Source organism: Bacillus sp. BR3(2024) (genome assembly GCF_039134555.1).
GTDB classification, from domain to species: domain Bacteria; phylum Bacillota; class Bacilli; order Bacillales; family Bacillaceae_G; genus Bacillus_A; species Bacillus_A cereus.
On the sequence record NZ_CP152433.1, the window covers coordinates 3,100,244 to 3,157,914 of the forward strand.

Consider the following 57,671-nt stretch of genomic DNA (forward strand, 5'->3'; position numbering starts at 1 on the left):
GTACTTCCCCAACTTTTTCGGCTTCTTGCAATGCCTTTTTAGACCATGAGCCAGTTAGTACGTATCCAGCTTTTTTATACGTATTCATTAAGTTCAACGGTATCATAGAGAATTGTAATGACGCACCGCCTTGTAAAAATAAAACTTCATACTCATCAGGGATGCTCATTAATTCACGAAGTAAGTTACTCGCTTCCTCTATAATACTTTGAAAATAAGAAGATCGATGACTCATTTCCATAATAGACATGCCTGTCCCGTTATAATTTAATAGCTCCTTTTGCACTTTCTCTAAAACTGGCAAAGGGAGTATTGATGGTCCTGCTGAAAAATTATAGACTCTCTCCATTACCCTCATAACCTCCCTATTTCTCATCGGATTATTTTTTAAACTTTCTGAATTATAACCTAAAATATAATATGTGGTCAATTTGTTTTCTATTATTAGGGCGCAAGACGCGATGGAATCGCTTGCAAGTGCAGACTTTTTTATGGACATATAAAAAAGTGTTAAGTACATAATCGTACTTAACACTCTAATAATGAAAGAATAATAGCTAATCGTTCGTAAAGAACCGATCAAAAATTTGATAAATAGCAGAGAGACCAATGAGCCAATAAATAGTGTCCACAAGCGCCGGCATAGAACCAAACCATTTCTCAACTACATTGTAATCTAACGCTACAAATAACCAATTCAAACCGCCAAGAATCACCAAAATTACTGTAAGGTAAGACAAAAATTTCATTATGATTGCCCCCTAGGTGATAAGATGGTGAAAGGCCTTTCACTAGAAATATATGTAGTAAACTTTAAAACTTACCTATTTTATAAAATTTATTTTCTGTACCACCCGTTAATAACTGCCTCTGCTTCTTTACTATGTATTTGATACGCATGTGTACTATCATTAGAGCCAATAAACCAAATTGAAAAACCTTTAAAATATGGTTTCGGTTCTAATACATCGCGGTAAGCACGCCATCCATTTAATTGCACATCCTTCGAAAACACATTTGAAACATCTGGATTCCATGGATTTTGTAATCCAAGTTCACGTGCTGGAACGTTAAATCCACCGAAGTAAACTGGCTTTCCTGTTGCATTATGTAATTGTTCCAATTGCTGAACAACATTTTGCCCACGATTATATACTGTTGTCGCAAATAAACTTTGCTTCACTTCTTCATATGTTGGATTTCTTTTTCCTGAAACTTCAAACCAACTGTCTATGCTAACAATATCCACCTTTTTTAAATACGGGCGATTGATTTTCTCTTTAAACTTCGCTTCATAAGAAGGGTCCCAGCTTGCTGTTAACCACCAGTTCATTTGATACAAAACATTTCCTTTATACTGATTACGAACAAAATCAATTGTATCGCTCCAGTATCCTTCTGCATACTCCATATTCACGAAATTAGAAGCAATCTTTAGTCCATACACATTGTATTTACTTGTAATGGAATTAAAAATATCTTGCAGAATAACCGTCTTCCAATTCCAGAAGAAATCATTAATGTTACTTGGGTTCCATTCTGTCTCTCCAACATTCCCCTGCTGAATATACGGGAACGGTTCCACTATAACTTGAATATTACGCTTTAATAATTCTTGAATTAAAATAATAGCTTGTTGCTTTTGCGCTTGATTAATTACCATGTTCGTAGAAGTCACATTTGGGATATCTACTTGAATCGGTACATTTACTGTATTTAAATTTAAACGCTCTACATCAGCTAACACTTTCGCTACATTTCCAACTTCCCATACTGTTACGTTTCCTGATTTGATTTTTCCAGATTGAACAGTATTTACATCTGCCTGTACATTTCCTTGAAAACAAAAAGAAAACAACATAAGAAACACTCCTAAAAAACTTATTAAACTCTTATTTTTCTTCACAACTTTCCCCCTATAATTTTTGGCTTTCTTGATTATTTTATACAACGTTTCATATATATTCCACAAAAAATCCAATAAATTTTTATTGATAAAAATGCTATTCATCCTTTATTCACATCTTACTCATACTAAGCTCCTAAAAATAGTAAGATAAATAAAAAAGGAACGGATTTCCGCTCCTTTTTTATCTTTTTACAATTATCAATCCATTTCCCTTTTAGGCTCTACCAACATGATATGGGATTCCTTTTCAGTGAAAGGTTTATGCTCAACGCCTCTCGGGACAATAAACATCTCGCCTTTAGAAATTTTCACCTGTCCATCACGAAAATCGATGAACATCTCCCCTTCAAGCACAATAAATAGCTTATCTGTATTAGGATGCTCATGCCATATAAAATCTCCATTAGCTTTAAAAAGCTGAATTTGATCGTCATTCATTTCACCAATCACTTGTGGATACCAATAATCGTTAATTTTAGATAACTCGTCATTTAGTTTAATAGGTTGGTAATGGATAATAATCCCTCCTCACTTTCAAATTCCACTATATTACAGTAATATAAGTAAAAAAGTCGTTATTACGCTTAAAAAGAAAATGCTCCGGCCAGAACTTTTCATTCAGATAGTACAAAGGAGTGATTTCAATGAAAGTACTTTCAATCCAATGTTTCCTTTAACTCTCCATAAGTATAGAACAGTGATTTTCAAATAAGAATGGACCCCTGTTGACATTAGTATGGATTATTGATGAACTTCTCGCGATATTTAGTAGGCGAAATGCCAACTCGCTTCTTGAAAACTCTACTAAAATAAAAAGGGTCTGCGATTCCAACAGCCTGCGCAATTTGTTGTACAGGCACATCACTTGTACATAACATTTTTTGAGCCATCTTTATACGATAGTTCAATAAATATTCTGCTGCCCCCATACCTGCATGCTTTCTAAACACGTAAGAAAGACGATTTCGATTAACATTATTTTGTTCTGTAAGTGTATGAATTGTAATATCTTTATAATAGTATTTACGAACGTAACTAGATATTCGTTCGAATAAAGTATGCGACTCATAATTGCTTTCTCTATTGAAAACACTTAATAAAGCTTCATTCAACGCTTCGCGAAACAGCATTTCGGTCTGAAACATCGAAATGCCTCCACGCTGATTATATACATCCCAAAGACGCATAAGTAATTCGACAAGACGAGGAGATTGTCCTGTTAATAATTCAAAATGCTGATGAGTAAATCCAGAGTCTTCTCGTTCTGAATTGCTTATCCGATATAAAACAAGAATATATTCCCAGTTTATTTCACCAAGCATTTTATGGGCTAATGTCATTTTTGCACCCCCATGTATAACTTTTCCTGGGGAAAGAGTATACGGCGTACCATTAAATTGAAATTGCGTCTTCCCTGTAATTGGAAATACAAATCCTGGGAAAGAATCTGTAGACTCAGCAAAAGGCACACCTGGATTTTTAGCATAACGATATACTCCTTCTACTCGGAAAGGAGTATTGGCAAGATACTCTGCTAACTCATTCACGTCTAACTTCACAATACACGCCTCATTTCAATAATAGTTTTCTTGTAATTCGCGAGATTAATTGGTGTACATTCTGGGAAACGCTAAACTAAAAATAGTACATACAACTTAACAAAATCTGATTATTAACCTATAAATATATTGTTTTTCATTTATTGACCAAAGTATCCTCCCTATATTATTGATAATGATTTTCATTGTAGTTTGATAAAAAAACATTTGTCAAGTTGGCTGGCCTAGAAAAATGATGAAACAAGGGGGATAGAGGAACAGTTCTGTTGCAAATAATACCTAGTCTTTGTTAACTAATTCCCCTCAAAACTGGAATGATCATGTTAATAGTTGTAATGACTTTATTAGTTACAGCACTTACAGCATGTGGAAATAATCGTAATCCTGAAGAAGTTGCTACAGCGTATTTCGAAGATGGAAACAGCCTACTATCAAATTAAATGATAGTAGGCTGGCTGTTAAAATTATTTAAGAACTGGGTTATGTTCTAAATGATAAGCTTTCATTATCAAAAAGAGTATTACTAGTTCCCTCCACAAACAAAAACACCCTATCACTTCGGTTCTAAATTTAGCACCTTCCCCTCTATCCCCTCCGTATTCAATGTAGTCGTATGATACGTGCCATTTACCCAATCATCTATTTGATCATGATACCAATCGCTTCTAAAATGGCCCGACTGTCCTGGCCCTACGATATGATAACCGTTTGACATATCTTTCGTATCAATAATGAATCTCCAAGACGCCCCGTGATTTACAATGCCGTTTTCGCCGTAACTCGCTGCTTGCACGGTAACTTGGCTCCCACCAATCGGAACTGGTTTCTCACGATTAAAAGCGAGTAATGCTAACATACTCGATGATTTCGAAATTGGATGTGTAAAAGCGAGTTGATGGTAATCGCCCCACTTCCACTCTCCAATATCGGGTCCATATTCCTTCTGCAATTTCTTCATTACATTCTCGTACGATGTATGCACAACTTTTGTGAAACCTCCGTACTTCGTAAACCAAACGCTATTTTCTCCCGCTACTTCTTTTCGAATCAATTCATCAACAACTTGTGACTTCCCTTCAAATAACTCCATTACATCTTTCGGTATTTCTTTTGAAAATAACGTATTTGAAATCTCTTTCATTAACAAATGGAATATTAATGGTGCCGCTTCATCTTTACTATCGTAAAAATTCCACTTTGTTAATTGGTCTACGCCTTCTTTCTCTACCTCATTTAAAGATGCTTTATTTAACTCTTTTAAAAATATAGGAGTAAACTCTTTCCCATATAAATTCTTTTGATCCATCTGTAACTCTTCTAAATCTTTCACCGTATACTTTTCCTTCTCTTGCAAAAATTCTTGAATACGCATTTGCCTATATGGCTGCGCCCACGTATTGCTAATATGATACGGATAATCATCATCAACAATTTTATTATTCGCAGTTGAAATAAACCCTTGTTTTGGATTAATTACTTTTGGAAGTTGATCAAACGGGATATACCCTTCCCATTCATATTCATCTGTCCATCCTGGAACAGGTAAGCTACCATCACCTTTTTTACGCACTGGTATATTTCCATTCGCTTTATAAGCAATTGTGCCGTCGTTTGATGCAAACACAAAGTTTTGGGTTGGTGTATGAAAATCTTGAAGAGCGGTTTCAAACTCATTCCAGTCTTTTGCTTTGTTCATATTTAATACAGCTTTTAACTCAGCTGACGGTTCTAAAGCTGTCCACTTTAAAGAGAATACTGTTTTCGTTTTCTCCTTCCCCTTATCCGCAAACTCTGAAATTACTGGTCCATGCCTCGTAATCGTAACGTTATAAGGAATTGTCTTCCCGCCTTTTACTTTAATAGACTCGTCTACAACGGTAGCTTTCTCCCATTTATCGTTATACAGAAATTCATTTTCATTATTAGGATTTCTCTTCTCAATATATAAATCTTGCACATCAGGCCCTGTATTCGTAACACCCCACGCTATTTTGTCATTGTGTCCTAATATAACACCTGGTACTCCAGCGAAAATAACGCCACTCACATTTAAACCTTTCATTTCAAGTCTCGTTTGATACCAAATAGAAGGCGTCGCAAGAGATAAATGAGGATCATCTGCTAAAATTGGCTTACCTGACGCACTCTTCTCACCGCTCACAACCCAGTTATTACTACCGTTAAACTCCGGCGGAATTATCGTTTTTGAAAAACTTTGTGCTACGTCCACATTTGTATTTTTCAGTTCAGCTAGCAATCTAGGAGCATCTTTCGGATATGCAGGAAATAGCTCATTCGCTTGCTCTTTCGGAAGATTTTTCAGCGCCCAATATCGAAATGCCTGTCCGTGCCAATGTCCTCCTAAGTCAAACGCCATATACTTCCCAATCGTTAAAGTATCAACAATTGACCACTCAGCAGGTTCATAACCTAATATAGTAAACTCAACTGGTAATTTCTTTTCCTTTTTCGCCTCACGTATAAAAGCGTTCACCCCATCAGCAAATGACTGCAGAGCATATTTCGCTTCTCCATTATATTGACTAACTGAAGCTTCGGCCGCTCGCCGTAAACCGAGTGTTCGAAACAATTTATCTCGGTCAACAGCTGCTTCCCCAACAACTTCACTTAATATACCAGAAGCTTGTCTTCTACTTAAATCCATTTGAAACAACCGATCTTGCGCTTGTACATATCCTTGTGAAAAATATAAATCATGTGCATTTTCCGATTTAATATGCGGGACACCTTTACTATCACGCTTCACCGTAACAGCGTGTTGTAAATCCTCTAGCTTTATCGTTCCATCTATCTTTGGCATAGATTTCAGCGTATATATGTTCAAAAAAATCGCAGCGGAAATAACTAACAAAAAAACGATACTACTAGCCCAAATAAAAATTCTTTTTCCCCTTTTTCGTTTCTTCTTTATAACGACTTCCATATAACCACCCCTTTCTCACACTATTCGCTTCTTTTTGAGAAAGAACCTTTTAAAGACATTGAAAAACCCCCTTCATTTTCCTACCAATGAAGGGGGTTTTTCTTATCGTTCGCTACGCCAACTTTCATTATGCCCAAGATTTGAATCTGTCGCTACTTGGACATCATATAACATTTCACTAAAGAAGCGTTTATCTACTTCTTTTGGTACAATGCGTCTTTCATCATCAATCTCATCGTATTCATATGAACCACGCTTCACTGTACCTGCTTTATAAAATTGAATGTCAAATACACATACATCTTCTTCATCTTCATAACCAATCGGAGCTCCGCTAAATGACAATTGCACGCCTAATCCGGTACGAGTATCTTCTTTGTAAAATGTATAATATACACCGCCATCTTGAACAGACCCACGGATCCATCCAAGCTTCGTCATCTTACCGAATAACGAACGACCATTTAGTAAAATACCGTCAAAATAATCAATTTAGACTTAGACAAATAACTGGCATACAATTTCATAATAAGAGATCCTATACTATCGAAATACATCTATTACAAATTCCCTTTAACGTTTTCAACAATCTCATTTATCGTATTCCGATCAAACTTATCACTAATTTCAAATGACTCACGATCTCCTACGAATTGCACGCCTACGATATCATTGCGATCCTTACCGTATTGCACTTCAATAATAGATCCTCGCTCTATTTGTTTCCAAATGAGACCTGCTTCATCTTTATTATCTAAAATAATGCAGTCTTCAATATTTTCATCAATCCCAATTAATTTATTATCATCCATATATCCAATCTCGTATTGTTGCCGTTCTTTCGCTTTGCCACTTACTAATATACCTTTGCTACCATATGAGTAATCCATATAGTCCTTTTTCTCCGTTTGTACCGCTTTCGGCTTTTGTGCTTCAGTTTTTTCAGCAGCCCCACAACCTGTAATAAGACTGATTGGGATAACCACTATTAATACTAATCTAGTAAATTTTTTTATCATTTGTAACCAACCTCATATATTTAATGCAAAACTCCATTTATTACTCTATTAAAGAATAACATGATACTAATTAAACAGAACGAAAGATAACATATTATTTACATACCCACTCTTTAATGAAGGACCAGGCCATTTAAACCTAGTCCTCCATAACTTTAACTTTGCTTCACATACCTAATTGTATGAAATGACGTCTCATTAAATAATTGCAAGTTTTCCCCATCATAATCTTGAACTTTATATGCTATTTTCTTTTTTTGAATTGTATCTTCTACACCGTCTACTAAACGTTTATTGAGATGTAAATAGATTGTAAAAGCTTCCTTATCATATTCCCAAGTGCCTTCAATATAATTCTTTTTATTTGGATACTCACCTTTACCATACGTTTCAAATGTCTTATCACCTTTTAGAATAAGTGACATAATGAAACCGTCTGTTCCTTTGAATCCCCAATTACCGATTAATTCCGTACCATCTTTCACATTCTTCATAACGTTATCCGTATTAATTCCAGCTTTCTTATCTAACTCTTTCAAATCTTTCACAGATACTGTACCGTCACCGATTTTAATATCCCCTTCAAGATCTTTGAATGCCTTAAGCCAGTAAATATCTCCTTCTTTCACTAACTTTTCGGATTTCTCCATTAACTCTTTATCAGTCTTATCGCCTTTTTCTCTTTTTTCTTTTCGGGTGAATACTTCATTTATTAAAGAAAAAGACTCTCTAAAATAACCAATTGCTTTTTCAAAATCCTTTTGTTGATTTACATACTCTGCAGGGGGATCTATCGACTCAAATTTATCTAACACTTTATTTAATTCTTTCACACTATCTACTATATCTGATTTCTTTTTCTTACCGTCAAAAACCTCTCTTGTAATATTGTTATGCTCCGCAAACAACTTATCAAACTCTACTCCTAATTTATACACTTTATTAGGATAGTCTTCCTTTGAAACTTTTTCTTTCTTACTATTAGACTTCGATTCTTTTACTTTAGACTCTTCCGTTTTCTCCTGTTTAGAAGTGTTCGTTTTCTCAGAAACTCCACAACCAAATAACAACATGACCGGAACTGCTACCCCTAGTAGTTTCTTTGCATTCATGACTGATTTCTCCTTCTACTTGAATAGATTACTCTTGCTATACCCATCCTCTTTTTTTATCTTGTAATTAAAGTTACAATCGCAATAACTCCTAGAATCGGTCCCCAATATTCCATTTTTATAAAAAATAATGAGTGCTTTTTGTTAAACATAACTTTTTCACCAGTTTCGGCATCTATATAAACTTTCCCATCTGGCTTATTAATATATTTACCTAAATACCAAGACATAACCCCTGATATAATAAACATTACCGCCATTGGCCAACTATGGTCTTGAAAATATGTAGCGTCCCCCGTTATAGATCCAAAGATAGCCTTACCCAAAAGAGTATTAATAATTACAATAATTGCGACCAAAAAACCCCAACCAGACCAAATAATCATCTATTTCTCCTCCTAAAGCGTACAACTTTGTACTTTATGTTAATTTGAACTGCAAACGAAAATGTTTAAAAAACCGAATATTCAGACGTTGATAATTATATTTAGCTTACATTCGATTCTAACTTTAATGTCCTAAATGCAAATGAACCAGATATAATTTGTAAAATTGTCGGAATAAGTAAAAAGAATAATGACATAAACAACATAACTATAGGAATCACAATCATACAAACTCCATAAACTTTATTATTAACCTTGTTTACTAAACACGATAAAATGAACAATCCCATTTGAACCGTTAAAATAATAGAGTAATAAGCTAAAAGTTCGTAATCAACACCTTCCATAATATTAAACGCTACAACTATTAATATTATGGAAATAATAATTCCCAAAATGCCACCAATTAAACCTAATACAAATTCAGGTGTTCTTTTCAATTCAATCCCCCTTTTTTGAAAAACTAACAACTTGTATATTTTTCCCATTCACCATCATACCAAATATTCATTGGAAAAACTATACAAATGTATTTTTTATTCTACTGCAATTTTCTTGTATCTATAGATAACTTGTAGCAGTTACAAAATTAAAACCTTCACAATTACTTACTGAATTGTCATATTGAAAATTATAAATTAAAACGATAGAATTATAGGATTTATTTAATTTAACTACTTCCTTAATTCGAGATAATATTTTATCATCATATGAACATCCCGTTAATAACATAGAAACATTATCACTTGCTTCTTCTAACACTTCCTTTTCAATAAAATCCTCATCTACATCAATCATATCTATATTAAAATCAACAAAAAAACTCGCTGGTATAGCATTTCCTTCTTCATCATATGTAACATTGATATATGCATCCAACTGATCTTGCGTTTTCATATTACCTAACCATATTGAAACTATTCCATGTACTTCCATTGTAGTTCTCCTTTATTTTTTATCTTGCAGAACCAATTTTATAACTTACCGACTACTTTAAAACACATAATTTTTATGAAAAACATTTCTTCTTTCCATTTAGTTAAATGGGGTTATTCGGAAATTCACTATCATACTTATTAATTAGCGCTTTATCATTTTCATTAATTGGTACTTCACCTAAGTATTTACGTTTCCAAATAATCATTTGATCACTAAAACTATATTCTGTTTCGAGCCAATTGGTATAATCGAAATGCATGTTAAATTCCCCACTATGTTCCAGAGACATTGTAAAAGAGTACCAAAGCTCTTGCTGATTATCTTTAAAAACATCTCTTAATTCCTTACTCAATTTATATAAAGAATCTTCTTTCCTTTCAAACTCCTCTTCATTAACTTCGTATTTAAAAGGAATTTCTACACTATACTTATAATTTTGTTTATTTCTGAAGTTGTTATAGAAAAAGTAAGTTCCCCCTCCAGCTTCTGATATTTGTGCATAAAAATAAAATTTCTCCCATTCTTCTGGAATCATGGCATGAACCGTTTCCGCTATCTCTCTATATAATCGATTCAATTTTATTTCCAATTGAATACCCCCTATTTGATTTTCATCATTCACTTTTTCTATATTATACCACCCTTTTAATTAGCTCTTTATTTCATCTAAAATTCAAACCAAGTTTCGATGCCTTTAGAAAGTAGACATACCTCTTAAATACAATTAGTATTAAAATAAGAAATATGAAAGACTTAAAAAGGCTCTTACATGAAGGAAGGAAGTGCACAGCTATGGATTTTAAAACAGTTATGCAAGAACTTGAGGCTCTAGGTAAGGAACGAACGAAAAAAATATACATATCTAACGGTGCGCATGAGCCAGTATTCGGAGTAGCTACAGGTGCTATGAAACCAATCGCTAAAAAAATAAAAGTAAACCAAGAATTAGCTGAAGAGCTTTATGCCACAGGTAACTACGATGCTATGTACTTTGCAGGTATTATTGCCGATCCAAAAGCTATGAGTGAGTCTGATTTTGATCGCTGGATAGACGGGGCATATTTTTATATGCTATCCGATTATGTGGTGGCAGTAACTTTATCAGAGTCAAATATCGCACAAGATGTTGCTGATAAATGGATTGCAAGTGGGGACGAGCTTAAAATGTCTGCAGGCTGGAGTTGCTACTGTTGGCTATTAGGAAATCGCAAAGACAATGAGTTTTCCGAAAGTAAAATTTCCGATATGCTTGAAATGGTGAAAGATACAATTCATCATTCTCCAGAACGAACAAAATCCGCTATGAATAATTTCCTAAACACCGTGGCAATTTCATATGTACCACTACACGAAAAAGCAGTCGAGATTGCAAAAGAAGTTGGTATAGTTGAAGTCAAACGTGATAATAAAAAAAGCAGTTTGCTAAATGCTACAGAGAGTATTCAGAAAGAACTTGATAGAGGAAGACTAGGTTTTAAGCGTAAGTATGTAAGGTGTTAAAAGTATGAAGGTGTCAATCTAGGAGAGATTGACACCTTTTTAGTGGACATTACTAGACTAACGGAGCTGCAAGTTAAAGGGAACCAATCATTCATCTCCCACTATACATCTCAAACTTCTTCTTTCAATTTATATACCCTATCTCTTTTCTCATCATCTTTGATAAAAATAAGTTTTCCTTCTGTAACAAAACCTTCTAATAGTAAACATACTTGTCCATATGCTTTAGGTTTATTCGTAGTGAATCTTTCATCGGGTATTTTACCAGATCGTATTAATCGTTCACATAGCTCAAGCGCACTTATTTCTTCAGAATCAATTAATTCTAAAATATCTTTTTCTAATGGTGATAAAGGGGCTGGTACCTTACATACCTCAGCTCCCTCCACCTTTTCTTTTTCTTCTTCAAATAAATCTTCAAATGAAATTTGATTCATTACATCTTTTCCTTTCTAACGATTGATTTGTATAACATGAACTGAATCCTATAGCGTATTTATTATTATGTATTACTTACCTTTTTTCATAAATCTCAAACTCATGTACATCGTTTCATATAGTATGTTTTGATTATACCAAATATACGTTCTGTCTTCTATTGTAGAATTTTTATAACAGAAATGAAAGTAATAGTGAACATTTTTCTTCTCTTTAGTTGTATAGAAAACTATGTAAAAAGTTTACATAATAAAATTATAGTTATTTGTTAAATTTCTACGCTAATACGCAAAAAAAACACTCGTTTCCTTTAATCGACAATCGAGTGCTTTAAGTTCATCTATTTTTAAGTACATAAATTTATAAATTTTGTAGTAACAGTATGACACCATTTATATGTCGTGACAACGACTATGTTAACACTTACGAGTTTGTATGAGTTCGTTAGTTTAATATACATTCCATATGTTTATATTCATCGCCAAATAAAATGCTATTTTACTTTATTTTCCATTCTATCATTGCACACAGTACTCCATGATGGTACAACCATGATGGAGTACATACTTTCAAAAACCTTTTATTTTTTCTATCTACTTCACATATACTTTATTTTTTATTCATATATACTTATGCGTATTTAAATTTAGCACCACGAACTTTATTATATCCGTCCATAAAATATAATTTAGTATAGTAAGGTTTATAAAATCACTATAACTAAGCTCATTTATTTACTGTAATGAGTTTTTAATGTTTATTTATATTTTAGGAATATCAATTATATTTCCTGGTGACTCATTAATAAGAATATCTGAAATACTTGGGTTCCTTTTTTTTAACTTGAATATTTGAATTTTTGTTAATTCAGGGCTAAATGATATATTTTGTGTTTTAAACTCCAAATTCATAATTTTATTTTGAAGTTTTAATATAAAAACCTTCCATTCTTGTAATGGAGAATTCGAAACTTCCTCCGGACTTTCTAATAGTCGATATCCGTCTGCATAATGAAACATTAGTAATCCCGTTCCTAAGTCACAATCTTTATTTTCAAGAATTGCATTTGGTATATCAAATCCACTATTCCAATTATAATTTGCTGCAAAACAATGAAGGATTATTGGATTATCTATATTCTTTATTCGGCTAATTGTATCCTCGTTATTTGTATTATAAAGTAATTCTTCAAGCAAACTAATATCTTTATTTTCCATTACACCTTACCACCTTACTGATATTTACTTATTTTGTATTTCCAATTGTTTTAGCTTTCTTTCCCAAAGTTCCACTGTTGCACCTTGGCTTGGGTACAATGGTAAACCATTCCCCTGTAATTTCCTTAAATTTTTTTGCAAATCATATACCTGTTTTTGTAAACTATCAATACTTTGGTTAATATCCATTTTATTTAATGCTCTTGCAACTACTTCATTGTAAACAGAATGATATCCTCTATGTCTAGCCATTGTACTTATATTATCATCTGGTACTCTTAGAAAAATACCGTTTGATGAGTCATCAAAGTTCATACCTATCTTTTTAATTACAAGATTATCTGCCATTTCAGAAGGAATAATATGCTGTGCTTGATATCCACTCCATTTAGTTGAACGTTTAAGCCCCATTTCTGTCATCATATTTTTTCCTAATTTAGTAGAATTCCCTCCTGTTACAATACCCGGAGTACCAGGAATAATCCTACTACCTTCACCCGCATCCTTAACCCCACCACTCTCCAAATTCGAGATCCTACTCTGAATACTCGCCTTTGAGGCATCATGGGCTTCTTGGAATTTCCCGCTATAGTTCGTTCCAGATCTAACGACACTTCCATCTCGCAGTATTTCTACACCTTTAAAGATTTGGGATACGGAGTCCGCACCTTTTGCTAATGTATTTTCAATTATATAATACTAATAATTTATGTTAGCCTGAATTCATAAAAAATATTTTCTAAAAATTTATAGCATGTCTATCTAATAAAAAAGCACTCGTTGCCTTTCGGAGACAATCAAGTGCTTTAAATTCATCTGTTTTAAGTAGCATTAAATTTGTAAATTTTGTAGTAACAGTAGTATGACACCTTTTATATGGTAACAAGTAATACATTAATACTTACGAGTTCATTATTATTGTGTCCTTTCCATGTCTTTTCAATAAAATATCATCTCGCCTAATTCTCACGCTTTTCTTTCTAATACAGTTGTAAAAATAAAAAATTCAATAGCCACTACGTTCTCCTAACGTTGCCATTGAATTCCTTTACTAAGCATGTACCTTTGTCAGCGTCCAAGTAACCAATAAAATAGGCACATTTCTCAATTTATTTTTCTATTATCAACCCTCCCAAATCCAAAACATTTTTATTATTTCGAATTCAGGAGGTGACAAGTTTAAATGCATTTGTAGTAACACATGGTGTTATTAAAATTGTACGTGGTCAAAAATAGCACATTCTAGATGGTTATGCAATCTTGATATTAACTTATAAGAAAATCTTGATCGGATTCAAGGGTGAAGGCATACAATCCTTAGGTCTATCTATAATATTTGATACACCTTTCTTGAAAAGGAATTCTATCATCAAGCAACACCTCTTCTTGCAGGATTTTTGTTATATTCTCTATTTTCCCAATGAATAATGCATAAAAGTCGCCCGAATTTGGATATAAAAACAGACCAAATCCCTTTGGTGACAGTATTTTGTTGGCCATCTTGATCTTATCGGGTAAAAATTCATAATTAAATGCTTCTAATCTCTCAAGTTCTTCTTGTGTTGCTAATTCAATTTGGTGGGCAAATTCGTAATCAAGAATAAAATTGACAATTTCTTGGTATTGCTCACCTTTATAGTCAACGTATAAAAACTGTTTCGTTGTCAATCCATATTTTAATAGGTCTTCATGTAAGTCATAACTTCCTTGTTCCTTCAAAAATGTTTCCAAATCCTTGCTATCAGGAAATATAATCTGCGCTATCCCTTGATCAGGCATCTTAGCTTCCTCCCTTTTATTGAAATAATTCTCCATGCTTGTTAGGAATATATTCCGGATAGTTTTCACGATAAAATTGATCGATCATCTGAAGTACGGGATCCCATTCAGGATATGACTCATGTTCCCCAAATACCATTCTAGCTTCTGGAGTATTCATCAGAAAATTATCGATTTGAGTAGGTACTGGCAACCCTAGTTGTTTCCTTACATGGATTAAAAATAATATTTCAAAAGGATAAAATCCGTATCTGAAATCACCAAATTCACCTAGCTGTCCGATTTCAGAAGCTAACGCAGAATGATACTGAGACATTATCGAAATTAGATATTCTATTTCTTCTAAGTCACGAGTCGACCAACGTCCTAACACTTCATCATATATATTTAGGTCTTCAGGGATTAAATCGCATCGCAGTTCAGCTTCTTTAAACTTATTTTTCACGACTAGATGCAATTTTTCATTTGTCCCCATGATGGTTTTATTTCTATACTGCAAGTATAGCTCTAGCAAAAACCAAATATGTCTATTCTCTTCATTAGCATCTATTAAATGTCCACCGAAGTGATGAACCATAAAATCATATAATATATTTTCTTCTTTCTCCCATCCATACATTGCAAAATGAACTAATGTGAGGACGACTTCTTTAAACGTATACCCCAAAATCATCTTTGGATATCTGATTTTATAAAGATCTTGTCCCATGCACTGGTAAAATAAGACTTTCTGCATGTTCTTTAATCCTTCTACATTGTTTCCACCGCTTATCAATACATCGTTTTTCCATAGTGACAAGTGATATGAGAAAATTTTGCTTAAATTTATTAGTAGGATATGATCTTTCTCTGTTTCATTTTGCTCAACAATTTTCTCAACCTTACTTCTACTGACATTATATTTATCTTTAACATCTTCAAATTTGATTCCATCCACAAAATTTTTGCTATATCTTTTAAAAGCCATTTCTAACTTTTTGGGGTTCATCATTGCATCCTCCCTATGAATTAATCTATTTTCTTATTCCAGTCCTTTACCTTTAACTCATCAACACCGAATCCAGTATCAGTAATCTTTATATCTGTTTCAACTCTAATAAAATCGAATTGTAGATCCGGACTCTCCTCCATCAGATTCTCTAAGTTATCTCTAAAATTAGCATACCTAGGATCATCGCTGTTAACCATGTCTTGAAAATAAGTATCTCCACCCTTTTTCTGTTTATCCGAGTAACTAAAACTAGCGGAATCTGATGCCTTTGATTCAATAATAGTTAACTTTGGCGGCGGCCCTTTCGATAGGAATGCTGCATCTATACCATTTCTCCCCACTTGGAACAGATCGGAAACATCTTTACCTAAATCACTGTCTCTAGCTACTATTTTTGTCACTTCTTCCCCAAAATCACCTTTATCATGAGAAAAATATTTAGAATTATCGATTTTTCTTTCATACTCCTTTGCAACCTTCAAGTCATAATGATCACTAATAACATCTTTCGTATCCAACTTGTTGGCCAATTTATTTTTTTCTCGCGTTAATCTTTTGACTTCTTTGTCATTTCCCTCTATTTTCAATCTATTTATTTCTTTATCTAACTCTTTAATTTCTTTTGAGATATTGTCTGAAATGTTACTGCCATAACCAACTTTACCCGTACCCTTAACCCCACCACTCTCCAAATTCGAGATCCTACTCTGAATACTCGCCTTTGAGGCATCATGGGCTTCTTGGAATTTCCCGCTATAGTTCGTTCCAGATCTAACGACACTTCCATCTCGCAGTATTTCTACACCTTTAACGAATGGAGTTACGGAGTCCACACCTTTTGCTACTAGACCTTTAATGAAATAGTCCGCATCATTAATCTTATCTACGGTTTTCCAGCCTTGTATTTTTAAATTTTTTAATAGATTATTTTCCTTAAGCGATTGTACCACATTTTTACCCAAATTTGGATTAAAACCAGGCATTCCTTCTTTGAATTTTAATAATTTCGCTAAATCAGCTAATTCACTCGTGCCTTTGAATGCTTTTACTCCTTTTCCTACTGCTCCAACAACTGGGATTGCATCTAATCCGCCAAAAATGATGTTTCCTACCCGCTCTTCTTGGCTCAATTTTCGGTGTGTTCCCCAGTCTTCTCCGTCGATACCGCTTTTTATTTGTACACCTCCGTATACTACTGCGGCAGCGGCCCCGAGTGGTGGACAAAGGATTGTTGTGATGATGATTCCTACGCCTATTCCTATGTCTCGCACCATTTCTAGTTTTTTCTGTTCATCTTCTATCGATTTGTATTCAAATCCTCGTGTGGATGGGACTACTTTCTTGTATTCTTCATAATTTAATTTTGCATCTGGATTTTGTTTTTTTAGTTCTTTGTATTCCCCTCTCAGTACGTTATCAAATGCAGGTGAATCTCTAAAAATATCTTCTACTGTTATTTTATCTTTCTTCTTCTGTATTGTTTGTGGTACACTTCCGTAGCCTGCATGCGCACCTGGTAATACTGTCGTTGTTGTAGAGCCAATTCGGTTATTTGTTTCAAAACTGAGAATAGATGTATCTCTCATTTTTTGAGCGAATTTATCCATTTCTACTAAAAAAGGTTTATCTATATGTTCAGAGACTAATCGCCCTGCTTCTCCGCAATATTTTTGTAATGTCGAATAGCTATCAAGTAATTCCCCGATTTTTTGCGATTGATCTTTAGGATTAAAATGTATACTACCATCCGAGTCTAAATCTCGTATTCTTCCATCAATTCTTTTTAATGATTCATTTGCTTCCCGTAATTTCATGAGTGCATCTTTTGTAATTCGATTCATACCATCCCCCATGTTTTGCCATGGTTCAGGTCTATATTTCACATCCATCTCGTTTTCATCCCCCCAGCCGTATGGTGATTTCTACAACTTACTTAATATTTCACGTAATTGTTCATCCTTTTCAAACATTTCTACACATGCGTCCCTTACAACTGTCGCCGACCTATAATAGTGTTCAGCCAATTCAAGTGTTTTGTGTAATATATCAGGATATTTTTCAATTACTCTCATCGCTTCACCTTTTTGATAAAAATCACAGCTTAATAAACTCTCAATATTCGTTCCAATGACGTCTACATGGATTTTATATATATTTTCTAATTTCATTACTATATCAAGTAGTTCTTGAAAATTAACTAATACTTCTTCTCCACCAGAACCACTATCTCCCATTGATACTTGCATTATTGAATACCTCCTAACGAGAATTGTCTCGGGTCAATTAACTTTTTATATGGCATTTTTAACACGTCATACAATTTCTTATTAACCGCATAGAGGCTCACCCAGTCATATCGATTACGATCTACATCTATTTGAACGAAATCTTCTCCTTCAGTGAAATATAAGAAACATTCCCATTTTCCTCCTCTATTACTTCGAGGCCTCGTATACGTTTCTATCGCTATAACGTCTTTATTTGATAAATCTTTTTCCTCAAATGTTTGTTGTTCTGCCTCTGTCATTCTCTTTGAGAAAAATGTATCTTCTATTTCCCTCGGTTCTCTCAATAAGAAGGGTATGCGTGTTAATAAGGAAAAATATACGTCTGGCTTTGGTATGTAGTCGATTTCGTATTTTTTATTTGGCTCTATTTCTGTTAATACAGCCACTCGGTCTTTATCCTCTTTCAAAAAACCAATTAACAAATTATTAATTCTCGTGTATTCGTGACAATTCTCATATTCCTTTAATAGTTCAATCATTTGAAAGGCTGCAGGGGTAATTCCATTTTCACTTGTAAGTAAGCCTTTTTCTTTTAAGCTCGTTGTTGCTTTCGTGACACATTCTTCATCAAGTAAAATAATTACGTCACGATTTGGCAATCCAAATATATCCGTAACTCCAGCTGCACCTGCGAGAACATATAATTCAGCAGGTGCAAAACTCATTTCTTTCCCCATTCTTTTATCCCTCGTTTCTCCATCACAATTGTTTTATCGCCCTTACTTTCGGTATATCGCCGTACGTTTGAATACTTTTATCTAACTCTTTCAAAGCTTTCGTATGCCCTTCAAATGCCTCTACCATTTCTGAATTATATTGAATGATCAAATCAAGATAACTTAAAAAAGCATCTCGCGTTTTTCCATTCCATTTCGCACCTGTGACATATGCTTTTAAGTCTTTCGCTTGGTTTAAAGAATCCTTCATACCATTTTCAATGTTTTGTGCGTAAGAAATGGCACTTGCAGTGTTACTTCCTATAATTTCAACCTCTTTACCACTCATGTTGGTTCCCTCCATTCTTTGTATGCTTAATGGATAAAGTTTTCAAATTCCTTTTTCTTTTCTTCAAAAGCCTTGGTCGCTGCGGCGTATGCTGACGCTTTCTCCGATTCTGCTTTCGCTTTATATTCCAAATACTTTGCATAAGCTGTACTTTTTGCAGATCCAATATCGCTTAATGCACTTTTAAAATAGGATAATACTGTATTTAAGTCTTCATCCTTTTCATGACGTTTTTGTTCAAATTCAACTGCCGGAATTTTATTAGCTTCTAAGCCATTACTTTTACTCTCATAATCTCTCTTCGCTGATTCAGCCTCTTGAATGAATTGCTTTAACTCTCTTTCTTTATCTTTTAAATAATCATGTAAATCATCATACCGATCTCGTTTCCTCGCACTTTCTGTAAAACCAGACGCATTTAAAAAAGCATTGTACAATTCATCTAACATCTTTCTCCCCCTTTAGCACAATAACTATGTAGTTAAATTCGTATATTTAAACATGAATATTCATTACATTAAGAATTAACAAATAATTATTTTTACATATTGCTATTTTATCAAAGGGATTTTAACATTTCCATATTTTATGAATGGCTTTCGCATTTTTCTTCAATAAAGTGAAACTTTAATCAATATGACTATGTATTTATGTGCAGAAATAATAAAAAAACACTGCCAGGCGCAGTGTTTTTTATTACTACCTTTTATCCAATTCATTCATATTAAATCCTCGCTTGAGAGTAAGACCCATTCTTTCTTATTTCATCAACAACTATTTCTGGATAATCCCAATGAAGCGTACGAGTAGACTCCCGGATTCGTTTTACTATTCCTTGGGCTGTTTTATTTTTATATTCATTCCAATATTTTGGCTCATTCGCTCTTAAAAGAACGATAGAAAAAGGATCTGATATGAATATCAGATCCTTAACTTTAATTTCTTAATACATACATCTTTTTACACGAGAACTGGTTCATACGTGCTCAAATTATCATACTCAGTTTTTACAATACTAGGCGGAAGGTTAACACATCCTCAGATTCACCTTTTCCTGTAGCAGTGCATAATGTTTAATAAAATTAAAGCATATTTTTACTTACCAGACTTAATTTTTTCGTTATATTCTTCTAAAGTTAACCCTTTTTCTTTTAGATAAATAGCAACTTCTTTTCCTACATAACGATAGTGCCATGGCTCATACTTAATGCCAGTAATATTCTCTTTATCTTTTGGATAGCGGAGAGTAAACCCATATTCTGCAGCATTCTTATCTAACCATTTGAATGCATCGGTAGTTTCAAATTTTGCATTTAAATCTTCTACAGTATTTTGCCATTCAACTGAAATAATGTCTAACGCTAATCCAGTATGATGTTCACTTGCACCAGGATACTGAAGATATTCCAATGCCTTAGCACTAGCCTCTTTATCCGACAAGCCTTGAGATTTATAGCTTTTAACTGAAGCATCATAATACGTTTGTTGTAATTTTATAGCTCGATAACCTGATCTTAAATAAAGATTGATTCCCTCTTTTTTTGCAGCTGCTACCATATCCTGATAGGAAGTTGCAATTCTACTATCTATTTTCATATTTGGCTTCGCATTTTGGGTGATACTTGTTAATTCAATTCCTAGTTCCTTTGATAACATATGCTCTCTATTTACAAGGATAATTCTCCAATCATTAACATCAGAGATAGGTAAAACATCTTTTTTCTTCGCATGTATTTCATTTTTATTTTTATCGTTATTATTAGTAGTTTCCTGAGATGTTTGCTTTCCACTACAAGCAGCCAGACTCCATCCCATTGCCAATACCAATGCTAAAATTATAAATTTTTTAATTGTATCTCATTCCCTTTTTGTTTATTAGTCTTTATACCAATTTCCCAACACGTCTCTAGGAATCTCCTTGAAATCCTTCAAAGAAACCGGTCCGACAAATTTTTTAATTCCATGTTTTTTAGAATTTTCATCCGAATAATCTTTTAAAAATTGAATTTTAAATTGTTTCTTACCATCGGCATAGTCGGTTACTGTCGGTACGATTGCCGCTTGTCGTATACCAAAAGTTTTATCTTCATACTTAACAAATTGTACATAAGATAATCCTCCAACCAATGTTTCTAGTTTTTCTTGCGCAGAAATAAGATTTCCAAGAGAATAATAGATTAGCGTTTCATGTCCATCTTTATTTTGTTTCCACTCAATTGGTTGAATTACATGTGGATGATTTCCAATTACTACATCTACACCTAAATCTGTTAAATATTGAGCAACTTCTTTTTGTTGCTTTGAAGGTGTTGAGGTATATTCTACTCCCCAATGCACCATAACAATTACCATATCAGAGCTACTCTTCGCCTTTTCCACATCATTTTGTATCGCTTTTTTATCAATTAAATTTAAAGCCCAAGACTTATCAGCTGGAATTTTAATTCCATTCGTACCATATGTATAATTGAGTAACGCAAAACGAATACCATTTTTTGTAATCGTTTTTATTTCATTACGCTCGTTTTTACTCTCATTAATACCTACCGGGATAACATCCGGATATTTCTTCCAGTATTCTCTTGTATTCGCAACACCTTTAATCCCCATATCCATAGCGTGATTTGTCGCTTGCGTCACTATATTGAATCCAGTGTCCACTAAAGATTGGCCTACTTCTTCAGGTGTATTGAAAGTCGGATATCCCTGTACTTTTAAATTATTTCCGGCAATCGGAGTCTCCTGGTTCACTATAGCAAGATCACTTGATTTAACAGCTTTTTTGATATTTTCATAAATATAATTATAATCATATGAACCGTCTTTTTGTTTGCCATCTTTAATTACTGCGTCATGATATAAATTATCACCCGTTGCTATTAAATTCACAACCGATTGTACTTTTTTATCTTCCGTAAAATTAGGAGACTGTTGGATAGGACTTTTATCTACCCAATTTGGTGCTTTTAATGATGTATCTATATTGGATTCAGCCGGTGGTAATGAAGCTTTAGATGTCTTAACATCAGTATTACCACAAGCGGTTAAAAGCACTAAAAAAATAAGACATACTAAAAAAAACTTTTTACTTCTCTGTAAAGTATCTAACATGTGATCCTCTTTTCTGTTTTATTCCTTATAACTAGTTCTAACAAATCATTCTTTACAACAACGTATTTTGGTTTTACCCTTAATTATGGAAGGACACTCTGTTACACCTGCTTCGGAATATACTAATAATTATTTTCCGCTTTCTAGCAATCTATCGATTCCATCAGAAGTGATAGATTACTAGAAAAAGATGATCCATCAGGATGTCGACTAGTTTGATATACCTGTTCCAATTGCAGTAACTCGTTTAATATTTAAACAAGATAGGAGAATCGTTCATATAGCCTCTTCTCTCGCTTTATGTTTAAGGTGCCTCCCAAAAAAGGGATCGTTGCTGTACCCCTTTACATAGTGCGAAATTTTTGCAACTAATTTCTTTCATTCAAGCGACAAACATTATACCGATAACAATAAGTAAGACCCAAGAACTTATTTTACCAATATACGAAAAAAGTAGCAATCTTTTGCCCCATATAAAGAAGGCAATTAGGAGAAATGAACGAGAGATTCATTCTATTCAATTCCTTCATTGATTAATAAAAAAACAAGCCACCCAACTATTGGATGGCTCTATACTATAAAGAGAATTTGTTATTGGATTACTTCAATTTCCCTTCAAAAACAATCTTCCTACCGCACGGCTCAACTACTGTTTTGCCGTCTTTCTTTACTTCATGAAAGATTGGCTCTTCCATACGACGAGACGGAGCGTAGCCTTCTTGTTCCATACGTGCTAAGCAGTCTGTAATTGTTTCATTTTCAAGTACTTCAAATTTCTTTTTATTAGGTTGTTTTGTCATGCCCTAACCTACTTTCTATTTTTCTTGATGCGAATTGATTTTTCATGTAGACCATATATAACATTGCGAGAATTCCCATTATAATCATAACCGCAATAAAAAAGCTTGTATACTGTATTTTTTCTATAAATACGCCGCCTAATACAGGTCCCATAATACTTCCTAAACTAAAAGCGATTCCGGATAATATATTACCTGCTGGTAGTAAGTGTCTCGGTAATAAATCAGTCATAAATCCAAGCCCTAAAGAGAAGCACGATCCAATAACCATACCCGCTAAAAGCATGCAGGCAAAGACGATCCAGTAATATTGATCAAATACGGCGGCAAGTAGAAAAATGCCCGTACTTATGCTAAACGTCCACGTTAAAATACGGTCCCTTCCGTATTTATCACTCAATATACCGAGCGGAATTTGTGTAATAATACCCCCAACTGCAAATGCTGGTAATAAGAAGGATACATCTGAAACAGACCACCCTTTACGAAGTGCGTACACTGGTAAGTTACTGTTTAGCATTGCTTCAAGTACGCCATATGCAAGTGGTCCTAGCAGTGCAATCCATCCTAATCCAACAACTTGTTTATAACGAGAAAATGATGATTCACTCTTCACTTCTCTTTCATCTTGCGCTGGGAATGCATTTTTTGTTGGAAGTAGTAAAAGCCAACCTATTAAACAAAGTATAGTAGATATAATAAATGGCGTTGCAAGACCGTACTGCACAGTGCTTGCTAAATACGGACCAACGGCAAAACCAATTCCGAAGAATACACCGTATATCGATACTTGTCTCCCTATTTTACTTGGGTCTGATGTTGTCGTGATCCATGTTTGTGTTCCGACATGAAGCATATGATCTCCAACTCCAACTAGAAATCTAAGGATAAACCATACCCAAAATGAAAATGTTTGTGTAAAAAAGAATAATGAAATAATAACGAGAAACCCACCTATAACAATAATCGGCTTCATTCCAAACCTTTGCATCGGTTTTTCAAGAAACGGCGAAATAACTAATATCCCAATGTACAATGCCGTCGCATGAATACCATTAATACTTGAACTAACCCCTTCTTGTTCAAAAATCATTGCAATGGCCGGTAAGAGCATTCCTTGTGACAAACCCGAGATTGCTACAATCCCAACCATAATCCAAAAAGTAAAACGCATTGACATCCTCTGTCCCTCTCCTTCTCATGCTTCCACTTTTCATTATAAACTGTTTCTTCAAATGCGTGTACGAATATTCGCAATAAAAAACAAGCTAAAAGAATGAACCTTTTAGCTTGTTATCTTATCCTTCCCAAACTTGCGCTTTCACATTGTAATGAAAGTGTTTAAAATATGGATTTTCATAAAATGAAGGTCCATATAAGTAATGTTGCATATGAGCTGTTAGTGGCTGCTGCATTTGTAAAGGAACTGCAGCTGGTGAAACTTGCATATACATCGGATCTATCATTATTTTTGTATAGATATGATGATTATATGGCGAATAAGCGATTAAGGATGGTTTATGCATTGATAATCTCCCCTTATACATACAAATGTTATAGTATATGCAACACTTCTCATTTCGGGGATTATTTCTGTTCTAACCAATCCTCTACATGTTTTATAAATACATCTAAACAATCAATAAACGGCGAGTGTCCGCAATCTTCTAATACCTTCAACTCTGCATTTGGCAAATGTTTCGCTAATTCCTCACCGACTACTTGCGGTACGACATAATCTCTATCACCTTGTATGACGAGTGTTGGCGCTTTAATACGATGAATTTGTTTACTTCCCTCTACAACCCCATTATGTTCATCTGAAATATTAAATGTAATGAGCGCATAATTCACATCTACGAAATTACGTTGCGTTAACATATCATCTAAATACTTTTCATAACGATCCGGTTCAGGTTGATTATGTGTATATATTAATAGATTCCATACTGTACGGTAATATAGTTTGTTCATATTTTTTATCGCATCTAATACTGGAGCGATTTGTACTGGATCTTGCGCAATTTCTTCTTTCGTCTTTACTAAACTTGATACAATCGGCTGCCCATTCGTATCTTTTTTAAAGATTGGGTATCCTTTCATTCCTACTGATTCTACTAAAATTAACTTTTCTACAAAAGTTGGGTGATTCGCTGTAAATTGCATCGCAACGCCACCACCCATTGACCAGCCCATTAATGAAAATTTCTCTAGCTTTAACTCGTCAATAAATAATTTTACATCGTCTGCAAAGTCTTGTAATGAATCTATCGACTGATTATACGTTGAATGTCCAAACCCTCTTAAATCAAGAGCGTAAATATGGTATTGATCTTGCAACTTTTCAATAACTAAATCCCAATGTTGTGACGATGTCATGTTCCCGTGAATGAGTACAAGAATATCTGTATTTCGCCTTCCAACTTCCTGATATGCAATCGTTTCTCCGTTCGATAGTGAAACAAACTCCATTGTTGCAGGCTTAATCATCACAAGTTCCCCCATTCTATTTAATAGAAAGAAAATTCTTTACTTAATTAAAGAATAGCACGTAGAATATACGTTCGCAACATAAAACCTATAAGAATTTTTTACATAAATCAACATGTCTATTACTAGACAATTATTATAAAAAAGTATATAGTTAGCTAGGTAACTAATTTGAAAGGATTAAAATACATGGACGAAAAACAACATTTTTTTCACATCGTCAGCCAGACTTCTCGAAAGTTTACGAAGAAATTTAATGAACGTGTATCTCCAACAGGGTTATTTAGTGCGCAATGGGCTGTTATTTTCCGCATTAATCAAACTGGTTCTTGTACGCAAACAGAATTGTGCCAGTATTTAAATGTTGAATCACCAACGATGACTCGTACGTTAACACGTATGGAAACGATGGGATGGATTATTCGTACAGAAGGTAAAGATCGCCGCGAGAAGCTCATTTCTTTATCCGAAACAGCGATAAAGATGATTCCAGTATGGCAAGAAGAAGTTGATACTTTCGAAGAAAAAACGCTAGAAGGTATTAATGAAGATGATTTACATCAAGCATTTCAAGTGTTACAACAAATTATTAAAAATTTAGATTAAATTGGAGGGATGACGATGCAAAGTGAGAAACTTTGGACGAAGGATTTCCTCGGAACTTGTTTTAGTAGTCTATTTCTTTTCTTAACATTTTACATGCTTATGACTACTCTGCCTGTCTATGTCATAGACGGCCTAAAAGGAAAACCTGAGGAAATTGGTTTAGTTGCAACTGTGTTTCTTATTTCTTCTGTTTTATGTAGACCATTCACAGGAAAATGGCTCGATGATTTAGGAAGAAAGAAAATATTATTTATTTCACTTTCATTATTTTTAGCCGCTACTGTTATGTATTTCGGTGCGCAAAGTTTATTCTTATTACTTGCCCTTCGCTTCTTGCACGGTATTGGGTTCGGGATGGCAACGACAGCTACTGGTACGATTGTAACTGATGTTGCGCCAGCTCATCGACGAGGCGAAGCGCTTGCATATTTCGGCGTATTTATGAGTCTGCCGATGGTAATTGGTCCTTTTTTAGGTTTAACAATTATTTCTCATTTTTCGTTTACTGTATTATTTATCGTTTGTTCCGTATTTTCATTACTTGCATTTTTATTAGGACTACTTGTAGATATTCCGCACGAAGCACCTGTTAGCAAACAAAAACGTGAAAAAATGAAATGGAAAGACTTAATCGAACCATCTTCTATTCCGATTGCACTTACAGGATTTGTTTTAGCCTTTTCTTATAGTGGTATTTTATCCTTTATTCCTATTTATGCGAAAGAACTCGGTTTAAGTGAAATTGCAAGTTACTTCTTTATTTTATACGCACTTGTTGTTGTCATTTCTCGTCCATTTACAGGAAAGATTTTTGATCGCTTCGGTGAAAATGTACTCGTTTACCCTGCTATCATTATTTTCACAATCGGAATGTTCATATTAAGCCAAGCACAAACTTCATTTTGGTTCCTTGGCGCAGGTATGCTAATCGGTTTAGGTTACGGGACATTAATTCCGAGTTTCCAAACGATTGCGATTTCTGCCGCTCCAAACCATAGACGTGGTTCTGCGACAGCTACGTATTTCTCATTCTTTGATAGTGGTATTGGTTTTGGTTCTTTCATTTTAGGTATTGTCGCAGCGAAATCCAGTTATCATAATATGTATTTTATCGCAGCTATTATCGTTGCGTTCACTTTACTTTTATATTATGGATTACACGGACGAAAACAAAAATTCAAGAAACAACCTACAGACGGAAAAATTTCCGCTTAACGTTAATAAGGAAAGTAAACTTCCCCGTTTACTTTCCTTATTTTGTATTTCTTTCAAGACGAGCGTATACTTATAGTAGAAATAAAAAGGAGGGCCATATATGAAACTAAAAAAATCTCCCCTACTCTTACTTATACTAACATTCATATTTGTAATTACAGGGCTTGGGTTTACTTACTTCAAACAAAATAAAACGACCCCATCAAAACATAATGTGACAAAAGAAAACTGGTTAAATGACCCTTACTTACGTTGGTCGTACACACACATGAAAGAATTCACTTTAGTTAATGACGTAAAAAACAATCCTGACCAAATTGCTCACTTCCCTTCCGCATTGCAAAACTTAGACGATTTTGCTGTGGAGCGTAGATTCGGAAATACAACTCCTCTAAAAAAACTTTTAGATGATAACAAAACAGATGCTTTTGTCGTTGTACATAATGGACAACTTGTTTACGAACGATATTTCAATGGGTATAAACAGAATGAACCTCATGGTATGGCATCATTAGCAAAAGTCTTTACCGGGGCAATTATACAATCTCTCGCTGAAGAGAATCGTATCGATTTAGAGAAAACAGCTGACACTTACATAAAAGAATTAAAAAACACACCGTTCGGTAATGCCACACTTCAGCAATTAATGGACATGCAAGTTTCAGCTGAATATCCTACTCATGGATATGAGCAACCTGGGCTAGAAAATCAAGATGCACAATTATATTTAGCTAGCAATATTTTACCCCGCGGCAAAAATTACGACGGTCCGATGAAAATTTATGATATGTTACGGGAAGCCGAAGAAACTGCACCGCCTGGTTCTTCCTTTTCTTACAATAACGGATCAACAGAAACGCTCGCTTGGATTATTAGAACTATTACTGGTAAATCACTAGCTGAAAATGTAAGCGAACGAATTTGGTCTCAAATTGGTATGGAAGAAAACGCGTATTACGTTACAGATGAAACAAAAGTAGAACAAGCTAGTGCTGGATTAAATGCAACTGCTAGAGATATGGCGAGATTCGGGCAATTACTATTAAACAATGGGGAATATAACGGAAAACACATTCTCCCTTCTTCTATTACAGAAAGTGTAAAAAATGTCCAAGAAGGTGAACTTGCAATTGGCCCTGGAGCTTCCATTTCTTATCATAATCAATGGTGGATTCCGCACAATGAACAAGGTGCTTTTGAAGTGTTAGGTAGTTACGGACAAACACTTTACATCGATCCGAAAGCAAATATGGTAATCGTTCATTTCTCTTCTAACGCAACGCCAAGTAATGAAATACATTCGACTTACTCAAATATGTATATTGATATTGCACATCATTTAGAAAAGCTTCCACAGTAGTGGAAGCTTTTTCATTACAGTACATTATTTACACTACTATACCAATTATCTTTTCGTTATTAGAAAAGATTGAAAAAACAATTACCTAAAATACACCTATCGAAAATTTTATACGCAGGTTACAATTTTAATTGAGCGTTTAACTAATACACCCACATCTTTTGGAGAATGTATTAAAACACTTCCCTTACAAAGATTGTCTGTTCATATTGGTCGAAAATTTCTTCTATAGATGAAAATAAAGTTTCTTCCGGGATGATGAACTTTATTTTTTGACCAGTTTGCAACAGTTGCTTTGAAGCCAGCTAGTAACCTTTCTCTATACTATCCCTATAAGTCCTACCCCATTTCCAACCGTTTTTCTTCTAGTATATTAAAAGCAGAATTTGATACGAGGCTCTATATCAATCTATCAATAAATTACCACTCTGTAAATATCTGAATTTTCTTTATATTGAAGGTTATCTCCTAAACAACCTCGAATAATTGTAATACATATACATAAGGAGGTTGATCTATTTTGTTTCGTTCCTTTACAAATGGTTGCGTCGCCTTAGTGCAACGCTTCTTGCCAGAACCGTTTATTTTATCATGTTTACTAACTGTTTTCGTTATCTTCTTTGGTATGTTTGCGACTCACCAAACACCTGTAGAAATGATTAATCACTGGGGTAATGGAATTTGGGGACTCCTCGCCTTTTCTATGCAAATGGCACTTGTACTCGTGACTGGATCTGCTTTAGCAAATGCTCCTCTTATTAAAAAAGGATTAACGAAAGCTGCCAGACTACCAAAAACAACTGGACAAGGCATTATTGCCATTTCAATTGTAAGTTTACTCGGTGCATACATAAACTGGGGCTTTGGAATTGTTGTATCTGTTTTATACGCAAAAGAAGTGGCAAGGCAGCTGGACGGATTAGATTATAGACTAGCAATCGCCTCTTCTTACTCTGGATTTCTCATTTGGCATGCCGGTCTTTCTGCCTCTATTCCTCTTACGTTAGCAACAGGCGGTGAAACGTTAATTAAAACGACTGCTGGAAGTATTAAAGAGGCGATTCCAATAACAGAAACGTTATTCTCACCATACGCTCTCGTTCCAGTTATTATTTTTCTCATTACGATGCCTCTCATTAATAAAGCGATGCATCCAGATGAAAAACATACGATTACAGTAGATCCTAGCGTGTTCCATGAAGAAGCTGCTGCTCAAGAAGTAGAAAAAAATACGTTCGCTGAAAAGATGGAAAATAGCATTATTATTACACTTTGCGTTGGATTGTTAGGTCTCATTTATATTTTCAATTACTTTTATACGAAAGGTGTTAACCTTACTCTCGATATCGTGATTTTTATGTTATTAATTGCAGGTCTTATTTTCCACCGTACTCCGATTCAGTATATTCGTGCTTTTTCAGACTCTACGAAAAGTGCTTCTGGCATTTTACTTCAATTTCCGTTTTACGCAGGAATTATGGGCATGATGATTGGAGCAAATAGTGAAGGACTTTCACTTGGAGGAGCTATTTCTAATTTCTTTATTAGCATTTCAAATGAAACGACTTTTCCGCTCTTTACATTTTTAAGTGCTGGCATTGTTAACATTTTCGTTCCATCTGGCGGCGGTCAATGGGCTGTGCAAGCACCAATTATGATTCCAGCTGGCGCTGAACTTGGTGTACCTGCTGCAAAAACAGCAATGGCAATTGCATGGGGCGATGCTTGGACGAATTTAATTCAACCTTTCTGGGCATTACCAGCATTAGCGATAGCTGGTTTAGGAGCTCGTGACATTATGGGATTTTGTGTTGTGAACTTACTATATGCGGGTTTTATCATTAGTCTATGCTTCTTATTTATTTAAACGAAAAGCTAGTTTTATACTAGCTTTTTTACATAATAAATCACTTATTTCCCATGAAATTTATAATCTTCTCCCACTCTAACTCCGTAAGATGTAATGACTCAAATGCAAAAAAATCTTCGCACACTTTTTCAATTAGATGTGGATTTTCCCTCAAAAAATTCCACTGTAATACTTTAGGAAGAAAATGCATTTCATATTCTTTACTTCCCCGTACTACCTGATCAACTTCTCTTTCACAAATTCCTCTTATTAAATAATCATTTCTTAACTCTATTTGAATTTGCTGAAATGTTTCGCTGCATTTTTTCAATTGAAGTAAACACGTAACATACTTCCGAAAAAGTTCGCCATCATACTGAACACAGTTTATAATACGATCGACTTCATTCATAATGCACGAGCCTTTTCTTCTATTTGTAATAACCATTTCTCACGCTTTGATACTTTACTCGTTTTCACAGATTGAAACACTGACCGTTTTATATCGCGAATGCCACAAAAACGTAAAATACCTCTCTTCATCATAATCCAATCTGCTGATCGATATAACAATGCGACGTACCATAGAGGCGAGTCTAACGTATTAATAACCCATGCTTTTTTCCCTTGCAATAATCCTTTCGGCAGAGCCCCTTCATATTTATAAGCAAATCCAGCTACGAAAATACGATCGATAAATCCTTTTAAAATTGCTGGCATCCCCCACCACCATATTGGATAGATGAATAGAAGTGTATCTGCTTCTTCTACTAACGTTCTATACCGAGCTGTTTCCTCTTCATTTACTAAATCGCGTCTTTTCTTCTCTTCATTAAATACGAGGACTGGATCAAATTGTTCTTTGTATAAATCAAGTACGGTCACTGAATGATTTGTTTCCTGTAGTCCTTTTTGCACATGATTGAAAATCGCCGCGTTAAAACTTGAAGGGTTAGGATGAGCATATATAATTAGTACGTTCACTACAAAACAACTCCCTCTATACGTTAAAGTTTCCCCTTCTTTAATAACTTCTCTACAATTTGTACGTTTTTCGAACTTTGCAACAATCGATTTAATAATATAAGTAACTCTTCTTTTTCTAAATCTTTCAGTTTCTCTTTAACTGCACTCTCACCAGCACCTTGAATATCATAAACAACTGCCACCATATGTTTACAATAATTTTCATAGGGACACTCACAGTTACTTTCTGAAAAATCTTCGAGATCGATAACTACTTCATAATTTCCTGCATTTCCAGTAACGAAAGCAAACACTTTTTTATCTTGTATTTCAACATCTTCTACATGCCCATCTTCATAATATTCATATCCCTTATCTACAATGTACTTTGGGATCCATTTCGTTATATCTTTTAATAAGTAAGCGTACATAATTGTACCCCTTCCTTTAATTCCCTTTTGACTTCAAAAATCCTGCATGTTATTCTAATTACTGTTAAGTAGCAAGTCTACGTGACAAAACGACTGACACCTATTCGGCGAAGGTGTCTCTTTTCATTTGCAGCCGATATGAATTGCCTCTTTCAGGCACATTCAATTTTTGACACTACACACTCAACACCATTCCCTGTATCAGGCTGCTTTAGCAGTCTTTTACTCTACATACTCCGTTATTTTAAGAAAAAAAGAGAGCTTAGCTCCCTTTTCTCGCCTTATACAATACCCCTTTTTCAGCATAGAGATATTCATCAGCTAATGTAATTTTCCCATCCAGTTTTAGTTCGTCTAATAATCTTGATAAATAAAATTGATGCAACATCTTTTTCGTGAATTTTCCTTCATGATGCGAAACGATATGTTCTTGAATATCTAACAATGATATCGGCTTATCTTGCTCTATCATATATTCATAAACTGTACTACGCAGTTTTACGTATTTTTCGAGTGTCACAGTAATGCGCAACCCCTTTCTTCTTAATATAAATTTTCGTAATCGGTTTTTTTGCAATAAAAAAACCTCTCCGATAAGAAGAAGTTACGTATATATCTTCGTCTTATCTCCCAGAACAAATATGTTCTGCTGGAATTAGCACCTGCATCGCGGTTGCTGGGTTTCATCGGGCCAGTCCCTCCACCTCTCTGGATAAGAAAATATTCACTTAATTCTTACTATACGTAATTCCACTTTAATTGTCAAACAAATATAATAAATATAACAAATTATATTTTCTTCCTTACTGTTCATACTACCCATATACGAACATGCAAGGAGGATTATGAAATGCATCAAAATGCTCGCGGATATGTACAAGATTCTTTTCAATCATTACAAGAAGCTAAAAATTGTTTAGAAGAAGCGCTCGAAACAGTTGAAAAAGATTTTAATCGCGCTCGTATTGAACAATCACTTTATGCTGTTGAACAAGCTATTCAACGTTGCGAGTACACCGTTCACATTTTAGAAAAAGATTAAAAACTTCCCATCAATTGATGGGAAGTTTTTTCAAATGGCATACTTCATAATTATTGCCGTTATGATTAAAAAATATACAGAATTAGCAATTTCTAAAATTCCTACTTTTATAATAGAAATTTTTTTGCCATACAACACAATTGCTCGAATGACACTTGGTATAAAAATAAGAGAACACCACGGATTAATCACAAATATGATTATCGTTAATACGATATGATATCCCCAAGATATAAGACGATACTTCGGGTTATTTTTTTCACGAATCATCGTTTTCACATAGAACGTACTACCTAAAAAGTATAAAAATGAAATAAGCGCAATGAATAATGCTGTATGATCGATTTGCTTCATTGAAAAGGAATAACTAATTAACCCACCGATACAAAACACAATAATCGCACAAATATCATTTAATAGTGCTCTTTCATTTTTTTGACGAGCGTAATACATATTCACTATAAATAATGGAATCATTACTATTACGAATAAAAGAATTCGCCACTCATATAATAAAGAAATCATCCCAAATAGGAACGCAATAAGAAAATAAATAATGGCGACTTGTAAAAACTCTTTTTTTCGTCTTTGCTTTATGTACGTAAGAAATGGGTACGTAGCTAAATAGATAAAGAACCACGCTAAAAACAATGGAATATGATAAATAGTAGGTTTCCCAAGTATGACACTTAATAAAAAAGGAATAACAAGCATGGCCCATGCACCATGTTGCTTCGGAATAACTAACTTCATTAACTATACACCTCCCTTTTGAAAAAAGTTCTCACCTACAATTATACAAATAATTTTATATAATAGCGGATGCATATTGAATCGATTTTTTGACAAAAAAATGCTCCTTACATTATGTAAGAAGCATGAAAGAGGCAAACGAATATGTAAGTCGCGACCCTACCTTATATGAGTATGCTTTTCTATGTCACGTTATGCTCATCTAATATACCGTATTTCTTTTTAAATCTTGTAAGAATCGTAATCCATGAAGTACTAAATAGTAATAAGAAAATAACATTCGAAATCGCATGGCTCAAATCAAAGTAAAAACTTGCGATATAATACGAAATGACAGTTTCCCATGTTGCTTCTCGTATAAAACCGAGAAGGCCCCAGAAATTCATAATCCAGCCAAATAAAAAGCCAACAATTACTCCGTAAAGAAGTCTTCCCCATAGCTTTTTCATAAAAAATGTATTACGAAGTAAACCTGCTATAAAACCAATCATGCCCCACGAAAACATTTGCCACGGTGTCCATGGACCTTGTCCTAAAAAAATATTAGATACGATTGCTGCTGTAGCACCAATCATAAAACCAGTTTCACTTCCAAATACAATTGCAGAAACGATAATGACAAAAGAAGTTGGTTGTACACTTGGTAAAATAGAAAATGGCACCCGGCTTACTGCTGCAATTGCCGCTAATACAGCAACGAGAACAATTTCACGTGAAACAAACGCCTTTCTTTCAAAACGGATATAGAAAGGTAACATAATAACCGCTAATAGAAACAAACTACTTAACATGTAATAACCGTCCATAACAAGTGTCGTAAAGAGTAATGTGCCGATTATTACTGCAAAGATACATATTATGAATGCAACATATTGTTTGGACAAGCTTCGTACACATCCTCCCATGTTAATGCATATGGCAATTCTTTTCGAATGAATCGATTAATAGATGTTGTATAAAAGAAGTTGCCGCTAAAAAATTCTTTCGGTGCATCATTCATAATGACTGTTCCATCAAATAACATCATACATTGATCCACGTATTTCGCTGCAAACTCAATATCATGCGTTGCCATTACAATTGTTGTACCTTCTTTTTGCAGCTTCCTAAATAGTTCTCCTACTCTTTCTTTCTTCCATGGATCCAATCCCTTTGTCGGTTCATCAAGTAATAATAACGTTGGCTTTGATAATAACGTTGTACATAACGCAAGTAATTGTTGCTCTCCTCCGCTACAATCATGCGGATGGCGTTCTTTAAGCGAGTACAACCAAAACTGTTTTAGCGTATCTTCTGCTATTTCTTTTCCTTGTTCTCCATATAATTCACGCGCACGTTCATAAACCTCGTCCCATACTGTATCAAATGTAAAATGGTAATACGGATGCTGCGATACATACCCAATACTTTTAAACCGTTCTTTCGAATCGATTTTATGTATCACTTTTCCGTTCCACTTTACTTTTCCTCTTCTCGCTTTTTGTAATCCTGCTAAAATCGTTAACAGTGTAGACTTACCTGTACCGTTTTTCCCAACGAGCGCTACCCATTTTCCTTTTTCAATCGAAACTGATAAATCACGTAAAATAAGCGGACTATTTTTTTCATATTGGAACGAAATATGCTCTGCGCTTAAAATTACCTCTTGCTTTTCACTTTGTGCTATTAGGTCATTTACATATGATATCGCTGCAAAATCATTCATTTTCATTTGCGCCTCTCGCACTGTAAACGGAATATCTCTCACATTCCACTCTAAAAATAGCCTTGGAATTTGCGGAATAAATGGACGGAATGTTTCTACTCCCCACATATCCGTAATAACAATTTTAGGACTACCATCATACATAATACGGCCATTATCCATACAAACAACGCGTGTTGCAAGCGGGATAACTTCATCTAAACGATGTTCACTTAAAATAATCGTAATTCCAAGTTCTTCATTAATCCGTTTTAATAATCCTAAAAACTCTTTTGCAGCGATTGGATCTAACTGCGCTGTCGGTTCATCTAATAATAGCAATTTCGGCTGCATAACTAATACCGCAGCTAAATTGACAAGCTGCTTCTGCCCACCAGATAACGTGTGAACAGATTGATGCAATAAATCTTGAAATCCTAAAAAGCTAATAAGCTCTGCTATTCTTTTTTGAATAATATGTGATGGTAATCCGATATTTTCTAAAGAAAATGCTAATTCTTGAATCACTGTATCCATAACAATCTGGTTTTCTGGGTTTTGAAATACCATCCCAATTTCTTGGGCAGATAACAAATCAGCTACTTCCTCTATTAAAACACCCTCATAAAATATCTCTCCAGAACGCGTACCAATTGGAAGTAACTCCTTTTTAAAATGTTTTAATAACGTCGTCTTCCCAGATCCTGATCCTCCAGCAAGTGCAATAAACTCACCTTTTTGAACAGACAGAGAAATATGCTGTAACGCTTTTTTATTTTCATCAGCATATACAAATGATAAATTGTTTATTTCTGCATGCGCCACCATATCCATTCCCTTCCTTCCATCATAATTGGTAAACTAATAAACAGTGTAAATAATACAAACATCATTCCATCGTATTGCTGGAATAAAATAGATTCGACTTTCGGATAAATAATCAATTTCCCTCCGCCATAATTACTACATACAATAGCAGCTATAAATAAAATGATTAAATAACTGAGCGTATACCAATCACGCCTTTCCATTCTATAGCGAATATACGTCGTACGCTTCGTTACACCAAATCCACGAGCTTGCATAGAATCTGCCGTTTGCAGTGCATCTTCTAATGAACAAATTAATAATACTTGCAGTAATTGCATACCATTTTTGACGCGTTCTATTATCGAACCTGAATCTACCTGCACACCTTTCGTTTTTTGGACGAGTGTGATTTTCTTTAATCGCCTTATAAACAAAGGAACAAATCTCACTGTAATCATCGTTAACAATGCAACTTTCGGTGAAATTCTTGAAAACAAATATAAAAATTTATGACTGGAAATAATATCATTGTATGACGCAAACGTAAACATAACTGCAACTAGTAATAACCCCATTACTATTCCAAACATAATCGCCTCAAGCTTAATACGGCTATCACCTAACCAAAATAACGTAGTTCGACCTCTATGCGTTAATAACGAATTAAATAAAATTACCATAAAAAAGAAAACAATTGTGCTCGGTAGCATCTTTCTTATCTTTTCGCTATTTCCTTGCATCACATTTAACATAATAATTAATACTATTGCTCCAATTAAAAAAAGAGGATGAAGACACATCATACATAGTATCATCACCCCGATATAATAGAAAAAATTCACAAAAGGATGTAAAGAAGAAAAACTTATTTTCATAGCCCTTTACCGAATGCCTTTCTTATTGTAATACGTATACCCACTCAATTGTATCTCCTGGTTTTACCGTAGCTACACCAGCACTATGGTTTGGAAAAGCACCGTTCACACGATATTTCCATCCACTAGTATCCGCAATATCTTTTTCATATAAATCATTAATACCTTTTACATAAATACTATCTCTAGATCCGCTTGCATCAACATCTAATCCTGTACGTTGTAATACTTTATACACAGTATCGCCATCTTGTACATCCATCTTTTTCGCACCCATTATATATCCGTTATTTCCTTTTACCGAGATTGTTACTTGTTTTGCTTTAGGTACTGGTGGTACTGGTGGTGGCACTGGGTTTGGTGGTGGTACCGGTGTTGGTGGAGCTGGTACACTATTGTTCTCTTCTGGCTTTTTCTTTTGCTCCTGCTTCGGTGTTTCTTTCGGCTGATTCACAACCTTTGCTTCTTCTTTTACTTCTGGTGCTTTCGGTTGTTGTTTCTCTTCTTGTGCTTGTTGCTGCTCTGGTTGCTTATTTACAGCCGGCTGTTCTTTCGGTTGTTCCTGTTGTTTCTCTTCTTTCTTTACCTCTGGTTGTGCCTGCGGCTTTTCCTCTTTCGCCTTCTCTTCTACTTTTTGTTCTTGTTTCTCTTTCTGCTCTTCTTGCTGCTTTTGCTCTGATTCAGCTTGCTTTTCTTCTGTTTTTTCTTCCGGCTTCGCTTCATCTTTTTGTACTTCTTGTTTCGCTACCTCTTCTTGCTTCGGTTCTACCTTCTTCTCAGGCTTTACAGCTGCCTCTTCACATCCGGCAAGTAGCCCGAGCGAAAGCAGTAAAGAAATGAACCATTTCACCTTACTCATCCTATCTCTCACCTTTCATACGAAAATTAGGAGCAAATAATTGCTCCTAATTTTTTGTTAAGCTGCTTTACGTCTCCATAATACATATGCAGAAGCAATACATAATACACCCATACCTACTTCTGTTGCTGCGCTATGAGAAGATGCTCCTGTTTTTGGTAGACTGTTATCGTTTCCGATTTTTTTATTCTTAACCGGTTCGTTATCTACAACTACTTTTAGATTTTCATCTTTTGTATCTTGTTGTACTTGTTTTTGTTCTTTCGGTTCTTCAATAACTTCTTTTTCTACTACATTATTTTCTGGTTCAACGACCTTTTCTGGCTCTTCAATCGGTTTTGGCTTAATTACATCACCAGCGTCTACATTAGACCAATCATAAATAGATTTTCCCATTTCCTTAAATTGAAGTAATGCTAAAAGAGCCTGTTCTGTAGCCATTCCGTTACCATTTTGATCACTTGGTAACCATTTAAATTCACCATTTGAAAGTTGATATGATAATAGGTTTTGCATTGCCTTATGAAGACGATTTTGATCTACATCTTTAACAAGCGATAATCCAATAATTGCTTGCGCAGTACTATTTGAATTTTCTTGTCCATCAGCTGAAAAACCACCATTTTGCAGCTGTTCATTATATAAATATGCAACAGCTTTTTGTATAGCTGGTTTCACATCTGATCGCTCTTGATAAGGAGCTAATGCTGATAAAACCATACCTGTTACATCAACGCTACTAGCACTATCTTTACTACCTGAACTATTATAAGTCCATCCACCGTCTGTATGCTGATTATTTAACAGTGCTTCCACTAGAGCAACTCTGTTCCATTTTGATTCAACTGGAATCTCATACTTCTTCGTATCAAATGCAAGTAAAGCAAATGCATAACCTGTAACAGAATTCACTTTATCTGACTCATACAATTTTTGAACTAAATTATGTCCACCTACATTTTTAGGGTCTGCACTCATTGCATTCATCATAATAATTGTTCTAGCTAAATCTGTCGCTGAAAAACGATTAATGCGCTTTTCTACTTTTTCAGTTACTGACTTAACATAATTTAATTTTGCCTCAATTGGCACATTCTTTCCAGAACGAGAAAGCGCTACAGCTACCCAGTCACTTTCAATTCCATCTTGTAACATCTTATCTGATGTTTTAGAAATGGCTTCGTTTAATTGTGCACTTGGATCTTGAATGTTCTCTTGCTTTGGTTGTTCTGGTTTTTCATCATTTGTTTTTGTACCATCTGGTTTTTCTTGTTTTGAACCATCCGTCTTTGGTTCTTCTGGTTTTTCTTGTTTTGGATCATTCGTCTTTGGTTCTTCTGGTTTTTCTTGTTTTGGATCATCCGTCTTCGGTTCTTCTGGTTGTTCTTGTTTTGGATCATCCGTCTTTGGTTCTTCTGGTTTGCCACCGTTAGGTTCTTCTGTTTTACATGTCCCGAACTTATCTAACGTTTCTTTCAATGTTTCCTGGCTTATATTGCTCCAGTCTGAAACAAAGCGAAAGACAACAACATCTCCAGATTTTAATTTATAACTATCTGCTCCGACTTCTGCAGACTTATCATTTACATCATATAGCCAAGCACTTGTAGCCCCGGCCATTAAACCATCGATTCCTTTTACATATGTTCCAAACGACATCGTTTCAGATTCTACTTTGTCCCCCATGACCTTTTGCAGCAAACTTAAAGCTGTTTCCCCATCTTTAATTTGCTCTTCTTTCGGACATAACATAATGCCCTTTTGTGATTCCCCAATAATTGCAAGTTTTGCTGTATTTCCTTCAGCAAACGTAATATGTACTGTATTCGCAAAAGAAACAAATACAAGTGTCACTGCCATTAACGACGTAAGCAGCCACTTTTTCAACATTGCCATCCCAAAATTTCCTCCCTTACTACCATTTACACAAAAAAAGGCCCTTCAAGGGCGTGCGATTGACACTCTCTTTTTGTAAGTGTCGAACAAAAATGTACAACACCTCCTACCCGCATTATTCGCGGCTATATTTATATAGGAAAAATAATTTTGTTTATGAACGTATCATTGTGATAACATTCACTTTTCTTGGCACAACTTACTTCCATTTAAGTTATCGTAAAACGATAAACCTATACATTCTGTAAATTTTAAATTTCTGTATTATTTTACTATTGACAAAGAATTTTGTCCATGCTTTATCGGATTTATTTTCTAAGAATAATAACTTATTAACTCTTAACGATGTAAACTCTTTTCACTAATAATGACGCCATCTTCATCCGCATAGACATATTCATTTGGATTCCAATCCACTTGTCCAAAGTGCAATGAAATATTTCGTTCTCCTTTTCCTTCTTTCACACTTCTATTTGGCATCGTTCCTAACGCTAAAATACCAATATTAATATTCTTTAGTTCACTAGAATCACGAACATACCCATTCACAATAATTCCTGCTAGCTTTCTTTCTTCCGCAATAGCTGCCAAATTATCACCAAGTAACGCACAATTCGTAGACGCTCCGCCATCAACAACTAATACTGTTCCTTCTGGTAATGTTTGCAATCCTTCCTTCACTAGTACATTATCATCTTTCACTTTTACAGTTGCAATTTTCCCGTGGAATTGTTCTTTCTTCCCAAAAGACCGAAAAGACTGGCGACATATTTGTAATTCCTTTTCAAATTCATCACATAGATCAGTAGTTTTCCACATCTTGTTCCCTCTTTTCCTTTTTCTTTCTACATAACATATTCTTGGCTTATTATCGTTTCCCTGTCTAATATTGCAATAATTTGTACGTGCGGGAAAAGGATACAAAAACTATTGCCTTAAGAAGCTACCTTTATTATAATCTATTTCACAGATCAAATTCAGAATATTAAAAATTAACCAAGTGAAGAAGGAGGGATTTTATGCAAATACAAACTGAGGCAAAAAAACAACCTAGTAAACAAAAGTTTAAAATGCCTGATGCGTACGTACTGCTATTTTTTATTGCCTTACTTTGCGCCATTGCTACTTATTTCGTTCCTGCTGGAGAATTTAAAAGGGTTACAAACGGGACCGTTACAACGACAATACCAGGTAGCTACCATTCTGTTCCGCAATCACCTGTAGGATTTGTTTCTTTTTTTACCGCTATTGAAAAAGGAATGACACTTGCTGCTCCTATTATCTTTCTAATTTTATTTACAGGTGGAGCTATTGCAATTCTTGAAAAAACAGGTGCTCTTGACGGTTTAATCTATCATGTTATTAACAAATTTCGTAATCAGCAATTACTTTTCATTTGTATAGTTGCTGCGCTTTTTTCTATTCTTGGAACGACTGGTATTATCGTTAACTCAGTTATCGGTTTTATCCCCATCGGCATCATCGTTGCCCGCACGTTAAAATGGGACGCTATCGTCGGCGTAGCAATTATTTATTTAGGCACTTATGCTGGTTTTAATGCTACTATTTTATCTCCCTCACCTTTAGGCATTTCACAAAAGATCGCAGAACTTCCGATGTTTTCCGGGATTGGTTTACGCACCGCAATCTATATATCTTTTTTACTTGCCACTATCCTTTATATAAATTGGTATGTAAAACGCTTGAAAAAATCAAATAAAGGAAGCATCCTTGGCGACAACTGGTTTCCAAGTAACGCTCTTTCAAGCGAAAAAGAAACAGAGAAAAAAGAAGTCCCTTGGACGATACGTCATAAATTAATTTTACTCGTTTCAGCTTTATCATTAATTGCATTTTTAATAGGCGCTTTTCGTCTACATTGGACGGACGCAGAAATGACCGCTACTTTTATTTTCATAGCAATTACAGCAGGAATAATAGGTGGCATGAAAGCAAACGATATCGCATCCACTTTTCTAACTGGCTGCCAAAATCTTATCTACGGTGCTTTAATCGTCGGAATGGCTCGCTGTATTTCAGTCATTTTAGAACAAGGCAAATTACTTGATACTATCGTTAACCAGCTCGCACAGTCTCTTGAAGGACAAAGCCCTGTATTTGGCGTTATCGGTATGTACGTAAGTAGTGCTGCATTACATTTCCTTATTTCATCCGGGACAGGAGAATCGGTTATTTTTATTCCGATATTAGCTCCATTAGCTGATTTCATGCACATTACACGCCAAGTTACAGTACAGGCTGTTATGCTCGGAGAAGGTGTAGTAAACTGCTTAAATCCAACTTCCGGTGTTTTAATGGGCGTTCTCGCAGCAAGCGGGATTTCTTATGGAAAATGGATTCGTTTCATGGCTCCACTTGCACTCATTTGGTTTATCATTGGACTTGTTTTTCTTATTGTTGGGGTGAATATTGAGTGGGGACCTTACTAAATACTTAACTAGATAAATAAGTACTATCGTTCCATATAAATATCTATTCTATTTCCCTCACTAGTCCTATAAAAATCATTTATTCTAGTAAAAATATAAGAAGGGATTGATCATAATGATCAATCCCTTTTATCAAAATATAATACCTTTAAAAATCTTAGTTCCAGATTTTATTTACCCATTCTGGATGATCAATAAAAGGGTTGCGGTTATGTTGATATTTTGTAAAAATCACTTCATTACGCTTTCGCTCTAAATCATCGACCGGGTCTTGTTCATTCCATTTTAATAAGACAGATAGTTTCCCCATGTATGGATCTTTATTGTTATTCACTTTTTCATTTAGTTCTAAATCTATTTCGCCGTTGTCTCCCTCGTAACGAACAGCCATATAAAACAGCATTCTAGCAATATCTCCTTTTACACTATCACGAGGTTCCCAAGAATCACTATCATATTTACATTCTGTCGCTTCAGAATGATTTACACCACCGTTATCAAAATCTAGATTTCCACGTAAACTATTTACAGATACATCCGTCGCTCTTAAATGATGTAGATCTGTTCCAGGTCCTGCAGTCGTTCCAAAGTCACCGTGAGATTTTGCCCAAACATGCTCTCGGTTCCAGTTATTTACTCCTGATCCATTCGTAAGTTTCCCTTGCGAACGACCAGTATATAAGAGTATCACATTATTTTTATTATTCGGATCTTCATCAGTATCTCTTAACGCTTCCCAAACCGCACTGTATGATAACTTTGTATGATTATCAATAATATTATGCAATTCCTTCTTTAATTCTAACCCCGTTTTTCCTATTGCATTATTATAATATGTATCGTCATAATTTTTTACAATAATCTCCTGTGCTGATGCAGGAACCACTTCACCATGTATAGTATCTGTGAATGATAGAGATGCAGAACCTAAAATAAAAAATGAAGATAGTGTAACCATAGCAATCTTTGTATTTCGAAACTTCATATACCTATTCCCCTTTAAAATATAATTTAAAGCTATTAACTAAAAAGTGCTTTCTAACCCCCGAAACCTTTTAGAAACCCATACCCCTTTTCTGTTTATTTAATACAAGACTCTATCCAGTCTGTATCACTTCTAAACTTTTTGTTTATTCACATTCCAAACAATTTCACTTTTTACAAGGAATATCCTTTTCTTATAAAGATTATTAACATATTCTTTACAACTAAAAAGTAGTTTAATATTAACTTATAAATTTAAATTTATTTATGCAATAATGCATATTTGATAAATACTTTAAAAAACAGTTTGAATAAAATGCATTCAAAGAAAACCGTGCCACAAAACAGATACGGTCTAAGACAGAAATAATAAAAATTAAGATGATAGCTCGACTTTTCCCTTTTCCATAACTATCTTTATTTTTGTGTAAAACCTTTCTTTCTCTGAATAATACGTACAAAAATAGATTGGATACCATGTAGGCACCAATCTATTTTAATTAAAGAAACTGTGTCATTTCTGAGTTCACAACACGTTGTGCAGTAATAATAACATTTTCAGCTGTTAGTCCATAAACACTATATAGTCCACCAGGTTGATTAGGAACAATTTGAACTTCATATTCAAATGCTTGTCCAAGAGCCGGATGAACTAAACTTAGAGTTGCAAAAGTAGAAGCATTAGAATTCACATTGAAGTTTACCTGTTCAATTAATACTAATGAACCGTCAAGTCTAAAAACTCTAGCTACTCCAGTAAGTGGGCCCGCAGTACGGTTAAGGATCTTCACCCTAACTTTATTTGCATTAGCAGGTTGATTTCCTACGTTTTCAATTGGTCCTGTAGTAAGAGCCATATAACACCACCTCCATTATATTATTATTATATTCAATGATGAACATTAATGTTACAGTCTAATTACCCAATTTATTTAAAATAAAAAGAAGCTCCAAATTCTATTATATTTAGGTCATAGATATTAAACTTAATAAAATCAAAGGCAGGAACATATTTGATATGTTCCTGCCTTTTTATTGTGGGATACCGATAAATAGCCCTCTAGCTAAGATTTTAAAGTGCTACAAAATCAAAAATTTTATCTCACCAAAGTTTTCTACGAGAATCCAGTGAACAGCTTATTTACATAATTTTTGTTCTCAGAAGTTGATCTTGTAGCGCTCTTTCTCGTAATTCACTATGTTTTCCAAAGAAAATAGTGAAAAACAGGGCGGTGAATACATTTACAAAATGACAAAACTGTAAGAATACACGAATGTTTGTAAGAAAGTTCGATGTTTTCTTTTTCCTTTTTTTATTATAGTGAAAAAGAAGAACAAAATATTCTCTTATGTAGGAAAGGAAGATAATAATGATCGATCTATTAAATAAATGGATGTTAGAAAGTACAGCCAATTTTAATATCGTTGTAGGACTTACAGCACTTCTATTTTTGGGTTCAGTAATTGCACTTATTATTATTTACAAAAAAATTGGTAAACCGGTTGAAAGAACAAATGCTATTTATTTAAAAATTACTTCTCGTATGTTTACTACTCAAATTCTAATGAATGCTATCTTTATTTCTTTAGTTGGTAAAGATATTGAGAATTTCCGTCAAATCTTTATATTATTTGAAGCTTTTGTATTCTTTATTGGAGCTATTTATTCGTTTAAATTATATAGACAGGAGTACAAATGATTCACTTATAAGAAACAATAAAAAACAGTAGTGATTTTACATTACTGTTTTTTATTGTTCATTTTTAATTGTAAACTTTTCATTTTTAGTTAACTGTATATTCTATACATATGAGGTTAACATAACCCATCATTAGCGTTAGCGAGGAAAAAGGACAACCCTGCTCTCACAAGTGAACCCTTTTTTAGTTCTATGAATCTATACATATTATATACATTCCTATCCTAACGTGGTTTTAGTGCTCTTGTTTGTTACTGGATTAGCCAAAAAACTGTATAAAATCTTGCATACTATTAGCGTGTTTTTTCAAAAATACTGGCATCCCCCAATTTGTGCTTTCTTATGGATATTTCTTGACTCCTCATTAAAACACTCTCCTGTTCTTTGTCTATCTTTAAGAATAAACCCTGCTTGTTTATTTCAAGTTCTTGCATCGAGGTTTTACCTTCTCCCAAAGCCAAACAAACAATTCAGATTACATGCCTATATCAAACTAAACATTCAATCTTTATCCAGTTTGTAAATAAAATAGGATAATCAGCCCCATAACGGACTAACTATCCTATAAATTATTATCTAAATTCAATAAAGTGAAACTTTAATCAGCCCTCACCAATCGGGCTTTTACGGGCAGTTGATCCCCACCTAATTTCTTTGCTTCCGCTGAAATTTGAGATGAGGGTCTTACTGCCCGGCAAATAGCGGGATAAAACTAGAACTTCTTTTCCTATGTATCATTACTTCGTTACCTCACCAAACTGCGCTCTCGTCACTTTCGCCAAGTCATCAACTTTCAGCTCAATTTGTATACCAATTTTCCCGCCACTTACAATCATCGTTTCAAGTGATTGGGCACTTTCATCAATACATGTAGAAAATAACTTCTTCATTCCGACTGGCGAACAACCGCCGCGAATATATCCTGACACTTTCGTAATATCTTTTACAGGAATCATTTCAATTTTCTTTTCACTTACTGCTTTTGCGGCAGCTTTTAAATTTAGTTCCTCATCTACCGGAATAATAAACACATGATAATTTTTACTATTCCCTTGAGCGATTAACGTTTTATATACTTCTCTCACTTCTCGTCCAATTTTCTCGGCTACTGATACGCCATCAATTTTCCCATCGTCTGGATCATATGACATCATCGAATATTCAATTTTTTCTTTATCTAATATTCGCATCGCATTTGTTTTATCTTTTTTCATAGTGATCTCCTTAAAAGGTTATTTCATATTATTAAGTTTTATTATACACCCTTTTCCATTTCTCCTACATAACTTCACGTATATTTCAAAACTAAAAATATTGATAATTCAAAAATCATCTGATATAATTTGGAAAAACTTACGTTAAGGAGAGATTTGCAATGCTAAATTTTAATACTTCTTTCCAACTTCATCATCAAACGTAACGCCGTGTATCCGAAGAAAAATTTTTCTTCGTGGGTACAGGGCTTTTCCTGTTGACCCACGAAGCGTTCATAAAGCTATGTGGGTATTTTTATACCTGCATAGCTTTTTTTAATTTGAAAAAGGAGTGATTATGATGGAAATGAGAAATGTAAAAGGAACGAAAGACTATTTACCAGAGGAGCAAGTGCTGCGAAATAAAATTAAAAGAGCTTGTGAAGATACGTTTGAACGATACGGATGCAAACCTTTAGAAACGCCGACGTTAAATATGTATGAGCTTATGTCTTACAAGTACGGCGGTGGCGATGAAATATTAAAAGAAATATATACACTTCAGGATCAAGGAAAACGTGAGCTCGCCTTACGATACGATTTAACTATTCCATTCGCAAAGGTTGTGGCAATGAATCCGAACCTCCGCCTCCCTTTTAAACGTTATGAGATTGGGAAAGTATTTCGAGATGGGCCAATTAAACAAGGAAGATTTCGTGAATTTATACAATGCGACGTTGATATCGTCGGTGTTGAGTCTGTCATGGCAGAAGCTGAACTTATGGCTATGGCGTTTGAGCTGTTCCGAACGTTAAACTTAGAGATAACGATCCAATATAATAACCGAAAATTGTTAAATGGTATTCTTCAGGCCATTAACATCCCTACTGAGTTAACAAGTGACGTCATTTTATCATTAGATAAAATCGAAAAGATTGGGATTGATGGTGTACGAAAAGATGTATTAGAGCGCGGAATTTCTGAAGAAATGGCTGATACGATATGTAATACCGTATTATCTTGTCTAAAGCTTACTATCGCTGACTTTAAAGAAGCTTTCAATAATCCACTCGTTGCCGATGGAGTAAACGAACTACAACAATTACAGCAATATTTAATCGCCCTTGGAATAAATGAAAATACGATATTCAACCCGTTTTTAGCGCGAGGACTCACAATGTATACAGGTACTGTATATGAAATCTTTTTAAAAGATAGATCCATTACATCTAGCATCGGTAGCGGCGGCCGTTACGATAACATTATCGGAGCATTCCGTGGTGATAATATGAACTATCCAACAGTCGGTATTTCATTCGGTTTAGACGTTATTTATACAGCACTATCGCAGAAAGAAACAATCTCATCTACAGCGGATCTATTTATCATCCCACTCGGGACAGAGTTACAATGCTTACAAATTGCCCAGCAATTACGTTCTACCACTTCCTTAAAAGTCGAACTAGAACTAGCAGGACGCAAATTAAAACGTGCCCTTAATTATGCCAATAAAGAGAATATCCCTTATGTGCTTATTATTGGGGAAAACGAACTTAGTACAAACACTGTTGTGTTGCGGAATATGAAGGAAGGTAGTGAGGTGAAGGTTCCGATTTCTTCTTTAAGTAATTATTTATAATACGAACCACCCTCGTTTGGGTGGTTTTTCTATTTTATAGATACCTAACAATTAGTTTACATAAAATTATTATAATCTATCAAAAATACAAATAAACAATATCCAATTACCTATTATTTTTGGTAATATATAGATACGAATTGTTTTAGGAGGATTCACTTTGAAAACCTACATTCAAGCACTAAAGTGGACTACAGGGATCTATCATCTTTTATTACTTCCTTGTTATTATGTATTTCCAAGTCTTGTTAACCTATATGGGTTACCTTTACTACTATTGATTGTTTTACATATCAATACTATTTTATTAGCTAAAAAAGAAGGCATGAATACGTACCCTCATTATATCGGTATTATCGTTACTCTAGTTGCCTTCTTTCCTTATATAGACATCTTTCTACATATGATAGCAGCCATTTTCCTTTTATTAGATGCTGCTTCTACGAATGCAAAAGAAGTGTATGATTCATAACAGGAGGAAATGAAACTTTAATCAGTAGAGTTTTGAAGTCGGTTAGCAAATTGCAAAACTTACACAATAACTTCATTGCTAACACCCAAAAAGGATTTACTTTTTAAGTAAATCCTTTTTTAAATTCCCCTCCTTACTCCAGAATAATAAAAGAATATTCTGTTTAATTTTTATAAATTTCTAAATATTTATAATACATTCGAATTAACATACATTTTAGTTATGTAAAAAATTTAATTTTTAAGGAGATGAATCCATGCTTAAAAAGTTGGTAGCAGGTGCATTATTAACTGTTTCGTCGTTAACTGGAGGAATGGGATTAGTATCAGCTAGTACCGAAAAAGATTATACGATTTCCTCTTTCGAATATGTAACTGTAGATGAAAAGACTGTTGATTCGTTTAACAAATTGAGTGCTCCATCAAGGGAAGACGTAAAAATAACGTTAGTTCTACCGAAACAAAATCAAAATGGAGACTGGTTATCTTATGGATTTTCGAGCAAAGAAAGTTTAGAGTCTTTTATTGAAAAAGATAAACAAAGGTTGAATCATTCAATCACTCCCCTTGGTGTTGGAGGAAGCGGACCTGGTAGTACAGACTTCTATAAACTCACAAATCAAGGTAGCGAGTATTTTTCACTAAGTAGCGGTTATAAAAACTTGTCTGCTAGTTGGCAAAATCAAATTGTTTCTGTACGTACAGCAGCTCCTACTGCTAGCTATTCAACAACACTATGGGAACGTACTTCAACTGACGGATATGGAAAAGGTGTTGTTTTTAAACATGCTGATTGGTATGGTCAAACTGCAAACTTAAATAACTTTCCAACTTCAGCAGTTGAAGTTAAAAAGTAAAAATATAGAAATAAAAGGTGTCTTCACGTATGGAAACACCTTTTATTTCTACAACTATTTCACATATCTCATCTATACCAATTTCAACTCTTAATTATTATTTTTCGTATTCCTACTCTCCAAAACCTTCTCCATATTATGAGTTGCCCATTCCATCATTAATAGAATCACTGGACGTAGTGATTCACCAAGCTCAGTTAATGAATATTCTACTTTTGGCGGCACTTCACGGTATACTTCGCGATGTATGATGCCATCTGCTTCAAGTTCTCTCAGCTGCAGTGTTAACATTCTTTGTGTGATATTTGGTTTTAATCTTTTTAATTCATTAAACCGCTTTGTACCATCTAATAAATGATACAAAATTACCCCTTTCCATTTCCCTCCAATCACCTCAACCATAGCTTCAACTGGACAAGAATATTTATTTAAAAATGGGTAATTTATATTATTTTCGTTTGGACAATCCATAATAAATCCCTTCCCTTAACATTAGTATCTTTTTTGATACTATACCACATAAATGTGCGTACTTGTATCTATGTTACTTTAAAAATATAATTTACTTACAAAAATAAATTCATGAAAAGAGGAACTTTTATGACAAATACAAACGAAATTACAAAAGAAAAGATTATGGAGGCTTTTCATTTCAGACATGCATGTAAAGAATTCGATCCTATGCACAAAATTTCAGAAGAGGATTTCAAATTCATTTTAGAAACAGGCAGATTATCTCCTTCTTCTTTTGGATATGAGCCTTGGAAATTTATTGTCGTACAAAATAAAGAATTAAGAGAAAAACTACAACCGTATTCATGGGGCGCTGGTGGGCAACTTGCAACAGCTAGTCATTTTGTTATTGTTCTTTCAAGAAACATTAAAGATATGCATTATGATGCAGAGTATATTAAATATATGATGAACGATATTATTGGATTGCCTGAAGACACTCAAAAAATTAGATATGAATTCTTCAAAAAGTTCCAGGAAACAGATTTTAACTTATTACAATCCGATCGTGCTGTATTTGATTGGGCATCTAAACAAACTTATATTGCTTTAGGTAATATGATGACGAGCGCAGCTCAAATCGGTATTGATTCTTGTCCAATAGAAGGATTTGATAAAGAGGAAGTAGATTCTTTACTTCGTCAAGAAGGCATTATACAAGACGATAACTTTGAAGTATCAGTTATGGTTGCCTTTGGTTACCGTAAAGAAGAGCCAAAGCGTGATAAAACAAGACAGACTATGGATACAATTGTTGAATGGATTAAGTAATATAGCACAGACAAATAATGCTCCTAATAGCTGTATACTCATACTAAAGAAGAATGAATTGTTTTCTTACGTATGAATTTGGTTTTTCATGGAAAGATATGTTAGTATGTATACAGTTTGAGTGCTCTATTTTTTAGAGTCGAACAGGAGGAGAATGAATATGTCTGATATTGAAGTTGGCGAAGTGTTTACTCTTAGTGATGAGAATAACGAAGAGCAAGAAGTAGAAGTACTTGGAGCGATGGATGTCGAAGGTGCAGAATATATTGCAGTTGCCTTTGTTGAAGATATCCAAACAGAAACTGAGGAAGACATTGATATTTTCTTTTTAAAAGTAGAAGAAGATAATGAGTTTTCATACATTGAAAATGATGAAGAGTTTGATAAAGTATCTGCTGCGTTTGAAAAGATTTTGGATGAGCAAGAGCAAGAATAGTATGAATGAAAAACACGAGGGCGGATGCATATCCGCCCTCGTGTTTTTATTCATCACTCATTCAGTGATTTATGCAGTAACTCCAGTACATCTTTCATCGCAAAAGATCCATCTTTTTTAACATGCTCTGCAAATTCTGAAACGAGACGTAATGTTCTCACACTTTCGATTGGATGTTCTCCTGATGCACTTTCAGCTGAAAGCATAACTGCATTCGTCCCGTCCAGTACAGCTTGAAACACATCAGTCACCTCTGCTCTTGTTGGAATAGAATGATCTACCATAGATTGAAGCATTTGTGTTGCTGTAATGACATATGTATTCGTTCGATTACATTCCTGAATCATCATTTTCTGTAAAAGCGGAATGCATTGATACGGTAACTCTACTCCTAAATCGCCCCTTGCAATCATAATTCCATCTGCTTCTTTACATATATCTTGAAAATTCTCGATTGCTTCCATCGTTTCTATTTTTGCAATTACATTAGGTGACGTTTCTTTATACTGTTGTATAAAATCTCGTATTTCTTTTATATGACTAGGTTTTCTTACGAAAGAACACGCGATCAAATCAACATTCTCTTCTAAAAGAAACTGAATATCTTTTTTATCTTTCTCTGTAATAGCTGGCAAACGAACAGCCGCATCTGGTAAATTAACTCCTTTATGAGATGAGATATTGCCACCTGTTTTTACCTTCGTTTCTATTTTATCCGTACTTATCTTTTCAACAATTAATTCAACTTCTCCATCATTAATTAAAATTCTACTGCCTACTTTCACATCATTCGCAATTCCTTCATAATCAACACTCGCTTCTGTATTACTCCCTGTAACTGGTTGTGTATGTAAAATAAAAGAATCTCCTGCCTGAAGTGTAATTTGCTCTCCCTTCACTTCACCTAATCTTATTTTAGGACCTTGTACATCACCCAAAAATTTAATAGAGTCATCTAATGATTTCACTAAACGAATGATGTCTTTATGACTTTCATGCGTGCCATGCGATAAATTCAGTCGAACAATTTTCATACCATTCTTTATTAACTGTGCTAACGTTTCTTTATTATTACTTGCGGGTCCAATTGTACAAATTCGATCGATTGTCATTTTTGTCACCATCCTTTTTTTAATAAGTTTCCCATATGAACTTAAAAATAACAGAGATTCTGACATGAATAGATTTAAATTTACATGAATTTCATAAAATTAAACCTGTATCCCTTGCTGGCTAAGCATTAGAAGATATATTCGCTTTTTTGCAAATGAAGACATGTTGAATCGAAAGTAAAAGAAAAGTTAAGTATGGGATAAACCATTGAGTGTTTTGAAATTTTCATATATTGTATGAATTGAGTTCGAACTCAAAAATTTAAAAAGGTGGGAAAATTAGTGAATATGAAAAAATCTTTATCGGTGACAACTTTAGGGTTAGCGGTTTTAGGTTTTGGTTTTACTAATAACGCAAGTGCTTCAGAGGTCGATACTGTAGACAAGCAGCCCGTTTTAGTTGACTTTGATACAATTCAATCAACAAAAACATCTAGTGTTCCTAGTTTGACTGTTGCAGTTGCACCTAAGAATGACTCTAACATTAGCGTATATACTCCCTTTTTTGGTAACCCATATGCAGTTGCTAAATCGAAATCAACTACGACCGAAGACTATGTTTATGCAAAAGCAAGAACTTTCAATGGCGATGGCTCATTAGTGAATACGAAAAGTAATAGTGCAAAAAAATCATCCTTTGTAAGTGCTACAGCGACCAACACAAGCATCTATTATGGAGATGATTACGCTATCGGTAATCATACCTATAAATTAAGTGGTTATAATGATGTGAATCACGAAACAAAAGCTTTCTGGTAAGAAAGAGAAAAAAGATATGCATCTTGCATATCTTTTTTCTCTAATATTTTACATATATTGAGGTGCTATTTATGAAACAAATATATATTATTAGCGGTGTTTTACTTATTTCATTACTTACAATTTATATTTTGTTCAATACTTCATTCATACAACCTCATCCACCTTCCATAGAAAATAAACGAGAGCAACAAACCAATACTATTTCTTACGGATTGAAGGATAATCAAGGCCAACATATTAACAATGGTAGTACAATTACTAGTGAGGATAATAAAATTAATGTAACATTATCATTCGTACATACTATTAATGAAAACCGAAAATATGGATTAATTGTTCTAGAAGATTACGAACAAAAACCTTTTAAAATAGAAGATACTACTACTGAAATATCACACTATTTTTTTGATATGAAACCAAACAGTTCAATTACTACGAAAATCTCTTTACACACTTCTCCTAATGCAAGTGAATTAACCTTTTTAATAATTAAAAAACCTGAATACAAATTAAAAGATAATAACTTAAATAAAGCAGCTATTTTAGAAGATATTCTAAGTATGCGATATTCAATGCATCCTCTTCAGAAAGAAAACGAAAAAATAAAACTCTCCCTTATAGATCCAAATGCTATTTTAAAAGATGGTCTTTACGAACCATTATTTGTTACGAACCGTGAAGAGAACTTACAAACTGTCTTCTTTGAAAAGGAAGGCAAGCAATTAATTTTATCAAACGGTAATGAAACAAATGATGAAATGACTTACGCAATCGTGGCTTTTAAAGATTGGAAACAAGTTGAAATATTTAACAATAGAAAAGTCGTTTATACTAAGGTTGCACCTGAAACGAGGCAAATCTTTAATTTCACATTGCCTTCAGTGGATCAGGAAAGTAATTTGCAACTCGTCGCTTTTCCATTTCCTTATAAAGTTAGCGAAGAAGATTATATCAGTCAACAAGCATTCAGTTCCTTTCGCATCGTAATTGAAAATGAAAATAAATAAGTTATACTGTGCACATTACAACAACCAAAAAAAGGCCTACTCACACGAGTAGGCTTTTGAAACTACGAAAGTTTCGTCAATAACTGATTTAAATCTTTTTTCGTTTTCGTCGTTAAAGATTTCATTTTATTAATATCAATTTTTTCTTTCTCCGCTCCTACAATTAACGGATACATACTTTGACCGATCGTTTTAGAATCCGTCGGATGTGATGCTTCTAGCTCTTTCTCAATTACATCCCACTTTTCATTAATTTGTTTACCAAGCTTATTCACTGTTTCTAATTTTGGATTAGCAGCTAACTGCTTGTCCAAGCTATCAATTAATGCCACAACTTCTTTAACGTTCGTTTTCACAGCAACACTTTTCTTCGGATCTTTCGTTGTCTTTCCATCTGAATTTGTACTTGTGCTTTGATCTGTTGTTTTCCCGCTAGTCGTTTGATCATTCGTTTTTCCTGTCGTCTCTTTTTCTTTTGTTTTTACATTTTCGTTTTGAGTTGACGTTTTGCCGTTACTTTCTGTCCCTGATGATTCTTTCGTATTTTTTGCATCCTTATCTGTTTTTTCATTTGAAGAAGTATTTGTTTCTTTTTCAGTATCTTTCGTTGTTTTTGACGCTTCATCTGCACTTGTCGTTTTTGCTTCTCCATCATTTTGCGCAGTTACTTGCTCTTTCTTTTCCGTTTCTTTATCTGATGAAGGACTACAAGCTGCCATAGTAAGCATTGTACCAATTGTTATCGATGCGATAGCGACCTTTTTCATTTTCATATAAATCCCCCTATGTTTTACATAATTTATCCTCCCCTTTACGATTCGATTCCCCCTTAAAAAATCCCTTTTCATAGGAATTATCATCTTTCCGACAGTAATCTTCATAATAATACGTACAAAAACCGATAAACTCATTTTAATATTCGAGTTTCTTCTACTTCATTTTTCTACTCGCAAGTAAAAGAAAAAGAGTATATTGTCACATTAAGAATTACTATCTTCATATGACGATATACTCTTCTATCAAATTTTTATCTTTCTTGACATTTTATTTATACAAAAAAATAAAATTTTCTTTCGTTTTTTGTTTCTCAACATTTGTTAACATAATATTTTTATGAGTAGCCACCATTCGAGTGAATGACTTGCCCAGTAACCCATTTCGCTTCTTCACTTACTAAAAAAGAAATTAAGCGCGCAGCATCCACCGGTTCTCCTACTTTACCTTGTGGGAACTTCCATACTAAATGATGCTTCAGCTCCTCTGTAATCCATCCTGTATTCGTCGGTCCTGGATCTACAGCATTCACTGTAATCCCCTTCTCCATCGCAACTGGTGCTACTGACTTTGTAAATGCTTCAATTGCCCCTTTCGTTGCTGCATATGCAAGTTCATCTGGCATTGGACCTACTGACTGTCCCGAAGTAAGATTAATAATACTCCCGCCCGTTTTAAGTGAATAATGTTTTATAAACAATGAACTTAATAGCATAGTAGCCCGAACATTAACTGTATAATGTTTATCCAACTGCTCTACATCTAATTCCTCAATCCTCGTATGAGTAGAATATACTGCATTATTAACTAGAATAGATGGATCACCTAACCGTTCTGATACCATATAAAACAAACGATTTGGCGAATAAGACTGCGATAAATTGATTTCTGCCATTTCACATCGAACATCGTAACTTTCAATTTCCTTTTTCAGCAAAAAGGGTTCTTGATCACTCATTCCCCATGGCATCGCTTTATCATACTTTGGCCAGTACGTGAAAAAAATGTCTATCCCTTTTTGAGCAAGCACCTTGCATACAGCTGCACCAATTCCATTCAGACGAGTTGCCCCTGTTACAATTGCTATTTTCTTCACCTTTTTCTCCTCCATCTATACACAGATCCCCTGCATGAATACAGAGGATCTATCTTCTTATTGAATATTTGACAGTATACGTTCAGCACCTAATTTTAACATTTTAATAAAGATATAATTTACAATCGTAAACATTACAAATAAAACGATAAACATAACCCACAGTCCGACATGAAGGAAGAAGTATAATACACTTACTCCCCCCACAATAATTAAAGCTATTAAAATATTAGCTAAAAAATTCCATAAAGTTGTATATCGACTTTTAAATAATTTCTGCTCTGTATCCCAATGAATATCTGCAGTTTGCGCGTCCCAGCGTGTTCCGATTAAATTAATTAATAACAACCCGTTCGCACTTAGTAAAAACCACAGTATCATAAAGACTGGAGAAATCCCAGCTACAACTGCCATCGTAATACCGAATACTGCTAAAATGATCACATTAATTAACCAAGCAGTGATTGCTTTCGCAAAAAAGATATCCGAAGCCTTTACTGGTAAATAACGATTCACAAACCAAGAGCTTCCATCTCGTGAAAATGACGTTGTTGCAATGACGTTACTCCCCATTAAAAATAACGATGCACAAAGGCCAACACCAATTGCAAATCCCGTTGTCTCTGGATTGTTAATATACTCTGTAATAAACTTTAAATTTCCATCTTTCACAAATAAAATAAAGAACAACATAATTGGCATAACGAAAGTTTGTACAATGCAATTTAAGAAAAATTGTGGTGTACGGAATAACGTTTTAAATTCTTTTTTCACATACGCTTTTAAATGCGAACTTTGTACTGTTGATTTCTGTAAACCTTCCGCCGAAATAACTTGTTTCTTTGCTGTACTCGTTGAAAGTCCAATAACCCCTTTTAAATATGTACGCTCTGCTATGTAATAAAACAACACAAAGAAGACAAATGAAATAACTGCAAAGATTATTACATATAAAGGTCCCTTCCAATTTGCATTTTCTACTAATGCTACTGCTCCAAAATATGTAGTTGGAAAATAGTTTGTCATTTGTACTAAAAGAGAAGACTGGTTGTTTGCAAGGTAATCCGCAATTGCATCTTCAGAAAACGAACTTTTATTTTTCCACTGCAAAAATACGTTAATTCCTACAATAAATAGTATACTTACGATTCCAATAAATATATTTCCTCGGTCTTTATTTTTCGCTATATTTGTATACCTCATAATAACTGTCATCAGTAACGAAGCTAGTACTAACGGCACAATTGGGAAGAGTAAGTAAATGAAAATCATATATATGTAATATGTAATAAATGCGCCACTTTTTAAACCGTACGTAATAAAGATCGGTAATAAAATAAATGAACTCATTACGTATTGTGTAATTAATACTGTTAAAAATTTGGCTGAAATAATTTGCGCTGGTTTTAATGGTAATGGTAATAACATTTCAATGTCATTGCTGTAGTAAAATACAGTTAAAATGTTCGTAATACTCATTAAAAATACCCATATACTCGCAATCGCAAGTCCCATTGCGATAATCATTCCTGGATCTTGCCCTAAATGTATCATTCCCTCATACATTGCATGCGTGATAGAACCAAACAGTAAAAAGCCGACAAATAAAATAGCTGCAAATGAAAATACATACGCCCATCGCTTCTTCTTATCTGTTATAAAATCTGCATAATTTAATTTCAATAATACTTTCGTTAACGTCCAAATTTTACTCATTGCCCGTCATCTCCAAGAACATTTTTTCAAGTGATTCATTGGATTTAAAATGATCTCTCATTTCATCTAAATTCCCTTTAAACTGAAGGTTTCCCTTATTAATAATCGCGACGCGGTCACATAATTTTTCTGCCACTTCTAATACGTGTGTAGAGAAGAATACAATCTTTCCTTTATCCGCATGTTCTCTCATCATTTCTTTTAAAATATATGCAGATTTCGGATCAAGCCCCGTTAACGGTTCATCTAAAATCCATACATCTGGCTCATGCACGAGCACACCAATAATAACAATCTTTTGTCTCATACCGTGCGAATAACTTTGAATTTGATCAGATAAAGCATTATAAAGATCAA

At 34.3% G+C, this 57,671-nt stretch carries 64 protein-coding genes, 1 pseudogene and 1 riboswitch (2 of these 66 running past the window's edge); of the genes and pseudogenes, 15 read left to right on the forward strand and 50 right to left on the reverse strand.

The window, feature by feature from the left end; genetic code table 11:
• The 13 genes and pseudogenes from serC to V7S45_RS15965 all read right to left on the reverse strand — a co-directional run.
• Window positions 1-349, reverse strand: partial view of a 3-phosphoserine/phosphohydroxythreonine transaminase gene (serC, locus tag V7S45_RS15905; RefSeq protein ID WP_016124867.1) — the 5' portion only. It extends 734 nt beyond the left edge of the window; 349 of the gene's 1,083 nt are visible here — the first part of the coding sequence; its start codon is at window positions 347-349; its stop codon lies beyond the left edge, outside the window.
• Between the two features lie 208 nt (window positions 350-557).
• Window positions 558-749, reverse strand: a complete 192-nt coding sequence (locus V7S45_RS15910) for a DUF378 domain-containing protein (protein WP_000670804.1) — start codon at window positions 747-749, stop codon at window positions 558-560.
• An 89-nt stretch (window positions 750-838) separates the two neighbouring features.
• Complete coding sequence (locus V7S45_RS15915) at window positions 839-1,906, reverse strand: hypothetical protein (RefSeq protein WP_000739788.1); 1,068 nt, start codon at window positions 1,904-1,906, stop codon at window positions 839-841.
• A 201-nt stretch (window positions 1,907-2,107) separates the two neighbouring features.
• Window positions 2,108-2,347 carry a cupin domain-containing protein gene (locus tag V7S45_RS15920; protein ID WP_000997182.1) on the reverse strand — a complete coding sequence of 80 codons (240 nt, stop codon included), beginning with the start codon at window positions 2,345-2,347 and terminating at the stop codon, window positions 2,108-2,110.
• Between the two features lie 293 nt (window positions 2,348-2,640).
• On the reverse strand, window positions 2,641-3,468 hold the full coding sequence (locus tag V7S45_RS15925) for an AraC family transcriptional regulator (protein WP_000762815.1): 828 nt from the start codon (window positions 3,466-3,468) through the stop codon (window positions 2,641-2,643).
• A 553-nt stretch (window positions 3,469-4,021) separates the two neighbouring features.
• Window positions 4,022-6,412, reverse strand: a complete 2,391-nt coding sequence (locus tag V7S45_RS15930) for a penicillin acylase family protein (protein WP_025686841.1) — start codon at window positions 6,410-6,412, stop codon at window positions 4,022-4,024.
• A 102-nt stretch (window positions 6,413-6,514) separates the two neighbouring features.
• Window positions 6,515-6,889 (reverse strand): annotated as a pseudogene (locus tag V7S45_RS15935) (MolR family transcriptional regulator); the annotation flags it as partial.
• Window positions 6,890-6,972: 83 nt separating this feature from the next.
• Window positions 6,973-7,431, reverse strand: a complete 459-nt coding sequence (locus V7S45_RS15940) for a hypothetical protein (protein ID WP_025686839.1) — start codon at window positions 7,429-7,431, stop codon at window positions 6,973-6,975.
• A 155-nt stretch (window positions 7,432-7,586) separates the two neighbouring features.
• On the reverse strand, window positions 7,587-8,543 hold the full coding sequence (locus tag V7S45_RS15945) for a DUF3994 domain-containing protein (protein WP_025686838.1): 957 nt from the start codon (window positions 8,541-8,543) through the stop codon (window positions 7,587-7,589).
• 56 nt (window positions 8,544-8,599) lie between these two features.
• Window positions 8,600-8,929, reverse strand: coding sequence for a hypothetical protein (locus V7S45_RS15950; RefSeq protein WP_000587853.1), 330 nt, complete (start codon window positions 8,927-8,929; stop codon window positions 8,600-8,602).
• A 101-nt stretch (window positions 8,930-9,030) separates the two neighbouring features.
• On the reverse strand, window positions 9,031-9,369 hold the full coding sequence (locus V7S45_RS15955; RefSeq protein WP_000831727.1) for a DUF4064 domain-containing protein: 339 nt from the start codon (window positions 9,367-9,369) through the stop codon (window positions 9,031-9,033).
• A gap of 121 nt (window positions 9,370-9,490) precedes the next feature.
• Window positions 9,491-9,865: an immunity 22 family protein gene (locus V7S45_RS15960; protein ID WP_000451787.1), complete on the reverse strand. Its 375-nt coding sequence runs from the start codon at window positions 9,863-9,865 to the stop codon at window positions 9,491-9,493.
• Window positions 9,866-9,968: 103 nt separating this feature from the next.
• Window positions 9,969-10,457: an antitoxin YezG family protein gene (locus tag V7S45_RS15965; RefSeq protein WP_000403545.1), complete on the reverse strand. Its 489-nt coding sequence runs from the start codon at window positions 10,455-10,457 to the stop codon at window positions 9,969-9,971.
• 203 nt (window positions 10,458-10,660) lie between these two features.
• Between V7S45_RS15965 and V7S45_RS15970 the strand changes: the two genes are divergently transcribed.
• The gene (locus V7S45_RS15970; protein ID WP_000346326.1) at window positions 10,661-11,368 is read left to right on the forward strand and encodes a DNA alkylation repair protein; all 708 of its coding nucleotides are present in this window, start codon (window positions 10,661-10,663) and stop codon (window positions 11,366-11,368) included.
• 110 nt (window positions 11,369-11,478) lie between these two features.
• Here the strand turns inward: V7S45_RS15970 and V7S45_RS15975 are convergent, their stop codons facing one another.
• From V7S45_RS15975 to V7S45_RS16050, 16 genes are all read right to left on the reverse strand, one after another.
• On the reverse strand, window positions 11,479-11,805 hold the full coding sequence (locus tag V7S45_RS15975; RefSeq protein ID WP_001071900.1) for a DUF3895 domain-containing protein: 327 nt from the start codon (window positions 11,803-11,805) through the stop codon (window positions 11,479-11,481).
• Between the two features lie 762 nt (window positions 11,806-12,567).
• Complete coding sequence (locus V7S45_RS15980) at window positions 12,568-13,023, reverse strand: DUF4274 domain-containing protein (protein WP_000428105.1); 456 nt, start codon at window positions 13,021-13,023, stop codon at window positions 12,568-12,570.
• A 24-nt stretch (window positions 13,024-13,047) separates the two neighbouring features.
• Window positions 13,048-13,716, reverse strand: a complete 669-nt coding sequence (locus tag V7S45_RS15985) for an AHH domain-containing protein (RefSeq protein WP_088345391.1) — start codon at window positions 13,714-13,716, stop codon at window positions 13,048-13,050.
• Between the two features lie 630 nt (window positions 13,717-14,346).
• Window positions 14,347-14,802 (reverse strand): hypothetical protein, encoded by a 456-nt coding sequence (locus V7S45_RS15990; RefSeq protein WP_001113308.1) that lies wholly within the window; start codon window positions 14,800-14,802, stop codon window positions 14,347-14,349.
• Between the two features lie 16 nt (window positions 14,803-14,818).
• Window positions 14,819-15,793: a hypothetical protein gene (locus V7S45_RS15995; RefSeq protein ID WP_025689851.1), complete on the reverse strand. Its 975-nt coding sequence runs from the start codon at window positions 15,791-15,793 to the stop codon at window positions 14,819-14,821.
• 17 nt (window positions 15,794-15,810) lie between these two features.
• A complete protein-coding gene (locus tag V7S45_RS16000; RefSeq protein ID WP_000382742.1) occupies window positions 15,811-17,682 on the reverse strand; it encodes a hypothetical protein in 1,872 nt (623 codons plus the stop codon).
• A gap of 33 nt (window positions 17,683-17,715) precedes the next feature.
• Window positions 17,716-18,039 carry a hypothetical protein gene (locus V7S45_RS16005; protein WP_001198198.1) on the reverse strand — a complete coding sequence of 108 codons (324 nt, stop codon included), beginning with the start codon at window positions 18,037-18,039 and terminating at the stop codon, window positions 17,716-17,718.
• On the reverse strand, window positions 18,039-18,758 hold the full coding sequence (locus V7S45_RS16010) for a DUF5081 family protein (RefSeq protein ID WP_000514130.1): 720 nt from the start codon (window positions 18,756-18,758) through the stop codon (window positions 18,039-18,041). Before V7S45_RS16010 ends, V7S45_RS16005 begins: the two co-directional genes overlap by 1 nt.
• Before the next feature lie 22 nt (window positions 18,759-18,780).
• Window positions 18,781-19,086 carry a WXG100 family type VII secretion target gene (locus V7S45_RS16015; RefSeq protein ID WP_000014534.1) on the reverse strand — a complete coding sequence of 102 codons (306 nt, stop codon included), beginning with the start codon at window positions 19,084-19,086 and terminating at the stop codon, window positions 18,781-18,783.
• 26 nt (window positions 19,087-19,112) lie between these two features.
• Window positions 19,113-19,535 carry a hypothetical protein gene (locus V7S45_RS16020; protein ID WP_000883457.1) on the reverse strand — a complete coding sequence of 141 codons (423 nt, stop codon included), beginning with the start codon at window positions 19,533-19,535 and terminating at the stop codon, window positions 19,113-19,115.
• Between the two features lie 646 nt (window positions 19,536-20,181).
• The gene (locus V7S45_RS16025) at window positions 20,182-20,913 is read right to left on the reverse strand and encodes a M15 family metallopeptidase (protein ID WP_000241994.1); all 732 of its coding nucleotides are present in this window, start codon (window positions 20,911-20,913) and stop codon (window positions 20,182-20,184) included.
• Window positions 20,914-20,961: 48 nt separating this feature from the next.
• The gene (locus tag V7S45_RS16030) at window positions 20,962-22,197 is read right to left on the reverse strand and encodes a CapA family protein (RefSeq protein WP_000887599.1); all 1,236 of its coding nucleotides are present in this window, start codon (window positions 22,195-22,197) and stop codon (window positions 20,962-20,964) included.
• Between the two features lie 599 nt (window positions 22,198-22,796).
• A complete protein-coding gene (locus V7S45_RS16035) occupies window positions 22,797-22,997 on the reverse strand; it encodes an NETI motif-containing protein (RefSeq protein ID WP_000166303.1) in 201 nt (66 codons plus the stop codon).
• On the reverse strand, window positions 22,981-24,177 hold the full coding sequence (locus V7S45_RS16040; RefSeq protein WP_000062798.1) for an MFS transporter: 1,197 nt from the start codon (window positions 24,175-24,177) through the stop codon (window positions 22,981-22,983). The genes V7S45_RS16035 and V7S45_RS16040 overlap by 17 nt, the downstream gene beginning before the upstream one ends.
• Window positions 24,178-24,295: 118 nt before the next feature.
• Window positions 24,296-24,523, reverse strand: coding sequence for a hypothetical protein (locus V7S45_RS16045; protein ID WP_025686836.1), 228 nt, complete (start codon window positions 24,521-24,523; stop codon window positions 24,296-24,298).
• A 61-nt stretch (window positions 24,524-24,584) separates the two neighbouring features.
• A complete protein-coding gene (locus V7S45_RS16050) occupies window positions 24,585-25,487 on the reverse strand; it encodes an alpha/beta hydrolase (RefSeq protein ID WP_025686835.1) in 903 nt (300 codons plus the stop codon).
• Window positions 25,488-25,676: 189 nt separating this feature from the next.
• Here V7S45_RS16050 and V7S45_RS16055 point away from each other — a divergent pair, with 189 nt between their 5' ends.
• The 4 genes from V7S45_RS16055 (at window position 25,677) to V7S45_RS16070 (ending at window position 30,535) form a co-directional block, all read left to right on the forward strand.
• The gene (locus V7S45_RS16055) at window positions 25,677-26,093 is read left to right on the forward strand and encodes a MarR family transcriptional regulator (protein WP_000343680.1); all 417 of its coding nucleotides are present in this window, start codon (window positions 25,677-25,679) and stop codon (window positions 26,091-26,093) included.
• A gap of 15 nt (window positions 26,094-26,108) precedes the next feature.
• Entirely contained in the window at window positions 26,109-27,308 is a 1,200-nt protein-coding gene (locus V7S45_RS16060) for an MFS transporter (protein WP_001190318.1), read from the forward strand.
• A 100-nt stretch (window positions 27,309-27,408) separates the two neighbouring features.
• Entirely contained in the window at window positions 27,409-28,668 is a 1,260-nt protein-coding gene (locus tag V7S45_RS16065; protein ID WP_000768744.1) for a serine hydrolase, read from the forward strand.
• Window positions 28,669-29,188: 520 nt separating this feature from the next.
• On the forward strand, window positions 29,189-30,535 hold the full coding sequence (locus V7S45_RS16070) for a short-chain fatty acid transporter (protein ID WP_000490032.1): 1,347 nt from the start codon (window positions 29,189-29,191) through the stop codon (window positions 30,533-30,535).
• A gap of 40 nt (window positions 30,536-30,575) precedes the next feature.
• Here the strand turns inward: V7S45_RS16070 and V7S45_RS16075 are convergent, their stop codons facing one another.
• The 4 genes from V7S45_RS16075 to V7S45_RS16090 all read right to left on the reverse strand — a co-directional run bounded on the left by V7S45_RS16075 (window position 30,576) and on the right by V7S45_RS16090 (window position 32,434).
• Entirely contained in the window at window positions 30,576-30,929 is a 354-nt protein-coding gene (locus V7S45_RS16075; RefSeq protein WP_001006475.1) for a hypothetical protein, read from the reverse strand.
• Window positions 30,926-31,501, reverse strand: coding sequence for an NAD(P)H-dependent oxidoreductase (locus tag V7S45_RS16080; protein ID WP_001101572.1), 576 nt, complete (start codon window positions 31,499-31,501; stop codon window positions 30,926-30,928). The genes V7S45_RS16075 and V7S45_RS16080 overlap by 4 nt, the downstream gene beginning before the upstream one ends.
• Window positions 31,502-31,524: 23 nt before the next feature.
• A complete protein-coding gene (locus V7S45_RS16085) occupies window positions 31,525-31,914 on the reverse strand; it encodes an SWIM zinc finger family protein (protein ID WP_000271529.1) in 390 nt (129 codons plus the stop codon).
• Window positions 31,915-32,176: 262 nt separating this feature from the next.
• Window positions 32,177-32,434, reverse strand: a complete 258-nt coding sequence (locus V7S45_RS16090) for a hypothetical protein (protein WP_000171476.1) — start codon at window positions 32,432-32,434, stop codon at window positions 32,177-32,179.
• Between the two features lie 100 nt (window positions 32,435-32,534).
• Window positions 32,535-32,633, reverse strand: a riboswitch (SAM riboswitch).
• 131 nt (window positions 32,634-32,764) lie between these two features.
• Here V7S45_RS16090 and V7S45_RS16095 point away from each other — a divergent pair.
• On the forward strand, window positions 32,765-32,956 hold the full coding sequence (locus tag V7S45_RS16095) for a hypothetical protein (protein WP_000554032.1): 192 nt from the start codon (window positions 32,765-32,767) through the stop codon (window positions 32,954-32,956).
• A 30-nt stretch (window positions 32,957-32,986) separates the two neighbouring features.
• Here V7S45_RS16095 and V7S45_RS16100 read toward each other — a convergent pair whose 3' ends face one another.
• The 7 genes from V7S45_RS16100 to rraA all read right to left on the reverse strand — a co-directional run bounded on the left by V7S45_RS16100 (window position 32,987) and on the right by rraA (window position 40,652).
• Complete coding sequence (locus V7S45_RS16100) at window positions 32,987-33,709, reverse strand: YwiC-like family protein (protein ID WP_000779986.1); 723 nt, start codon at window positions 33,707-33,709, stop codon at window positions 32,987-32,989.
• A 182-nt stretch (window positions 33,710-33,891) separates the two neighbouring features.
• On the reverse strand, window positions 33,892-34,593 hold the full coding sequence (locus tag V7S45_RS16105; RefSeq protein ID WP_000043896.1) for an ECF transporter S component: 702 nt from the start codon (window positions 34,591-34,593) through the stop codon (window positions 33,892-33,894).
• Window positions 34,566-36,227: an energy-coupling factor ABC transporter ATP-binding protein gene (locus V7S45_RS16110; protein WP_002182900.1), complete on the reverse strand. Its 1,662-nt coding sequence runs from the start codon at window positions 36,225-36,227 to the stop codon at window positions 34,566-34,568. The genes V7S45_RS16105 and V7S45_RS16110 overlap by 28 nt, the downstream gene beginning before the upstream one ends.
• Window positions 36,200-37,078, reverse strand: a complete 879-nt coding sequence (locus tag V7S45_RS16115; RefSeq protein WP_002182901.1) for an energy-coupling factor transporter transmembrane component T — start codon at window positions 37,076-37,078, stop codon at window positions 36,200-36,202. The genes V7S45_RS16110 and V7S45_RS16115 overlap by 28 nt, the downstream gene beginning before the upstream one ends.
• 22 nt (window positions 37,079-37,100) lie before the next feature.
• Window positions 37,101-37,937, reverse strand: coding sequence for a DUF4430 domain-containing protein (locus tag V7S45_RS16120; protein WP_000048900.1), 837 nt, complete (start codon window positions 37,935-37,937; stop codon window positions 37,101-37,103).
• 57 nt (window positions 37,938-37,994) lie between these two features.
• Window positions 37,995-39,833 carry a DUF4430 domain-containing protein gene (locus V7S45_RS16125; protein WP_025686828.1) on the reverse strand — a complete coding sequence of 613 codons (1,839 nt, stop codon included), beginning with the start codon at window positions 39,831-39,833 and terminating at the stop codon, window positions 37,995-37,997.
• 339 nt (window positions 39,834-40,172) lie between these two features.
• Window positions 40,173-40,652: a ribonuclease E activity regulator RraA gene (gene rraA / locus V7S45_RS16130; protein WP_000266037.1), complete on the reverse strand. Its 480-nt coding sequence runs from the start codon at window positions 40,650-40,652 to the stop codon at window positions 40,173-40,175.
• Window positions 40,653-40,852: 200 nt separating this feature from the next.
• Between rraA and V7S45_RS16135 the strand changes: the two genes are divergently transcribed.
• On the forward strand, window positions 40,853-42,283 hold the full coding sequence (locus V7S45_RS16135; RefSeq protein WP_025686826.1) for an SLC13 family permease: 1,431 nt from the start codon (window positions 40,853-40,855) through the stop codon (window positions 42,281-42,283).
• A 157-nt stretch (window positions 42,284-42,440) separates the two neighbouring features.
• On the opposite strand, the gene V7S45_RS16140 is transcribed toward V7S45_RS16135, so the two are convergent.
• Both V7S45_RS16140 and V7S45_RS16145 read right to left on the reverse strand, forming a co-directional pair.
• On the reverse strand, window positions 42,441-43,268 hold the full coding sequence (locus V7S45_RS16140) for an endonuclease (RefSeq protein WP_342761425.1): 828 nt from the start codon (window positions 43,266-43,268) through the stop codon (window positions 42,441-42,443).
• 499 nt (window positions 43,269-43,767) lie between these two features.
• The gene (locus V7S45_RS16145; RefSeq protein WP_001229416.1) at window positions 43,768-44,124 is read right to left on the reverse strand and encodes a hypothetical protein; all 357 of its coding nucleotides are present in this window, start codon (window positions 44,122-44,124) and stop codon (window positions 43,768-43,770) included.
• 513 nt (window positions 44,125-44,637) lie between these two features.
• Between V7S45_RS16145 and V7S45_RS16150 the strand changes: the two genes are divergently transcribed.
• The gene (locus V7S45_RS16150; protein ID WP_000566271.1) at window positions 44,638-44,967 is read left to right on the forward strand and encodes a hypothetical protein; all 330 of its coding nucleotides are present in this window, start codon (window positions 44,638-44,640) and stop codon (window positions 44,965-44,967) included.
• Between the two features lie 293 nt (window positions 44,968-45,260).
• Here V7S45_RS16150 and V7S45_RS16155 read toward each other — a convergent pair whose 3' ends face one another.
• Both V7S45_RS16155 and ybaK read right to left on the reverse strand, forming a co-directional pair.
• Window positions 45,261-45,401 (reverse strand): hypothetical protein, encoded by a 141-nt coding sequence (locus tag V7S45_RS16155; RefSeq protein WP_001156924.1) that lies wholly within the window; start codon window positions 45,399-45,401, stop codon window positions 45,261-45,263.
• A gap of 303 nt (window positions 45,402-45,704) precedes the next feature.
• Window positions 45,705-46,181: a Cys-tRNA(Pro) deacylase gene (gene ybaK / locus V7S45_RS16160; protein ID WP_000710860.1), complete on the reverse strand. Its 477-nt coding sequence runs from the start codon at window positions 46,179-46,181 to the stop codon at window positions 45,705-45,707.
• A 337-nt stretch (window positions 46,182-46,518) separates the two neighbouring features.
• Here ybaK and V7S45_RS16165 point away from each other — a divergent pair, with 337 nt between their 5' ends.
• The 3 genes from V7S45_RS16165 (at window position 46,519) to V7S45_RS16175 (ending at window position 49,127) form a co-directional block, all read left to right on the forward strand.
• Entirely contained in the window at window positions 46,519-47,799 is a 1,281-nt protein-coding gene (locus tag V7S45_RS16165) for a histidine--tRNA ligase (RefSeq protein WP_002164489.1), read from the forward strand.
• Window positions 47,800-47,959: 160 nt separating this feature from the next.
• Window positions 47,960-48,271 carry a hypothetical protein gene (locus V7S45_RS16170; RefSeq protein ID WP_000860725.1) on the forward strand — a complete coding sequence of 104 codons (312 nt, stop codon included), beginning with the start codon at window positions 47,960-47,962 and terminating at the stop codon, window positions 48,269-48,271.
• Window positions 48,272-48,527: 256 nt separating this feature from the next.
• Complete coding sequence (locus V7S45_RS16175; protein WP_000914427.1) at window positions 48,528-49,127, forward strand: hypothetical protein; 600 nt, start codon at window positions 48,528-48,530, stop codon at window positions 49,125-49,127.
• Window positions 49,128-49,217: 90 nt separating this feature from the next.
• On the opposite strand, the gene V7S45_RS16180 is transcribed toward V7S45_RS16175, so the two are convergent.
• Window positions 49,218-49,598 carry a winged helix-turn-helix transcriptional regulator gene (locus tag V7S45_RS16180; RefSeq protein WP_000340580.1) on the reverse strand — a complete coding sequence of 127 codons (381 nt, stop codon included), beginning with the start codon at window positions 49,596-49,598 and terminating at the stop codon, window positions 49,218-49,220.
• 129 nt (window positions 49,599-49,727) lie between these two features.
• Between V7S45_RS16180 and V7S45_RS16185 the strand changes: the two genes are divergently transcribed.
• Window positions 49,728-50,411 carry an NAD(P)H-dependent oxidoreductase gene (locus tag V7S45_RS16185; RefSeq protein ID WP_000185713.1) on the forward strand — a complete coding sequence of 228 codons (684 nt, stop codon included), beginning with the start codon at window positions 49,728-49,730 and terminating at the stop codon, window positions 50,409-50,411.
• Between the two features lie 154 nt (window positions 50,412-50,565).
• On the forward strand, window positions 50,566-50,847 hold the full coding sequence (locus tag V7S45_RS16190; RefSeq protein WP_002005464.1) for a DUF1292 domain-containing protein: 282 nt from the start codon (window positions 50,566-50,568) through the stop codon (window positions 50,845-50,847).
• A 53-nt stretch (window positions 50,848-50,900) separates the two neighbouring features.
• On the opposite strand, the gene V7S45_RS16195 is transcribed toward V7S45_RS16190, so the two are convergent.
• Window positions 50,901-51,959: a pyruvate kinase gene (locus V7S45_RS16195; RefSeq protein ID WP_000151080.1), complete on the reverse strand. Its 1,059-nt coding sequence runs from the start codon at window positions 51,957-51,959 to the stop codon at window positions 50,901-50,903.
• Window positions 51,960-52,241: 282 nt separating this feature from the next.
• Between V7S45_RS16195 and V7S45_RS16200 the strand changes: the two genes are divergently transcribed.
• A complete protein-coding gene (locus V7S45_RS16200; protein ID WP_001056357.1) occupies window positions 52,242-52,718 on the forward strand; it encodes a hypothetical protein in 477 nt (158 codons plus the stop codon).
• Between the two features lie 71 nt (window positions 52,719-52,789).
• On the forward strand, window positions 52,790-53,728 hold the full coding sequence (locus V7S45_RS16205; protein ID WP_000810156.1) for a hypothetical protein: 939 nt from the start codon (window positions 52,790-52,792) through the stop codon (window positions 53,726-53,728).
• 62 nt (window positions 53,729-53,790) lie between these two features.
• Here V7S45_RS16205 and V7S45_RS16210 read toward each other — a convergent pair whose 3' ends face one another.
• The 4 genes from V7S45_RS16210 to V7S45_RS16225 all read right to left on the reverse strand — a co-directional run.
• Window positions 53,791-54,501, reverse strand: a complete 711-nt coding sequence (locus tag V7S45_RS16210; RefSeq protein ID WP_000782563.1) for a hypothetical protein — start codon at window positions 54,499-54,501, stop codon at window positions 53,791-53,793.
• Window positions 54,502-54,839: 338 nt separating this feature from the next.
• Window positions 54,840-55,598 (reverse strand): SDR family oxidoreductase, encoded by a 759-nt coding sequence (locus V7S45_RS16215; protein WP_000716965.1) that lies wholly within the window; start codon window positions 55,596-55,598, stop codon window positions 54,840-54,842.
• A gap of 57 nt (window positions 55,599-55,655) precedes the next feature.
• On the reverse strand, window positions 55,656-57,314 hold the full coding sequence (locus V7S45_RS16220; protein WP_000036882.1) for an ABC transporter permease: 1,659 nt from the start codon (window positions 57,312-57,314) through the stop codon (window positions 55,656-55,658).
• Window positions 57,307-57,671, reverse strand: partial view of an ABC transporter ATP-binding protein gene (locus V7S45_RS16225; protein ID WP_000570206.1) — the 3' portion only. The gene runs 361 nt beyond the window's last position; the window shows 365 of its 726 coding nt (coding positions 362-726); its start codon lies off the right edge, out of view; its stop codon occupies window positions 57,307-57,309. Before V7S45_RS16225 ends, V7S45_RS16220 begins: the two co-directional genes overlap by 8 nt.

Coding starts and splice junctions, on each gene's coding strand:
- V7S45_RS16065 (WP_000768744.1), top strand. CDS start 27,409: ATGAAACTAAAAAAATCTCCCCTACTCTTACTTATACTAACATTCATA.
- V7S45_RS16040 (WP_000062798.1), bottom strand. CDS start 24,177: ATGTCAATGCGTTTTACTTTTTGGATTATGGTTGGGATTGTAGCAATC.
- V7S45_RS16125 (WP_025686828.1), bottom strand. CDS start 39,833: ATGGCAATGTTGAAAAAGTGGCTGCTTACGTCGTTAATGGCAGTGACA.
- ybaK (WP_000710860.1), bottom strand. CDS start 46,181: ATGAAAAAAGATAAAACAAATGCGATGCGAATATTAGATAAAGAAAAA.
- V7S45_RS16210 (WP_000782563.1), bottom strand. CDS start 54,501: ATGAAAATGAAAAAGGTCGCTATCGCATCGATAACAATTGGTACAATG.
- V7S45_RS15930 (WP_025686841.1), bottom strand. CDS start 6,412: ATGGAAGTCGTTATAAAGAAGAAACGAAAAAGGGGAAAAAGAATTTTT.
- V7S45_RS16155 (WP_001156924.1), bottom strand. CDS start 45,401: ATGCAAGAACTTGAAATAAACAAGCAGGGTTTATTCTTAAAGATAGAC.
- V7S45_RS16010 (WP_000514130.1), bottom strand. CDS start 18,758: ATGGGGAAAGAAATGAGTTTTGCACCTGCTGAATTATATGTTCTCGCA.
- V7S45_RS16030 (WP_000887599.1), bottom strand. CDS start 22,197: ATGTTAGATACTTTACAGAGAAGTAAAAAGTTTTTTTTAGTATGTCTT.
- V7S45_RS15950 (WP_000587853.1), bottom strand. CDS start 8,929: ATGATTATTTGGTCTGGTTGGGGTTTTTTGGTCGCAATTATTGTAATT.
- rraA (WP_000266037.1), bottom strand. CDS start 40,652: ATGTGGAAAACTACTGATCTATGTGATGAATTTGAAAAGGAATTACAA.
- V7S45_RS16035 (WP_000166303.1), bottom strand. CDS start 22,997: ATGACAAAACAACCTAATAAAAAGAAATTTGAAGTACTTGAAAATGAA.
- V7S45_RS15910 (WP_000670804.1), bottom strand. CDS start 749: ATGAAATTTTTGTCTTACCTTACAGTAATTTTGGTGATTCTTGGCGGT.
- V7S45_RS15995 (WP_025689851.1), bottom strand. CDS start 15,793: ATGATGAACCCCAAAAAGTTAGAAATGGCTTTTAAAAGATATAGCAAA.
- V7S45_RS15990 (WP_001113308.1), bottom strand. CDS start 14,802: ATGCCTGATCAAGGGATAGCGCAGATTATATTTCCTGATAGCAAGGAT.
- V7S45_RS16140 (WP_342761425.1), bottom strand. CDS start 43,268: ATGAAGTTTCGAAATACAAAGATTGCTATGGTTACACTATCTTCATTT.
- V7S45_RS15980 (WP_000428105.1), bottom strand. CDS start 13,023: ATGGAAAATAAAGATATTAGTTTGCTTGAAGAATTACTTTATAATACA.
- V7S45_RS16205 (WP_000810156.1), top strand. CDS start 52,790: ATGAAACAAATATATATTATTAGCGGTGTTTTACTTATTTCATTACTT.
- V7S45_RS16195 (WP_000151080.1), bottom strand. CDS start 51,959: ATGACAATCGATCGAATTTGTACAATTGGACCCGCAAGTAATAATAAA.
- V7S45_RS16190 (WP_002005464.1), top strand. CDS start 50,566: ATGAATATGTCTGATATTGAAGTTGGCGAAGTGTTTACTCTTAGTGAT.
- V7S45_RS15970 (WP_000346326.1), top strand. CDS start 10,661: ATGGATTTTAAAACAGTTATGCAAGAACTTGAGGCTCTAGGTAAGGAA.
- V7S45_RS16165 (WP_002164489.1), top strand. CDS start 46,519: ATGATGGAAATGAGAAATGTAAAAGGAACGAAAGACTATTTACCAGAG.
- V7S45_RS16050 (WP_025686835.1), bottom strand. CDS start 25,487: ATGATTAAGCCTGCAACAATGGAGTTTGTTTCACTATCGAACGGAGAA.
- V7S45_RS16100 (WP_000779986.1), bottom strand. CDS start 33,709: ATGAAGTTAGTTATTCCGAAGCAACATGGTGCATGGGCCATGCTTGTT.
- V7S45_RS16145 (WP_001229416.1), bottom strand. CDS start 44,124: ATGGCTCTTACTACAGGACCAATTGAAAACGTAGGAAATCAACCTGCT.
- V7S45_RS16110 (WP_002182900.1), bottom strand. CDS start 36,227: ATGGATATGGTGGCGCATGCAGAAATAAACAATTTATCATTTGTATAT.
- V7S45_RS15940 (WP_025686839.1), bottom strand. CDS start 7,431: ATGATAAAAAAATTTACTAGATTAGTATTAATAGTGGTTATCCCAATC.
- V7S45_RS16060 (WP_001190318.1), top strand. CDS start 26,109: ATGCAAAGTGAGAAACTTTGGACGAAGGATTTCCTCGGAACTTGTTTT.
- V7S45_RS16175 (WP_000914427.1), top strand. CDS start 48,528: ATGCTTAAAAAGTTGGTAGCAGGTGCATTATTAACTGTTTCGTCGTTA.
- V7S45_RS16095 (WP_000554032.1), top strand. CDS start 32,765: ATGCATCAAAATGCTCGCGGATATGTACAAGATTCTTTTCAATCATTA.
- V7S45_RS15945 (WP_025686838.1), bottom strand. CDS start 8,543: ATGAATGCAAAGAAACTACTAGGGGTAGCAGTTCCGGTCATGTTGTTA.
- V7S45_RS16055 (WP_000343680.1), top strand. CDS start 25,677: ATGGACGAAAAACAACATTTTTTTCACATCGTCAGCCAGACTTCTCGA.
- V7S45_RS16045 (WP_025686836.1), bottom strand. CDS start 24,523: ATGCATAAACCATCCTTAATCGCTTATTCGCCATATAATCATCATATC.
- V7S45_RS16150 (WP_000566271.1), top strand. CDS start 44,638: ATGATCGATCTATTAAATAAATGGATGTTAGAAAGTACAGCCAATTTT.
- V7S45_RS16005 (WP_001198198.1), bottom strand. CDS start 18,039: ATGCAAGTATCAATGGGAGATAGTGGTTCTGGTGGAGAAGAAGTATTA.
- V7S45_RS16135 (WP_025686826.1), top strand. CDS start 40,853: ATGCAAATACAAACTGAGGCAAAAAAACAACCTAGTAAACAAAAGTTT.
- V7S45_RS15960 (WP_000451787.1), bottom strand. CDS start 9,865: ATGGAAGTACATGGAATAGTTTCAATATGGTTAGGTAATATGAAAACG.
- V7S45_RS16085 (WP_000271529.1), bottom strand. CDS start 31,914: ATGTACGCTTACTTATTAAAAGATATAACGAAATGGATCCCAAAGTAC.
- V7S45_RS16120 (WP_000048900.1), bottom strand. CDS start 37,937: ATGAGTAAGGTGAAATGGTTCATTTCTTTACTGCTTTCGCTCGGGCTA.
- V7S45_RS16185 (WP_000185713.1), top strand. CDS start 49,728: ATGACAAATACAAACGAAATTACAAAAGAAAAGATTATGGAGGCTTTT.
- V7S45_RS16115 (WP_002182901.1), bottom strand. CDS start 37,078: ATGAAAATAAGTTTTTCTTCTTTACATCCTTTTGTGAATTTTTTCTAT.
- V7S45_RS15975 (WP_001071900.1), bottom strand. CDS start 11,805: ATGAATCAAATTTCATTTGAAGATTTATTTGAAGAAGAAAAAGAAAAG.
- V7S45_RS16180 (WP_000340580.1), bottom strand. CDS start 49,598: ATGGATTGTCCAAACGAAAATAATATAAATTACCCATTTTTAAATAAA.
- V7S45_RS16020 (WP_000883457.1), bottom strand. CDS start 19,535: ATGTTAGATGAATTGTACAATGCTTTTTTAAATGCGTCTGGTTTTACA.
- V7S45_RS16220 (WP_000036882.1), bottom strand. CDS start 57,314: ATGAGTAAAATTTGGACGTTAACGAAAGTATTATTGAAATTAAATTAT.
- V7S45_RS16015 (WP_000014534.1), bottom strand. CDS start 19,086: ATGAGTGGTAAAGAGGTTGAAATTATAGGAAGTAACACTGCAAGTGCC.
- V7S45_RS16000 (WP_000382742.1), bottom strand. CDS start 17,682: ATGGATGTGAAATATAGACCTGAACCATGGCAAAACATGGGGGATGGT.
- V7S45_RS15920 (WP_000997182.1), bottom strand. CDS start 2,347: ATGAATGACGATCAAATTCAGCTTTTTAAAGCTAATGGAGATTTTATA.
- V7S45_RS16075 (WP_001006475.1), bottom strand. CDS start 30,929: ATGAATGAAGTCGATCGTATTATAAACTGTGTTCAGTATGATGGCGAA.